54 protein-coding genes and 1 tRNA gene (1 of these 55 running past the window's edge) are annotated in these 47,856 nt (G+C 67.5%); 14 read left to right on the forward strand and 41 right to left on the reverse strand.

Features of this window, described 5'->3' with window-relative positions; genetic code table 11:
- On the forward strand, positions 1-270 hold the end of the coding sequence (locus tag C5F44_RS10965; protein ID WP_107673572.1) for an IclR family transcriptional regulator. Its footprint begins 540 nt before the window's first position; the window shows 270 of its 810 coding nt (coding positions 541-810); the start codon falls outside the window, past its left edge; the stop codon is at positions 268-270.
- A gap of 6 nt (positions 271-276) precedes the next feature.
- Here C5F44_RS10965 and C5F44_RS10970 read toward each other — a convergent pair whose 3' ends face one another.
- Entirely contained in the window at positions 277-951 is a 675-nt protein-coding gene (locus C5F44_RS10970; protein ID WP_107673573.1) for a tellurite resistance TerB family protein, read from the reverse strand.
- Between the two features lie 246 nt (positions 952-1,197).
- On the opposite strand from C5F44_RS10970, the gene C5F44_RS10975 reads away from it, so the two are divergent.
- Positions 1,198-1,602, forward strand: a complete 405-nt coding sequence (locus C5F44_RS10975; RefSeq protein WP_123876569.1) for a hypothetical protein — start codon at positions 1,198-1,200, stop codon at positions 1,600-1,602.
- Positions 1,603-1,705: 103 nt separating this feature from the next.
- On the opposite strand, the gene C5F44_RS10980 is transcribed toward C5F44_RS10975, so the two are convergent.
- The 4 genes from C5F44_RS10980 to C5F44_RS10995 all read right to left on the reverse strand — a co-directional run bounded on the left by C5F44_RS10980 (position 1,706) and on the right by C5F44_RS10995 (position 6,543).
- Positions 1,706-2,746 (reverse strand): hypothetical protein, encoded by a 1,041-nt coding sequence (locus C5F44_RS10980; RefSeq protein ID WP_146161934.1) that lies wholly within the window; start codon positions 2,744-2,746, stop codon positions 1,706-1,708.
- 285 nt (positions 2,747-3,031) lie between these two features.
- Positions 3,032-3,108 (reverse strand) — tRNA-Met (locus C5F44_RS10985).
- Between the two features lie 13 nt (positions 3,109-3,121).
- Positions 3,122-5,182: a hydantoinase/oxoprolinase N-terminal domain-containing protein gene (locus C5F44_RS10990; protein WP_107673576.1), complete on the reverse strand. Its 2,061-nt coding sequence runs from the start codon at positions 5,180-5,182 to the stop codon at positions 3,122-3,124.
- A 92-nt stretch (positions 5,183-5,274) separates the two neighbouring features.
- Complete coding sequence (locus tag C5F44_RS10995; protein WP_107673577.1) at positions 5,275-6,543, reverse strand: RNA polymerase factor sigma-54; 1,269 nt, start codon at positions 6,541-6,543, stop codon at positions 5,275-5,277.
- Positions 6,544-6,642: 99 nt separating this feature from the next.
- Here C5F44_RS10995 and selD point away from each other — a divergent pair, with 99 nt between their 5' ends.
- Entirely contained in the window at positions 6,643-8,844 is a 2,202-nt protein-coding gene (selD, locus tag C5F44_RS11000; protein ID WP_328588493.1) for a selenide, water dikinase SelD, read from the forward strand.
- A gap of 6 nt (positions 8,845-8,850) precedes the next feature.
- On the opposite strand, the gene mnmH is transcribed toward selD, so the two are convergent.
- A complete protein-coding gene (gene mnmH, locus C5F44_RS11005; RefSeq protein WP_107673578.1) occupies positions 8,851-9,915 on the reverse strand; it encodes a tRNA 2-selenouridine(34) synthase MnmH in 1,065 nt (354 codons plus the stop codon).
- 10 nt (positions 9,916-9,925) lie between these two features.
- Complete coding sequence (gene argE, locus C5F44_RS11010; RefSeq protein WP_107673579.1) at positions 9,926-11,086, reverse strand: acetylornithine deacetylase; 1,161 nt, start codon at positions 11,084-11,086, stop codon at positions 9,926-9,928.
- Positions 11,087-11,224: 138 nt separating this feature from the next.
- Here argE and C5F44_RS11015 point away from each other — a divergent pair, with 138 nt between their 5' ends.
- Together C5F44_RS11015 and C5F44_RS11020 are read left to right on the forward strand one after the other, a co-directional pair.
- Positions 11,225-11,932, forward strand: a complete 708-nt coding sequence (locus C5F44_RS11015) for a hypothetical protein (RefSeq protein WP_107673580.1) — start codon at positions 11,225-11,227, stop codon at positions 11,930-11,932.
- A 131-nt stretch (positions 11,933-12,063) separates the two neighbouring features.
- Positions 12,064-12,885: a hypothetical protein gene (locus C5F44_RS11020; RefSeq protein WP_107673581.1), complete on the forward strand. Its 822-nt coding sequence runs from the start codon at positions 12,064-12,066 to the stop codon at positions 12,883-12,885.
- Positions 12,886-12,955: 70 nt separating this feature from the next.
- On the opposite strand, the gene C5F44_RS11025 is transcribed toward C5F44_RS11020, so the two are convergent.
- The 6 genes from C5F44_RS11025 to C5F44_RS11050 all read right to left on the reverse strand — a co-directional run bounded on the left by C5F44_RS11025 (position 12,956) and on the right by C5F44_RS11050 (position 20,089).
- Positions 12,956-13,396 carry a PaaI family thioesterase gene (locus C5F44_RS11025; protein WP_107673582.1) on the reverse strand — a complete coding sequence of 147 codons (441 nt, stop codon included), beginning with the start codon at positions 13,394-13,396 and terminating at the stop codon, positions 12,956-12,958.
- A 102-nt stretch (positions 13,397-13,498) separates the two neighbouring features.
- Positions 13,499-14,566: a serine protease gene (locus tag C5F44_RS11030; RefSeq protein WP_107673583.1), complete on the reverse strand. Its 1,068-nt coding sequence runs from the start codon at positions 14,564-14,566 to the stop codon at positions 13,499-13,501.
- Between the two features lie 26 nt (positions 14,567-14,592).
- The gene (locus C5F44_RS11035) at positions 14,593-16,557 is read right to left on the reverse strand and encodes a caspase family protein (RefSeq protein ID WP_107673584.1); all 1,965 of its coding nucleotides are present in this window, start codon (positions 16,555-16,557) and stop codon (positions 14,593-14,595) included.
- 73 nt (positions 16,558-16,630) lie between these two features.
- The gene (locus C5F44_RS11040) at positions 16,631-18,001 is read right to left on the reverse strand and encodes a HAMP domain-containing sensor histidine kinase (protein WP_107673585.1); all 1,371 of its coding nucleotides are present in this window, start codon (positions 17,999-18,001) and stop codon (positions 16,631-16,633) included.
- Positions 17,998-18,690 (reverse strand): response regulator transcription factor, encoded by a 693-nt coding sequence (locus C5F44_RS11045; protein WP_107673586.1) that lies wholly within the window; start codon positions 18,688-18,690, stop codon positions 17,998-18,000. Before C5F44_RS11045 ends, C5F44_RS11040 begins: the two co-directional genes overlap by 4 nt.
- A 31-nt stretch (positions 18,691-18,721) precedes the next feature.
- Complete coding sequence (locus tag C5F44_RS11050; RefSeq protein WP_146161935.1) at positions 18,722-20,089, reverse strand: S1C family serine protease; 1,368 nt, start codon at positions 20,087-20,089, stop codon at positions 18,722-18,724.
- A gap of 158 nt (positions 20,090-20,247) precedes the next feature.
- Between C5F44_RS11050 and C5F44_RS11055 the strand changes: the two genes are divergently transcribed.
- Both C5F44_RS11055 and C5F44_RS11060 read left to right on the forward strand, forming a co-directional pair.
- Positions 20,248-20,844 (forward strand): hypothetical protein, encoded by a 597-nt coding sequence (locus tag C5F44_RS11055; protein ID WP_107673588.1) that lies wholly within the window; start codon positions 20,248-20,250, stop codon positions 20,842-20,844.
- 10 nt (positions 20,845-20,854) lie between these two features.
- The gene (locus C5F44_RS11060; protein WP_107673589.1) at positions 20,855-22,942 is read left to right on the forward strand and encodes a caspase family protein; all 2,088 of its coding nucleotides are present in this window, start codon (positions 20,855-20,857) and stop codon (positions 22,940-22,942) included.
- Positions 22,943-23,034: 92 nt separating this feature from the next.
- Here the strand turns inward: C5F44_RS11060 and iolG are convergent, their stop codons facing one another.
- Positions 23,035-24,039 carry an inositol 2-dehydrogenase gene (gene iolG, locus C5F44_RS11065; RefSeq protein WP_107673590.1) on the reverse strand — a complete coding sequence of 335 codons (1,005 nt, stop codon included), beginning with the start codon at positions 24,037-24,039 and terminating at the stop codon, positions 23,035-23,037.
- An 88-nt stretch (positions 24,040-24,127) separates the two neighbouring features.
- Positions 24,128-25,540, reverse strand: coding sequence for an FAD-binding oxidoreductase (locus tag C5F44_RS11070; protein WP_107673591.1), 1,413 nt, complete (start codon positions 25,538-25,540; stop codon positions 24,128-24,130).
- A 145-nt stretch (positions 25,541-25,685) separates the two neighbouring features.
- Here C5F44_RS11070 and C5F44_RS11075 point away from each other — a divergent pair, with 145 nt between their 5' ends.
- Positions 25,686-26,360 carry a YceI family protein gene (locus C5F44_RS11075; RefSeq protein WP_107673592.1) on the forward strand — a complete coding sequence of 225 codons (675 nt, stop codon included), beginning with the start codon at positions 25,686-25,688 and terminating at the stop codon, positions 26,358-26,360.
- Between the two features lie 6 nt (positions 26,361-26,366).
- On the opposite strand, the gene C5F44_RS11080 is transcribed toward C5F44_RS11075, so the two are convergent.
- Entirely contained in the window at positions 26,367-27,065 is a 699-nt protein-coding gene (locus C5F44_RS11080; RefSeq protein WP_412917544.1) for an arylesterase, read from the reverse strand.
- Here C5F44_RS11080 and C5F44_RS11085 point away from each other — a divergent pair.
- Positions 27,064-27,759: an ABC transporter ATP-binding protein gene (locus C5F44_RS11085; RefSeq protein ID WP_107673594.1), complete on the forward strand. Its 696-nt coding sequence runs from the start codon at positions 27,064-27,066 to the stop codon at positions 27,757-27,759. The genes C5F44_RS11080 and C5F44_RS11085 overlap by 2 nt on opposite strands.
- A complete protein-coding gene (locus C5F44_RS11090; RefSeq protein ID WP_107673595.1) occupies positions 27,756-30,269 on the forward strand; it encodes an ABC transporter permease in 2,514 nt (837 codons plus the stop codon). The genes C5F44_RS11085 and C5F44_RS11090 overlap by 4 nt, the downstream gene beginning before the upstream one ends.
- Here C5F44_RS11090 and C5F44_RS11095 read toward each other — a convergent pair.
- Positions 30,266-31,000 (reverse strand): BUD32 family EKC/KEOPS complex subunit, encoded by a 735-nt coding sequence (locus tag C5F44_RS11095; protein WP_107673596.1) that lies wholly within the window; start codon positions 30,998-31,000, stop codon positions 30,266-30,268. The genes C5F44_RS11090 and C5F44_RS11095 overlap by 4 nt on opposite strands.
- A gap of 62 nt (positions 31,001-31,062) precedes the next feature.
- Positions 31,063-32,007 carry a hydroxymethylbilane synthase gene (hemC, locus tag C5F44_RS11100; protein WP_107673597.1) on the reverse strand — a complete coding sequence of 315 codons (945 nt, stop codon included), beginning with the start codon at positions 32,005-32,007 and terminating at the stop codon, positions 31,063-31,065.
- A 91-nt stretch (positions 32,008-32,098) separates the two neighbouring features.
- On the opposite strand from hemC, the gene hemE reads away from it, so the two are divergent.
- The 3 genes from hemE (at position 32,099) to C5F44_RS11115 (ending at position 34,474) form a co-directional block, all read left to right on the forward strand.
- Entirely contained in the window at positions 32,099-33,130 is a 1,032-nt protein-coding gene (hemE, locus tag C5F44_RS11105) for a uroporphyrinogen decarboxylase (RefSeq protein WP_107673598.1), read from the forward strand.
- A 79-nt stretch (positions 33,131-33,209) separates the two neighbouring features.
- On the forward strand, positions 33,210-34,109 hold the full coding sequence (locus tag C5F44_RS11110) for a DMT family transporter (protein WP_107673599.1): 900 nt from the start codon (positions 33,210-33,212) through the stop codon (positions 34,107-34,109).
- Between the two features lie 8 nt (positions 34,110-34,117).
- Positions 34,118-34,474 (forward strand): hypothetical protein, encoded by a 357-nt coding sequence (locus tag C5F44_RS11115; RefSeq protein WP_146161936.1) that lies wholly within the window; start codon positions 34,118-34,120, stop codon positions 34,472-34,474.
- Between the two features lie 131 nt (positions 34,475-34,605).
- Here C5F44_RS11115 and rpmD read toward each other — a convergent pair whose 3' ends face one another.
- The 11 genes from rpmD to rpmC form a co-directional block, all read right to left on the reverse strand.
- Complete coding sequence (rpmD, locus tag C5F44_RS11120) at positions 34,606-34,800, reverse strand: 50S ribosomal protein L30 (RefSeq protein ID WP_107673601.1); 195 nt, start codon at positions 34,798-34,800, stop codon at positions 34,606-34,608.
- A gap of 1 nt (position 34,801) precedes the next feature.
- Positions 34,802-35,377, reverse strand: coding sequence for a 30S ribosomal protein S5 (rpsE, locus tag C5F44_RS11125; protein ID WP_107673602.1), 576 nt, complete (start codon positions 35,375-35,377; stop codon positions 34,802-34,804).
- Positions 35,378-35,502: 125 nt separating this feature from the next.
- Positions 35,503-35,862 carry a 50S ribosomal protein L18 gene (rplR, locus tag C5F44_RS11130; protein WP_107673603.1) on the reverse strand — a complete coding sequence of 120 codons (360 nt, stop codon included), beginning with the start codon at positions 35,860-35,862 and terminating at the stop codon, positions 35,503-35,505.
- Positions 35,863-35,873: 11 nt separating this feature from the next.
- Entirely contained in the window at positions 35,874-36,407 is a 534-nt protein-coding gene (gene rplF, locus C5F44_RS11135; RefSeq protein WP_107673604.1) for a 50S ribosomal protein L6, read from the reverse strand.
- A 10-nt stretch (positions 36,408-36,417) separates the two neighbouring features.
- Entirely contained in the window at positions 36,418-36,816 is a 399-nt protein-coding gene (gene rpsH, locus C5F44_RS11140) for a 30S ribosomal protein S8 (protein WP_107673605.1), read from the reverse strand.
- A gap of 13 nt (positions 36,817-36,829) precedes the next feature.
- Positions 36,830-37,135 carry a 30S ribosomal protein S14 gene (gene rpsN / locus C5F44_RS11145; RefSeq protein ID WP_107673606.1) on the reverse strand — a complete coding sequence of 102 codons (306 nt, stop codon included), beginning with the start codon at positions 37,133-37,135 and terminating at the stop codon, positions 36,830-36,832.
- A gap of 18 nt (positions 37,136-37,153) precedes the next feature.
- On the reverse strand, positions 37,154-37,714 hold the full coding sequence (gene rplE / locus C5F44_RS11150) for a 50S ribosomal protein L5 (RefSeq protein ID WP_107673607.1): 561 nt from the start codon (positions 37,712-37,714) through the stop codon (positions 37,154-37,156).
- On the reverse strand, positions 37,714-38,019 hold the full coding sequence (gene rplX, locus C5F44_RS11155) for a 50S ribosomal protein L24 (protein ID WP_107673608.1): 306 nt from the start codon (positions 38,017-38,019) through the stop codon (positions 37,714-37,716). The genes rplE and rplX overlap by 1 nt, the downstream gene beginning before the upstream one ends.
- Positions 38,019-38,387, reverse strand: coding sequence for a 50S ribosomal protein L14 (rplN, locus tag C5F44_RS11160; RefSeq protein ID WP_013066055.1), 369 nt, complete (start codon positions 38,385-38,387; stop codon positions 38,019-38,021). Before rplN ends, rplX begins: the two co-directional genes overlap by 1 nt.
- Positions 38,388-38,449: 62 nt before the next feature.
- Positions 38,450-38,689, reverse strand: coding sequence for a 30S ribosomal protein S17 (gene rpsQ / locus C5F44_RS11165; protein WP_107673609.1), 240 nt, complete (start codon positions 38,687-38,689; stop codon positions 38,450-38,452).
- A gap of 11 nt (positions 38,690-38,700) precedes the next feature.
- Positions 38,701-38,901 (reverse strand): 50S ribosomal protein L29, encoded by a 201-nt coding sequence (rpmC, locus tag C5F44_RS11170; RefSeq protein WP_107673610.1) that lies wholly within the window; start codon positions 38,899-38,901, stop codon positions 38,701-38,703.
- Between the two features lie 369 nt (positions 38,902-39,270).
- Here rpmC and C5F44_RS11175 point away from each other — a divergent pair, with 369 nt between their 5' ends.
- Positions 39,271-39,867, forward strand: coding sequence for a peptidoglycan-binding domain-containing protein (locus C5F44_RS11175; RefSeq protein ID WP_107673635.1), 597 nt, complete (start codon positions 39,271-39,273; stop codon positions 39,865-39,867).
- 52 nt (positions 39,868-39,919) lie between these two features.
- On the opposite strand, the gene C5F44_RS11180 is transcribed toward C5F44_RS11175, so the two are convergent.
- The 12 genes from C5F44_RS11180 to rpsJ form a co-directional block, all read right to left on the reverse strand.
- Positions 39,920-41,140 carry a Hint domain-containing protein gene (locus C5F44_RS11180; RefSeq protein ID WP_235822608.1) on the reverse strand — a complete coding sequence of 407 codons (1,221 nt, stop codon included), beginning with the start codon at positions 41,138-41,140 and terminating at the stop codon, positions 39,920-39,922.
- A 142-nt stretch (positions 41,141-41,282) separates the two neighbouring features.
- The gene (locus tag C5F44_RS11185; protein WP_107673611.1) at positions 41,283-41,906 is read right to left on the reverse strand and encodes a TIGR02466 family protein; all 624 of its coding nucleotides are present in this window, start codon (positions 41,904-41,906) and stop codon (positions 41,283-41,285) included.
- Between the two features lie 78 nt (positions 41,907-41,984).
- Positions 41,985-42,398 carry a 50S ribosomal protein L16 gene (gene rplP / locus C5F44_RS11190; RefSeq protein WP_107673612.1) on the reverse strand — a complete coding sequence of 138 codons (414 nt, stop codon included), beginning with the start codon at positions 42,396-42,398 and terminating at the stop codon, positions 41,985-41,987.
- Positions 42,399-42,411: 13 nt separating this feature from the next.
- Positions 42,412-43,143: a 30S ribosomal protein S3 gene (rpsC, locus tag C5F44_RS11195; protein ID WP_107673613.1), complete on the reverse strand. Its 732-nt coding sequence runs from the start codon at positions 43,141-43,143 to the stop codon at positions 42,412-42,414.
- Positions 43,143-43,523, reverse strand: a complete 381-nt coding sequence (rplV, locus tag C5F44_RS11200) for a 50S ribosomal protein L22 (RefSeq protein ID WP_107673614.1) — start codon at positions 43,521-43,523, stop codon at positions 43,143-43,145. Before rplV ends, rpsC begins: the two co-directional genes overlap by 1 nt.
- Positions 43,524-43,526: 3 nt before the next feature.
- Positions 43,527-43,805, reverse strand: a complete 279-nt coding sequence (gene rpsS, locus C5F44_RS11205; RefSeq protein ID WP_107673615.1) for a 30S ribosomal protein S19 — start codon at positions 43,803-43,805, stop codon at positions 43,527-43,529.
- Positions 43,806-43,808: 3 nt separating this feature from the next.
- The gene (gene rplB / locus C5F44_RS11210; RefSeq protein WP_107673616.1) at positions 43,809-44,648 is read right to left on the reverse strand and encodes a 50S ribosomal protein L2; all 840 of its coding nucleotides are present in this window, start codon (positions 44,646-44,648) and stop codon (positions 43,809-43,811) included.
- Between the two features lie 258 nt (positions 44,649-44,906).
- On the reverse strand, positions 44,907-45,611 hold the full coding sequence (locus tag C5F44_RS11215) for a toll/interleukin-1 receptor domain-containing protein (protein ID WP_107673617.1): 705 nt from the start codon (positions 45,609-45,611) through the stop codon (positions 44,907-44,909).
- A 196-nt stretch (positions 45,612-45,807) separates the two neighbouring features.
- Complete coding sequence (locus C5F44_RS11220) at positions 45,808-46,104, reverse strand: 50S ribosomal protein L23 (RefSeq protein ID WP_107673618.1); 297 nt, start codon at positions 46,102-46,104, stop codon at positions 45,808-45,810.
- On the reverse strand, positions 46,101-46,721 hold the full coding sequence (gene rplD / locus C5F44_RS11225; RefSeq protein WP_107673619.1) for a 50S ribosomal protein L4: 621 nt from the start codon (positions 46,719-46,721) through the stop codon (positions 46,101-46,103). Before rplD ends, C5F44_RS11220 begins: the two co-directional genes overlap by 4 nt.
- Complete coding sequence (rplC, locus tag C5F44_RS11230; protein ID WP_107673637.1) at positions 46,718-47,440, reverse strand: 50S ribosomal protein L3; 723 nt, start codon at positions 47,438-47,440, stop codon at positions 46,718-46,720. Before rplC ends, rplD begins: the two co-directional genes overlap by 4 nt.
- 12 nt (positions 47,441-47,452) lie before the next feature.
- Positions 47,453-47,761 carry a 30S ribosomal protein S10 gene (gene rpsJ, locus C5F44_RS11235; protein WP_023666234.1) on the reverse strand — a complete coding sequence of 103 codons (309 nt, stop codon included), beginning with the start codon at positions 47,759-47,761 and terminating at the stop codon, positions 47,453-47,455.
- Positions 47,762-47,856: the final 95 nt, after the last annotated feature.

Raw genomic sequence — 47,856 nt, forward strand, 5'->3', positions numbered from 1 at the left:
ACCAGCCTGACGCTGACCAGCGAATCGGCGCTGTTGCGCGATCTGGTCCGCAGCCGCGACCGCGGCTTTGCCATTGACGATCAGGAAGGGGCAGATGGCTTGCGGGGCGTGGCCGCCCCGGTGTTCAACGCGCAAGGTTTGCCGGTTGCAGCGCTGGCCATCACCGGCCCCGGCTTTCGCTTCGGCCTGTCCGATGCCCAGCGCGCCGGCGCGCTGGTGCGCGCCGCAGCAGAGGCGGTGACCGACGGGATCGGCGGCACCGCGCCCTGACGTGCCTTAGCTGACGCCGGCCACCCGGGCCTCAAGGTGCTGCACCAGACCCGGTTCAAGGTTAAGCGCTGCGGCCAGCATGGCCAGATAGCCTTTTTCTTCCAGCGACTGATCGTCGGCCACCAGGAGCGAGGCGGCATAGATCTCGGCCGCTTCCTCAGGCGAGCGGGCCAGGCCGGCGATACGGCGCACGTCCAGCGGGGCATCCAGTTCGGCCTTGATCAGGGCTTCGGCCTCGGCCTCAAGCCCCATGCGCTGCAAGGCCTCGTCGATGCGGGCGCGTTCGTCGGGGGTCACATGGCCATCGGCCTTGGCCACCGACACCATGGCCTGCACAAGGCGGGCCGACAGATCGTTCGCGGCGGTGCTGTCAGAGGGCAGGAACACCGTGCCTTCGGCCGCGGGCAGCGCCACCGGGCCTGCGGCCGGTTCCTTGCCCTTCTTCCAGTCCTGCCAGGCCTGATAGGCCAGCCCGCCGATCAGGGCCGAGGCCCCCACCTTGGCGCCGGTGCCCAGGATCTTGCGCCCGCCGCCGGTCAGCAACAGCCCCAGAAGGCCGCCCGCAATGGCGCCCTTGCCCAGGGCGGACTGGCCGTCCCAGGTCTGTTTCGCCTTGTCGGTCAGGCCTTGCACACCCTGACCGCCGGTCAGGTTATCCAGCAGGGATTTCGCGTTGAACATTCTTGCACCTTTCTTGGCAGCATCGGCCCGGTCATGTCGGACCCCGTATGTGGGGTGCCGGAAACAGCCTTGCAACGGTTTCGGCAAGGATATGCCATGGCGGCACGCAGCTCTGGACCGTTTGACGGAAATCAACGACCTTTTCGACTCTGTGATATAGGATTTCGGCACGGGCGCGGCAGGGGTCGCGCCCGGTCTCGGATCAGGAGCGCCGGCCCCGGCGCGGCCTGTTCAACGGAGCCTCGCATGGCAAACATCGCCTCTCTCTCCGGCCTGACACCCTTGCAGGACGCGGGCACCTGCCCGCACACGGACTGCCGCTTCGCCTTTCCGCTGCCGGTGTTCCTGGACGAGGACACCGCCGTCGTCGACACCCCGGCCCAGGCCGAACGCCTGCTGCACCGGCTGCGCGCCGTGTTCCGCGCCCGCGGCTACCGGACGGTCACGCCGCGGCTGGTCTCGGTCGAGATTCCCCGCAACGGCCGGTTCCGGCTCTGGGTGGACTGGATCGGCCAGGGCGGCACCGGCGACCAGACGCTGTTCCGCACCGTCTGCTTCAACCACGGCACCCTGGAAGACAACGTGACCCACATGATCCGGGTGGAAGGCCTGGCCGCCCGCCGCACCGCCAACCGCCGCAAGGCGGGGTGAGGGGGGGGGAGGTTGGTTTGCGGAGGGAGCCATCTGACGGCGGTGCGGCACTGCACCTGCAGCAAACCCGGGCTTGGCTCAAACGCTGGTCTTCGCGGCGAACTCAATGCTTGTCAGCATCGGAATCCCTAGGCTTGGTGATGGTTTCAGGTTGCTCATATCTGTCAGCCCGAAGGATAATGGCTTCCAAAACCTGACCCTTTTTCACCTTTGCGTTGATCTGTAGGCTGACAGGCACCTTATTCCATTCGGCGTCTTGAATAATCTGCCGGTCTTCAAGCGACGACATCACTTCCTGAACGCTGGCTTGGAAGGATTCTACGGTGTTCATTTCCTCCACGTGGACTCGGAAACCGTCCGGCACAGTCGTGTCAACCTTGCGGATGTAATAGACACCATCCTTGCGGGCTTCTTCCGAACTTGTGCGGCTAGATCTGGTGAGGGCTGCGGCGGCCCCGGCGGGAACGCTGACCCCATTCACTACGGCATCCGTTTGCGAGGCGTGTCGAACCAACGATTGCTTGGCATCGTCGGCTTCTGCCTTCAACGCTTGCAAAACAGGCTGCTGTTCAATAGCTTTCTGGATCACCGCTTGTTTGTCTTTATCCCCAGCAGCAACCGTCTGGATCGTTTCGAGAGCCTTGATCAACGTCTTGTTGTTCGACTCTGCAAGACGCTCTTCTTTCCGGTTGTTCAGCCAGTTACGCATGGTGGATTGACCGGCCCAAATGAGTGCCAAACTGACGATTACAATAGCGAGGGTTGTCGGGTCCATCTTGTCCACCGCTCCTATCAGAACCTCTTTGATGACATCCATCAGTTGGGCTTCTTGATCGGAGCTCCCACTTTTGACTTTGATAATAAGTTCGAGGTCTTCTTTCTCGGCATCAGTCAGGAGGCGACCGTTCGCTTCCCCGTGCTTGACGAGAGCGTAGGAACGATAGATTGCCGCCTGAGCGTCGATCCAACCCCGCATCATGTAAGCGTTGAGGGCAGAATCATAGCGCTGTTCGGGGATGTATAGCGTGGATTTTATCCAGTCGCCGAGTTCGATTTCGTCAATGCTATCAATTTTGATCTGACCTTCGACAAGTCCGTTCAGAACTTCCCAAGCATCGTCTTCGGAGCGAATTTGAATTGTCATGAACAACCGATACGTTCTGTTTTCCGAGACGGTAGTGTAAAGGCGCTTAGTGATAAAGGAAATTTGATCGTCGAGAGGGAACCGGGCATTCGCAGCGACTGGGGTCAATGGCCGGTTTGGGCCGATCTCGTCATGCTGAACCTTCGGAGGCTCGACCGCGCAGAATCGGGCTCCCCGCAGCAGCTATGCGTTCAAAGCGTAGCGGACCTGCCCCCCTGCAAGGACCCTTGTTCACCACCCTGACCAGCCGCCAGCTACACCTGACATTCGACAACGGGGGAGGGATGGTGGCGAGGGGGGGACTCGAACCCCCGACCCTGCGATTATGAGTCGCATGCTCTAACCAACTGAGCTACCTAGCCACTGGCGGGCGGATTACGCGGGCCGGGTTGGGGCGTCAAGGGGGAAAAGGGCCGCTGCGGGATCGGCCGCCTCGCGCGCGACCCTTGGGCGGCCGCTGGCGGTGACGGTCACGGTGGCCTCGACGAACATCCGCTGGCCTTCGATGTCCACCTCGCGCAGGTCACGGCTGGCCTCGATCCGCAGGTCCATGGCGCCGGCCAGCCGGGCGCGGGCCTCGGCCTCGGCGCGCAGGGCGGTTTCCATCGCGTCCAGCGCGGCGTCGCGGTCGCCCCAGGCGCGGGGGCCTTCGGGCAGATGCGCGACAAAGCGCCCTTGCGCGGGCGAGGTGACAAGCCCCGACACTCGCTGGCTGACCTGCCCCGCCACCGCGCCGATGGCATTGGCCACGCCGGCATGTTCGGGCAGGATCATGTCGCAGCCCAGCCGTTCCCCCACGGCGCCGTAATAGGACGGGGCCGAGGCGCCCAGGCCGATGACCGGCACCGCCAGCCGCGCGGTCAGTTCCACCACGCCGCGGTGGCGGTGCAGCCCGGCCGTGGTCAGCCGGTGGCGGGCCAGCGTCACCGGATCTTCGCCCGCAAAGCCGGGATCTTCGGCGAAGGCGGCTTCCAGCAGGCAATCGGCGGTCTGCTGGGTGACCTGATCGACGATGCGCCGCGCCAGCGGCTCGGGCCCGTCGGCGAACCGCTCTCCCGCGCCGGTGCGGCGGCGGGCCAGCAGGCGCACCGCCTTTTCCGCCGCCAGCCCGTCCCAGGCCTGCAGGCGGCCCAGCACATGGCTGGCGTCCGACGGCGTGACCCCCGAGATCATCACCAGCCCGCGCGCCACCAGCCGTTCCAGCGCCGCCGCCTCAAGCCGGCTGGTCAGCGCCTGGCCCAGCGGCATGGCGGTAGTGATCCGCGCCAGCACCGTTTCCTCACGCGCGGTCAGCCCGCCCGCCTGCGCCCCGGCCATGGGCAGCACGAAGCGGCCGTCGAATTCGCCCGCGGTTTCGGTGGACAGCCAGCGGTCCAGCGCCGTGTGCACCATCGGCCCATGGTCCACCGCCAGAAGCGAAACCGGAATCAGCCGCCGCGGCCCCAGCCGCAGCCCGCCGGTCAGCCCCTCGGTCAGCAGATGCACCTCGCTGTCGCCGCCCAGGCCGGTGGTGCGCATCGCCACGGCTTCCACCATGGTGCGGAAGCCGCCGACGCGGGCGCCCTGCGGATCAATCTCGGGCAGGCCGTCCTTGAGCAGCGCCACGTCGGTGGTGGTGCCGCCGATGTCGCTGACCAGCGCATCCTTCGCCCCGGTCAGCCAGCGCGCGCCCACGATGCTGGCGGCCGGGCCGGAAAGGATGGTCTCGATCGGCCGCTCGCGCACCATGGCCGCCGAAATCAGCGCGCCGTCGCCGCGCACCACCATCAGCGGTGCCGCGATCCCCACCAGCGCCAGATGCCGTTCGCAGGCGGCGACCAGCCGGTCGATCATGCCGATCAGCCGCGCGTTCAGCACCGCCGTCAGCGCCCGTTTCGGCCCGTTCAACTGCGCCGAAAGTTCATGGCTGCAGGTGACCGGGCGGCCTGTGGCCTGACGGATGGCGGTGCGCACCGCCACCTCATGCGCGGGGTTGCGGGTGGCGAACCGCCCCGCCACCGCATAGCCCATGACCGAAGCTCCCAACTCGGCAACCGCCGCCGTCAGCGCGGCCAGGTCCAGCGGCCGCGCCTCAAGCCCGGCGTGGCTGTGGCCGCCGGTGATGCGGATCACCGGGTCACCCTTCAGCGCCTCGGCCAGACCGGCGCGCGCCAGATCGTCGTCATCGAAGCCGATCGCCACCAGCGCCACCCGGCCGCCCTGGCCTTCGACCAGCGCATTGGTGGCCAGCGTGGTGGACAGCGACACCAGCGCCACATCCGCCGCCGCAATGCCCGAAGCCGCCAGCGCCGCATCCACCGCGCCGCCGATGCCCACCGCCAGATCGTGCCGCGTGGTCAGTGCCTTGGCCTTGCCAAGGATGCGGTTCGCCGCCTCGTCAAGGATCACCGCATCGGTATAGGTGCCGCCGGTATCCACGCCCAGGAAATATGCCATCGTCCGCCGCTTTCGCCCCAGTTCCCCTTCAGCTAGCCCGCAGGGCGCCAAAGGTCACCCCCGGATACGACATATCGGGTCGCGGACCGGCGCTAGGGGCGGCGGGCGGCGCGCTTGCGGGCATGGACCGGGGGAATTCCCAACTGGCCGCGATATTTGGCCACCGTGCGCCGGGCCAGTGGCGTGCCCGCCCCGGCCAGCGCCTGCGCCAGCGCATCATCGGTCAGCGGCTGCGCGGCATCTTCGGCCGCCACCAGCCGCGCCAGCGCCTCGTGCAGGGCAGCGGCGGCGGGGCCGTCTTCCTGCCCCACCGCCTGTGAGAACAGCGCCCGCAGCCACCAGGTGCCGCGCGGCGTATCCACCGCCGCCCCGGCCACGACGCGGCTGACGGTGGTGCGGTGAACGTCCACCGCTTCGGCCACTTCGGCCATCCGCATCGGCACAAGCGCGCCAAGCCCCTGTTCCAGCGCCGCGGCCTGCCGCCGCAGGATTTCCCGCGCGACCTTCAGCAAGGTGGCATTGCGCCCCTCGACCAGCCGGATCAGCGCCCGCGCCTCGGCCCGGCCGGGCCCCTGCCCCAGCGAAAGGGACGGCAGCGCCCCGCGATTGAGCGCCACTTCCCACCCGGCCGGACCGCGCCGCACCGTCAGGTCAGGTTCGGCCACGGGGGCGGCACCATGGGCAAAGCGGGCGCCGGGCTTGGGGTCATAGCGGCGCAGCCGCTGGATGGCGCGCAGCACCTGATCTTCGGTGCAGCCCAGCGCCCGGGCGATTCGCCCGATTTCACCCTGGGCCACCAGCGGCAGGCGGTCCAGAACCCCGGCCATCACGCCATCCAGTTCGCCCGCCTCGAAGGCCTGCAGGCGCAGACATTCCGCCAGATTGCGCGCGAACAGGCCCGTCGGCTCCAGGCGTTGCACCTGCGCCAGCACCGCCTCGGCCTCGGGCAGGGGCACCCCGACCTCGGCCGCGATCTCGTCAAGCGGGCGGGTCAGCCAGCCGGCCGGCGCCAGCGCCTCGGCCAGCATCTCGGCCACGCGCAGGGCACGGGGGGGCAGCCGCAGCGCCGCGATGCCCGCGGCCACATGCGCCGCCAGACTTGGCCCCGCATCGGCAACCTCAACCACACCGTCACCACCGCCACCGCGCATCTGCGCCAGCGCATGGCCCCAGCGCGGCAGCCATTCCTGCACCACCGGGGGCGGTTCCACCACCAGCGCGGGCAGTTCGGCGGCCTGTTCTTCAAGAAAGCGGGTCAGGCCGGCGGCATCGGCCCGCAACACCCGGATCGCCACCGAAAGCGAGGTGTTGAGCGACAGCCGCTGCGTTTGCGCAATGCTGATGCGGGTGCGTGACTTCATCCCCGCCAGCCTATGCCAGCCGATCCCCAAAGAAAACGTTGATGCGGGGCTGGGGCGCACCGCTGGCCTTCCGCGCGGCACGGGGCTACCACTTGCGGCATGATGCCCGCCGCCCCCTTTCCGCTGGTGCGCGACCTTGTCCTTGTGGGCGGGGGCCATGCACATGCGCTGGTGCTGCGGTCCTGGGCGATGGACCCGCTGCCCGGCGTGCGGCTGACCGTCATCAACCCCGGCCCCGCCGCGCCCTATACCGGCATGTTGCCCGGCCTGATCGCCGGCCATTACGCCCGGGACGAGATCATGATCGACCTGGTCCGGCTGGCCCGCTACGCCGGGGCGCGGGTGATCCTGTCGCGCGCCACCGGGCTGGACCTGGCCGCCCGCTGCGTGCTGCTGAACAACCGCCCGCCGCTGGCTTTCGACGTGGCTTCGGTCGACATCGGCATCGGGTCGGGCCTGCCCGACATTCCGGGCTATGACGAACACGCGGTCGCGGCCAAGCCGCTGGGTCATTACGCCGATGCGTGGGAGGCGTTTGTCGCCCGCAAGCTGCCCGCGCCACGGCTGGTGATCCTTGGCGCCGGGGTGGGCGGGGTGGAACTGGCGCTGGCATCGGCCCACCGGCTGCGGGCCGGCGGGGCCGAGCCGCAGATCACCCTGATCGAACGCGCCGAGGCCGCGCTGCCGAACATTGGCCGCGCCGCCCGCGCCACGCTGTTGCGCCACGCGCAGGCGGCCGGCATCGCCTTTCGCACCGGCACCACGGCCCGCGCCATTGGCCCCGGCACCGTTACCCTGTCCAGCGGCGAAACCCTGCCGTCCGATTTCACCCTGGCCGTCGCCGGCACCCAGCCGCAGCCCTGGCTGGCGCAGACCGGGCTGGCCAGCCTGGACGGTTTTCTGGTGGTCGGCCCCACGCTGCAAACCTCGGACCCGGCGATCTTTGCGGCGGGCGATTGCGCCCACCTGTCCCATGCCCCGCGCCCCAAGGCCGGGGTCTTTGCCGTGCGCGAGGCGCCGGTGCTGCTGGCCAACCTGCGCGCCGCGCTGACCGGGGGGCCGATGCGAGCCTACCACCCGCAGCGCGATTATCTGAAACTGGTCTCGACCGGCGGCCGGGGCGCGGTGGCCGACAAGTTCGGTCTGCGCAGCGGGGGCGGCTGGCTGTGGCGGCTGAAAGACCGGATCGACCGCCGCTTCATGGCGATGTTCGCCGACTATCCGGCGATGCCGGCACCGGCGCTGCCAGACCCCGCGCCGCAGGGGCTGGCGCAGGCGATGGGCGACAAGCCGCTGTGTGGCGGCTGCGGGGCCAAGGTGGGCCCGGCGGCGCTGCGGGCCGCGCTGGCCAGCCTGCCCGCGCCGCAGCGGCCCGATGTGCTGTCCGGCCCCGGTGACGATGCCGCCCTGCTGCGCGCGGCCCGGGGCGTGCAGGCACTGACAACCGACCATCTGCGCGCCTTCACCAACGACCCGCGACTGATGGCACGCCTTGCCGCCGTTCATGCGCTTGGCGACATCTGGGCGATGGGCGCCGCCCCGCAGGCCGCGCTGGCGCAGATCACCCTGCCCCGCCTGTCAGAGCCGCTGCAAACCCGCAGCCTGGCCGAGATCATGGAGGAGGCGGCGCAGGTATTCCGGGCCGCCGGGGCCGATCTGGTGGGGGGCCATACCTCGACCGGGGACGAGTTGACGATCGGCTTTACCGTCACCGGGCTGGCTGACCGGCCGGTGCCCAAGGCCGGCGCCCGCCCCGGCGATGCGATCCTGCTGACCAAGGCCATTGGCAGCGGCACCATCCTGGCCGCCGAAATGGCGCTGGCCCGCGTGCCGGGCCTGATTCTGGGCGAGGCGGTGGTGACCTGCCTTGCCGCCATGGCACGGCCGCTGGGGCCTGCGGCGGAAATCCTGGCGCCGGTGGCCCACGCCATGACCGATGTCACCGGCTTTGGCCTTGCGGGGCATCTGCTGGAAATCCTTCAGGCCTCGGGCGTTTCGGCCCGGATCGACCTGCGCGCCGTGCCCATGCTGCCCGGCGCGGTGGTGCTGGCCGGGGCGGGTCAGGCGTCCAGCCTTGCGCCCGCCAACCGCGCCGCGATCGACTGGCTGGTTGACGCCCCGCCCGGCCCCGAAACCGACCTGCTGTTCGATCCGCAAACCTGCGGCGGCCTTCTGGCCTGCGTGCCAGCCGATCAGGCCGATGCGCTGCTGGCCCGGTTGCGGGCGGCGGGCGATGGCGTTGCGGTCCGCATCGGCACCGTGACCGAAGGCCCGCCGAAACTGGTTGTCAGCCGGTCCTGACCCCGGTCAATCTGCCCCTTTGCGCGATACCTGCCAAACCGCCTTGGCCACCCGGTCGGCCAGCGCCGCCAGATCGGCCGGGGCCAGCCCGCCGGCCTCAACCTCAACCACCGGCACGGCCATACGGGCGCGGTGCTTTTCATAGCGCGGGTCATAGTGCCGGGCCATCAGACCCCCGGCCAGAGCGGCGAAATCGCCCTCGGCCGCCACCCCGCGCCAGTCTTCGATCACCTCGGCCGGGTGCAGGGGGCGCAACTGGTTCAACACCGCCGCCAGACGCGCGGGATCGGCGGTCACATCGCGATAGGCCCGCGCCAGATAGTCCGCCCGCGCCGCCAGCGGCGCCCGGATCGCCACCCGTGGCGCGGCGATCATCGCCTGCCACAGACGCCCGGGCAACCGGCGGTCGCCCACCTTGCTGCTTTCGGCTTCCACCACCACCGGGCGGGCCGGGTCAAGCGCGGCCAGACCATAGGCCAGCCGCGCCTCAAAGGTTTTCTGCGAAGGCTGCGGTCCCATCGCGCCGAACAGCGATCCGCGATGGTTCGCCATCGCTTCCAGATCCAGCACCTGCACGCCGCGCGCGGCCAGCAGGGCCAGCACCTCTGTCTTGGCCGAGCCGGTGTTCCCGTCCAGCACCACCACGGGCGACGGAACCGGCCGGTCCTGCACCGCCTGCACCACCAGCCCGCGCCACGCCTTGTAACCGCCGGCAATGGTTTCCACCCGCCAGCCGATCTGCGACAGGATCGAGGCGAAAGAGCCCGACCGTTGCCCGCCCCGCCAGCAATAGACCAGCGGGCGCCAGCCGCCGGGCTTGTCGGCCAGGGGGCCTTCCAGATGCCGCGCCGCGTTCCGCGCCACCAGCGCGGCGCCCAGCTTGCGGGCGGTGAAGGGGCTGACCTGCTTGTAGATCGTGCCCACCCGCGCCCGTTCGGCATCATCCAGCACGGGCAGGCTGATCGCGCCGGGAATGTGATCCTCGGCAAATTCGGCGGGCGCGCGCACGTCGATCACATCGTCGAAGCCCAGATCGGCAATCTGGCGCAGCGAGGCAAGCGTGATCGCCATGCGCCGCGCCTTACGCCGGAAGCCCGGCTTCCAGCCGGTCCAGCAGCGCGGCCAACATGGCATCGCAGCGGGCAAGCTGTTCGACGGTGACGAATTCATCGGGCTTGTGGCCCTGCGCCATGCTGCCGGGGCCGCAGATCACGGTGGGCACGCCCAGCCGGGCGTCGAACAGGCCGCCTTCGGTGCCGAAGGCCACCTTGATGGTGCCGTTCGCCCCGGTCAGCGACTGCACGAAGCGCACCACGGCGGCATCGGTGGGGGTGCCAAGGCCGGGGTAATCCCACAGGCGTTCGACGCGGATTTCGGCTTCGGGAAAGCTGTCGCGCAGGGGGACGACAATCGCTTCGGCCCCGGCGCGAAGTTCGTCGATCAGCGCCGCCACATCTACGCCCGCCAGCGAACGTATCTCGAAATCGACCACCGCGCTGTTCGGCACGATGTTGACCTGCACGCCGCCCGACATCTTGCCGGCGTGAAGGGTGGTATAGGGCACGTCATAATCACCGTCGAACGGGCCTTCGGCGGCCACGCGGGCCTGAACGGCGCGGATAACGCCGATGAAATCGGCCGCCAGATGCAGCGCGTTCAGCGCCAGCGGGGCCAGCGCGGAATGACCTTCGCGCCCGATGCAGGTGGCGCGCAGGGCGACCTTGCCCTTGTGGCCGGTGGCAACCTGCATCCCGGTGGGTTCGCCCACGATGCACATGGCGGGGCGGACCGGCGCGCCTTGCAGCAGATCAACCAGCGAGCGCACGCCCATGCAGCCGATTTCCTCATCATAAGACAGCGCCAGATGCAGCGGCACCTTCAGCGGGCGCTTCGCGGCGGCCAGCGTGGCGGCGATGGTGCTGGCGACAAAGCCCTTCATGTCGGTGGTGCCCCGGCCGTAAAGGCGGCCGCCGTCTTCGGTCAGGGCAAAGGGCGGGCGGGTCCAGGTCTGGCCTTCCACCGGCACCACATCGGTATGGCCCGAGAGCATGACACCGCCCCGGTCCTGCGGGCCGACCGTGGCCCAGAGGTTGGCCTTGCCCCCCGTGGCATCGGGCACCAGCCGGGCCGCGATGCCCGCTTCGGCCAGAAGCCCCGCCACATAATCCATCAGCGCCCGGTTGGGATTGGCGCTGACGGTATCGAAGGCGATCAGCCGTTCAAGGATGGCACGGGTCTGCATGGGCACGGTTCCTGAGCTTCTGCTCCCCGTGCTAACGCGAAGCCGCGCCGCGCGAAAGGGCCGGGGCGGAAAGTCCTGACTGGCAGGCCGGCGGCAGACTTGGCATTGTGGCGCCAACCCCAGCCGCCCGAGACCGAGATGAACCCTTCGCTTGCGCTGATCGCCGCCCTTGCCGTTGCCGCCCTGCCCCCGGCCGCCCAGGCCGAGGAGGCGGCGACCGGCAAGGTGGGCACGCTGAACCTGGCGGCCCGGCTTTACGCCCATGCGCTGGCCACCGACGATGCGCTGGCGGCAGTCACGGCGTTCCGGCTGGCCAGCGGTGTGGCGCTGCGGCAGGCCGACGGCTGGAACCGAACCACCGAAGCCGCGACCGGGGCCGAGCTGCCGGGCGAACCGGCGCCTGCCGACACGGCGCAAGCGGGGACGGACGCGGCACGGGGCTTTTCCGCGCTGGCGCTGATCACCGGGCAGGCGGCAGAATCGACCCGCGAAATCGCGGCGGGCGATGACGAGCTGGCGCTGATGGTCGAGGATGCCGTGGCCGATACCGCGCGCGGCCGGATCGGCGGCGCGAATCAGGCGGTGGCGACCCTGGCGCCCGGCAAGAAGGACATCTGGGAAATCCCCTTCGCCGGGCAGGAACAGGCCGAGATCGGCATCTTTGGCGATGGCAGCGGCGGGCTGGGCTGGATGGTGGCCGATGCGAAGGGCGTGCCGGTCTGCGTTGACCCCTATTCGGACCAGCCGCTTTACTGCAGCTTCACCCCGGCCGAGAACGCCTTTTACACCGTCACCGTGATCAGCCGCGCCGATGTGGACGGGCAGTATCTGCTGGCCACCAACTGACCCCGGTTTCGGGCCGCCCGGCCCGGATGACGATATTTGTCACCCGTTGCCCGCTTTTCAAACGCATATCCGGCTGTCACATTCCCTGCAGGCAGCCCTTCCGCCAAGGTATTTCACCACAGGACAGAACCATGAAACTCAAAGCCCTTTCCCTGACGCTGGCCACCACCGCGCTGGTGGCGCTGGCCCTTCCTTCGCTGGCCGAGGACAAGGCCGGAACCAATGTCAGCGCCGAAGGCACCGGCAGCGCCGGCGCGACGGCGACCCTGTCGATGGCGCATGAGCTTTACGCGCTTGGCGTTGCCTCGGGCGATGCGCTGACCGTGCTGACGGCGGCCAAGCTGGCGGCGCAGTCGGAAGGCACCCCGCAAGAGCCGGCGGCCCTTGATCCCGCCGAATTCGAAGGCACCACGCTGGAAACCTTCCGCGCGCGGAAAGCGGCGCCGGCCGCCCCCGCGGCCCCCGCGCCGATGATGAACGAGGGCGAACCGCGCCCCGCCGGCAAGGCAACGCTGCTGACATCGGCCGGCGGGGATGAGGACGATGGCGCCGCCAAGGCCCCCGTCACCGCCGCCGAGATGTTCGCCAAGGCCAAGGAACTGGCCGGTGATGACGAGGGGCTGCTGGGCCTGATCGCGGATGCCGAGGCCGAAGGTTCGCGCGGGCGCATCGGCGGCGCGGTGACCTGGGGCTCGGCCCTGCCCAAGGGCCAGATCGACGTGTGGGAAGTGCCGTTCTATGGCAATTCCTATGCCGAGGTCGCGGTGGTGGGCGATGGCGACGCGAATCTGGACATGGTCGTCACCGACCAGAACGGCAACGTGATCTGCTATGATGTCAGTCCGTCGGACCAGGTTTATTGCGATTTCGTGCCCGCCTGGGACGGCTATTTCTACATCACGGTCGAAAACGCCGGCCGGGCGCGCAACAGCTATTACCTGATGACGAACTGAGCCCGCCCGGGCCAGCGCGGAACAGTCGAAAGGGCGCCGGGGGTTCCGGCGCCCTTTTCGTTGCGGCGGATCAGCCGGCGTCGGTCTGGCGCAGGGTCATCTGGGTCTGGATCACCATCGCGGCGGGCTTGCCGTCGCCGCGCAGGATGGTGGTCTGCCAGATCGTGGTCTTGCGGCCACGATGCAGGGGCACGGCGATGGCCGTCACCGTATCGCCCGGCAGGACGGGCCGGAAGAAGTTGGTCTTGCTTTCCAGCGTCGTCGTGCCTTCGCCCGGACCAAGATGGACGAAAGATCCGGTGCCGGCCAGATTGTCGGCCAGCGACATGATCGCCCCGCCATGCAGCACGCCGTTGCGGTTGATCAGCTCGGGGGTGACGGTCATCTGGCCCTCGATCCGGTCCGGCGTGGCATGGGTGATGCGCAGCCCAAGGTGGCGGGCATAAGGCGGCTGGTCCTGCGCCACGGGGTGGATCGTCGGCGCCGTGGCCGGGTCGTCTTGGGGGATCATCGCGCTGCCTTCCGCTGTTCGGACGGCCAAGGTGGCCAAAAGCGAACGGCCCTGCAAGGCGGAACCCGCCGGGCAGGGCCGTGGACGGCGCGACGCCAGCCGTCAGGGGTTGGCGGCAATCACCTCGTTCAGCCAGGGCACGAAGCGCGAGATGTTGGTATAGGCCGAGAACATCGCCGTTTCCTCGCACCCCTTGCCCGACGAGGCCGACAGGCCCCAGCTTACGATGCCGGCCTGGATATAGCTGCCGTCTTCCAGCGGCACGACCAGCGGACCGCCGCTGTCGCCGTTGCAACTGGTCTTGCCGCCTTCAAAGGTGCCCGAGCAGATCATGTTCTCGCTGATCGGCTTCGGGGCGCGCTGGACAAGCTGGTCCCACAGGGCATAGGCGTCGTCCTCGCGCACCGACAGCACCTGCACGGCATAGGAAAAGCCGGCCGCCGCCTCTTCGGCGCGGGCTTCCATCATGGCGGTGTTGCACATTTCGCGGTCCAGCATCTGGATCTGCGCCTCGCGCAGGTCGGCGGAGGGGCGGCCGCCGTTCTGAAGGCCCCAGCCGGTGACCACGGTGGTGACGCCCGGCTTGGCCAGAATGTCGCCGAAGGCCGCGTCCGGCACCTGCACGGTTCGGTAGGGCACGTTCGGCTTGCGCGACAGCTTGATGAGCGCGATGTCGTAATCGAAATCGGTCGAGGTATAGGACGGGTGGCGATAGATCGCCTCGACCGGGATGGTATCGCCCGAGCCGTCCAGCTTGTTGGTGCCGGCGACGATGCTGATTTCCTGGGGTTTCAGGTCAAACTCGACGCCCTGGTCATCCATCATGTGCACGCAATGGGCGGCGGTCAGCACCCATTCATCCATGACCAGAGAGCCGCCGCAGAACTGGCTGTCGGTGGACACCGGCATTCCGCCCACGGTCAGCGCCACCTGCCAGGGCCATTCGCCCTGATCGGCCAGCTCACCGCCGATGACCTTGCCACCCGCCGCCTCGGGTTCGGCGGCGTCGCGCCTGGCCTTGTCGCCCGAGGCGGCGAAGGCGAAGGGCGAACTGTCCTGCGCCTTGGTGCCGCCCTTGTGGAAGGGGGCGGCGTCCTGCGCCAGCGCGGCGCCCGCCGTGCCGGCGGCAAGCAGGGCCAGCAGAACGGGCTTGAGGGAAACGGCTTTCATGTCAACGCTCCATCGCAATCGGCGGGTCAGGGTGACCCGGGTTTCAGGCGCACAAGCTGACGGATCATTGTCAGCGCGGCGGGTTTGGTCGAGAAGCCGCGCATCGCGGTTTCCTCCGGGTCGGTCATGCGGCCTTCCAGCCAAAGCGCCATCGGGTCCGAGGCACTGGCAAAGTCGCGCGTCATGCCGGGGCTGGCAAGGCGGGTCAGGTCAACGCGCCGTCCGCTGCCCTCATCCATCGGCACGGCCAGAACCCAGATCTCCTCAAGCCCGGCGGTGGCGGTGGCTTCGATCTGCAGGCCGATCCGCGCGCTTTCGCCGGGGGCCAGCCGGTTGACGGTGTTCCGCTGCGGCCAGATCGGCTGCACCTCGAAATCGGCGGCCATGTACAGAACGCTGATGTCCTGCATCTTGCCCGAGGTGTTGGTGACGGTCAGCCAGAGCTGGTCACAGGGGGCCACGCCCTGTGCGGGGTCGGCAGGGGCAGCGGGGCCGGGGGGGCCGCAGGCATCATCCGTTACAGGGGCGGGGCGGCGTTCGATGCCCAGCGTCACCGGCGCCTTGCCAGTCAGGCTGCGGCCTGTGGCGCCGGCCAGCGTCTCGCGCAGGCGCAGGGCGTGGGCGGCCAGTTCCAGCGCGCGGTCCAGCGCCTGCGCAGCGGTTTCATCCGCCAGCCTTGTGACGCGCGGGGTTGATCCCGGACCCTCCGGGTCAAGCACGCCATCGCCGCGCGCCAGCGCCACCGTGCCATCAACCAGGATCGGCACAAGATCGGGCGCGCCGGTGCCGGGGGCGGGTAGGGCGGCTTCCCAGGTGGCATAATCCTGCCCGTCATCCGGGGCGGCCCGCACCGGCGCGGCCAGCGACAGGGGCGCGGCGGGGGGCGCGGCAATCACCTCGGCCCAGACGGCCCCGGCGGGCAGGTCGCCCGGCAGCGCGGTATCGCGCAAGCCGGCCTTGCCGGCGGTGACGGTGGCCAGCGGTTCGCCCCCGGCACCCGCCGCGTAAAGCGCCAGTTCGGCGCCTTCGGCCAGACCCTGCAACAGCCCGGCCTGAACCTTGCCATCCTTGACGGCAAAGCGCGCCTCGGCCGCGCCGGTGCCGAAGACCTGCGCGGTCAGAAGCGGGCCTTCGCCTTCGGGCACCTGCCGGGCGGGGCCCTGCACCATGGCATCGGCGGCGGCGGCCAGCACCTGCGCCCAGCTTGCCTGCGGCGCGGCGGCCAGAACCTGCGCCATCCGCAGGGTGAATTCGCCGTGCCATTCGTCGGTGCCCGGCAAGGGATATTCAAACGACCGTTCGTCCGACTGCGAGGAATAGAGGAAGACATAATCCCCCGTCAGTTCCAGCGGGGCGGTGGCGGGGGCCGAAGCCGCATCTTCGGGGATACCCAGCGTTTCGGGGGCCAGCACCCGCGCCACGCCCTGCCCGCCCACCGCGCGGAAGCCGGTGGCCGAATGGCAGGCGTCGATCAGCCCGACAAGCTGCACGCCCCGGCCCAGCATCCCTTGCGCCCATTCCTGCAATTCGTCGTCGATCAGCGCGTTTTCCACGCCGCCGACCGCGCCCTTCCACCCCGCCGCATCGGCGGGCAGCAGGATTTCGTCATATCCGCCGCCTTCATCGCCCGAGGCATCGGGCGCCTGCGCGCCATGGCCCGAGAAATAGAACAGCACCGTATCGCCGGGCTGCGCGGCGGCCGCGGTGGCCTGCATCGCGGCCAGAATACCGGCGCGGGTGGGGTCGCCCGTCGCCGCCCCTGCGGGCAGGCCGTCCCGGTCTGAGGTCAGGATCATCATGTGATCCGCCGCCACCCCGCGCGCGGCCAGCGTTTCGGCCATCAGCCGCACGTCATTGGCGGGGCCCTTCAGATCGGCGTCCAGCACCAGATAATCGGACACACCGACCAGAACCGCCCGCACCTCGGCCATGGCCGGGGCCGCCGCCAGCAGCGCGGCCGAAGACAGGGCATATGCAAGGGCGTGTTTCATGCGGACAAGATTAACGTTGGCCCGGCACCGCACAAGTCTGCTGCGCCGCACCAAGGCCGGATGACGGCATTTGTCACCCCGCGACGCCGCCTTCGCCCGGCGCGCGGGGAAAGGCGATTTCCACCGTCAGCCCCTGCCCCACGGCGGGCAGCGACAGCCGCGCGCCGTGGCGCAGCGCGATGGCCCGCACCAGCGCCAGCCCCAGCCCGTGCCCCTGGATGCCGCGCGCGCGGTCCCGCTCGGCCCGGGTGAAGCGGTCGAAGGCGGCGTCCTTCAGCCCGTCCGGCAGGCCGGGGCCGGTGTCGATCACCCGCAGAAGGGCGGGATCGCCCGCCGCAAGCTGAAGCTCCAGCCGGTCACCGGCGCTACAATACTTGATCGCATTGTCCAGAAGGTTGGCCAGCATCTGCGCCAGAAGGTTGCGGTCGCCCAGCACCTGCACGCCGGGGGCCACCTGCAGGCCGACCTGCAGGCCCTTGTCCTCGGCCAGCGGTTCGTACAGCTCCCATACCTCTTGCGCGACGGTGGACAGGTCCACCGGCACCAGCCCGCCGCCCTGGCCCTGGTCGGCCTCGGCCCGGCTGATGTCGAGCAGCGAATCGAACACCCGGATCGCCTGCCGCATCTCGGCGCGCAGGTCGGCGGCCAGATCATCCTGCCCTTCGACGCGCGACAGTTTCTGCAACATGCGGTTCAGCGGCGTGCGCATTTCATGCGCGATGGTATCTGACAGGCGGTGCGTGGCGCGGTTCAGGTTGGAAATCCGGTCCAGCATGGCATGGACATGGGTTTCCAGCAGGCCGAATTCATCGCCGCTGCGCGGGCCGGTCAGGCGGGCATCCAGATCGCCCGCCGCCACCCGGTCGGCCAGCGCGTTCAGCCGGCCGATGCGCCCCATCACCCAGCGGGCCGCCAGCCAGCCCACCCCGGCCCCGGCCAGAAGCAGGGCCGCCAGCAGCCCCAGCATCCCGCGTTGCAGCGCCGCCAGCGTGGCATCGACCGGGGCCAGGCTGCGGCCAACCAGCAGGGGAAAGCCGCCCGGAAGATCGCGCGCCACCACCAGCCAGCGTGCGCCGTCCAGCGCCACCTCTTGCGCGGGGTCGATGGTGAACCCCTGCCCCTGCGCCACCAGCCCTTCGGGCCAATCGGCCCGCGTGCCGGCCAGCACCTTGCCCTGCCGGTCAAGCAGCACCAGCATCTCGCCCCCCGGCGCGGCGGCGCGGTAGGCGATGGCTTCGCGCAGGGCGATGATGCGGCGCTGGTCATAAAGCGCGGCCAGACCGTCCAGATCGGCGGCCAGCAGCGTGCGCTGCGCCTGCATCAGCCGGGTTTCCACCAGCCGGTATTGCAGCCCCATGGCCAGCAGCGCCAGCAGCGCCACCGCCGCCGCCATGACCGCCGCCAGCCGCAGCGTGGCGCGGGCACGCAGGGGGGCTTCGCTCACCCTGCCGCCCCGAGGGGGGCGAAGATGTATCCTTCGCCGCGCGCGGTCTGGATGGCGGGGCTGCCCGCCTCTTCCAGCTTGCGGCGCAACCGGCCGACGTGAACGTCCACCACATTGGTGCCCGGATCGAAATGCAGATTCCAGACGTTTTCGAGAAGCTGCATCCGGGTGACGATCTGCCCGGCATTGCGGGCGAAATAGGTGATCAGCTCAAATTCCTTGGGGCTGACCGGCACATGGCTGCGCTTCACATGCACGGTGCGGGCCTTCATGCGGATTTCCAGATCGCCGAAAGCCAGCAGGTCATTGTCCAGCACCTGCATGGTGCCCCGGCGCAGCAGCGCCCGCAGCCGGGCGCGCAATTCGCTGGGCTCAAAGGGTTTCGGCAGATAGTCATCCGCCCCTTTCTCAAGCCCCTCGACCCGTTCGGCGGCGCGACCCAGCGCCGACAGCACCAGGATCAGCGCGCGGCTGCCGGCGGTGCGGATGCGCGCCATCGCCGCCACCCCGTCGCCGCCCGGCAGCATCCGGTCCAGCACGATCACGCGGTAATCGCCCGCGCCCGCCTCGGCGATGCCGTCGTCCAGCGTGGCGCGGTGATGCGCCTCGCAGCCCAGTTCTGCCACCACCTCGGCCACGGCGGCGGCGGTTTCGGCATCGTCTTCGATGATCAGGATACGGTCCTGCATGGGTTTTCCTGCCCGGTTTGCGGCGAAAGGATCAGAACACCACCACGTCCGGGTCAAGCACATTCGCACCGCCCACCGGACGAAGACCGCCATCCTTGCCCCAGGGATCAAGGTAAAGGTGGCGCGTCGCGCCGCCCGGGGCGGCCACCCGCAGCAGCACCGGGCCGGTGATTTCCAGCGCGTTCAGGGCCGCAAGGTCCATGTCCTGCCCGTTGACGGCAAGGATGCGGTCGCCCCGGGCCAGCCCGGCAAAGAGCGCGGGCGAATTGTCGGTGACAGCCTTGACCACCGCGTCTTCGTCCAGAACCACGCCCAGCGCCGACAGGCGGTAGCTTTTCACCGTTTCGGGGTTGGCGGGCAGCGAAGACAGGTCGCGCGTCTTGATCGCCAGCGCCGGCGCCTCGGTCTGGGGCGGGGCAAAGGCCAGCGGCAGGGTGACGGTTTCGGCACCACGCCGCACCGTCAGCGCGGCTTCGCCCTTTTCCACGGCGGCCTCGATCAGGAAGGCGAAGGTGCCGGGTTCGGCCAGCGCCGTGCCATTGACCGCAAGGATGATGTCGCCCGCCGCCAGCCCCGCCGCCGCGGCCAGACCGCCGCTTTCGGTGCCATCCACCAGCAGGCCCGCCGCATCCACGCCCAGCGCCTCGGCCACCTGCCGGTCCACCGGGCGGGCGGTCAGGCCCAGCTTCGGCAGCGGCAGCAGCGTCTCGTCGATCAGGCCGGTCACGATCCGGTCCAGATCAGGCGCGGCAATGGCATAAGCGATGCCGACGAACATCCGGCTGCCATCGGCGATCTGGCTGTTCATGCCGACCAGCCGCCCCGAGGCATCGACCAGCGGCCCACCCGAGGAGCCGGGGTTCACCGCCGCGTCATGCTGCAGCATCTTGAGCGGCACCTGCACCTCGACCTGCCGCGCGGTGGCAGAGATCAGCCCTTCGGTCAGGGTGAATTCAAGGCCCAGCGGCGCGCCAAGGGCAAAGACCTCAAGCCCCAGCGCGGCCGGATCGGGGGCGGCCACCAGACCCGCCCGCCCCGGCGCGACCGCGATCACCGCCACGTCGCGCACCGGATCAAGGCCGATCACCGTGCCCACCTCTTCGGCGCCGTGGCGGTTCACCAGACGCACCTCGGTGGCCGTGCCCACGACATGGGCATTGGTCACCGCCACCTGCGCGGCATCGCCCCACAGGAAGGCTGACCCCAGGAACCTGTCCTCGGCATCGTTCGAGCGCACGACCAGAACCGCATCCATCGCGGTTTCCAGCGGCGTGGCCGCCCCGGCAGGGCGCACCGTCGGCAGGGCCGCCAGCAGCACGGCCAGCGCAAACAGCAGCGCCAGCGCGCCTTGTGACAGGCGTTTGCGGACCGCGCCCCAAACCACATTCTGCAAAATCATGATGTCCAATCCCTGGATTTCTTGCCTTGGGCCGGACCCTAGGCCCAGGCCATGGGGCAGGTCACATGACAAATCCGGTCATGGAAATTTTCCAAGTTTACAGGCGGATGCGTCGGCCCCATCCTGCCGCCACCCCCAAAGGGAAAGGCCCCGTTCCGATGCCCCGCCGCCTGCTTTGCGCCGCCCTGATGATGATCGCCCTGCCCGCGCTGGCCGAAACCGTGCGGCCCCTGCGGCTGGCGGAACTGTCGGCCGATCTTTACGCCCGCGGCCTGGCCTCGGGCGATGCGGTGCTGATCCTGACCGCCGCCAGCCTGCGGAAATCGCTGGAGCTGCGCCCCGAGGGCGAACAGCCCCTGCCGCTGGACTGGCAGGCGATGCTGGCCGCCGCCGAACCGCTGGCGGCGGGCGATGCCGCGCTGCAGGGCCTGATCGCCGACATCCGGGCCGATGTGCCCAAGGGCGTGGCCGCGGGGCCGGTCTATCGCATCGCCGGCATCGCGCCGGGAACAGAGGCGCAGATCGAGGAACTGTCGTTCCGGGGCGGCGCCTATGCCGAGGTCTATGTCGAGGCCGCCTCGGGCGCCAACCTTGACCTGACGGTGCGCGATGGCGACGGCCGCCTGATCTGTGCCGATACCGATCCCGGCCCCATCGCCTATTGCGGCTGGACACCGGCCGCCGACGGCGTGTTTCTTTTGACGATTGCAAACCGCGGCCAATCTGCCACCGACTATGCTTTGATGACGAATTGAGGACGCCCCCATGTTTCGCAGCCTTTGCCTGACGACCGCCCTCGCCCTTGTGGCCCTGCCCGCCATGGCGCGCGAGAATTACGCCATCCTGATCGGCGCCAACCAGTACCAGAACCTTGACGAACGCTGGTGGCTGCGCGGCCCGAAGAACGACGTGGAACTGGTGGCCACCTACCTGACCACCGAGGCGCCGGTTCCCTTCCCCGCCGATCACGTCACCCTGCTGACCGACGGGGTCGAAGGCGTGCAGCCCGCCACGCTGGGCGCCATCCGCGACGCCTTTGCCAAGGTCACCGCCGAGGCGCAGCCGGGCGATTTCGTCTATCTGCATTTCTCGGGCCACGGCACCCAGGCCCCGGCCACCCATGATGACACCGAACTGGACGGGCTGGACGAGCTGTTCCTGCCCGTGGACATCGGCCCCTGGAGCGACAGCGTGGGCGCGGTGGAAAATGCGCTGGTCGATGACGAGATCGGCCGGCTGATCGACGGCATCCGCGCCAAGGGCGCCGATGTCTGGGTGGTGTTCGACAGTTGCCATTCCGGCACCGCCACCCGCGCCGTCGAGGCCGATGACGAAGTGCGGACCCGCCAGCTTGACCCGTCGGTGCTGGGGCTGGACCCGGCGGCGATGGAAGACGTGGCCAGCCGGGGCATCGGCGAGGAAGACCCCCGCGCCGCCGCCGTTTCCGATGTGGCCGACGCCGCCCCGGCGGGCGAGGGCATGGGCAACTTCGTGGCCTTCTATGCCGCGCAGACCAACGAGGTGACGCCCGAGAAGAACCTTCCCAAGGGCAAGCCCGACCGCAAGCCGCATGGCGTGTTCACCTACACCCTGTTCGAGACGCTGGCCGAATACCCCTCGGCCACCTATGGCCAGATCGCGCAGGAGGTGCTGCGCAAGTATTCGGTCAAGAACCTGGCCAAGACGACGCCGCTGTTCGAGGGCGATCTGGACGCCGTGGCCTTTTCCGGCGCGGAAGGCGGGCGCGTCGCGCAATGGCCGGCCACGGTCGAAGGCGGCAGCTTCAGCCTGCCGGCGGGCGAATTGCATGGCCTGTCGCAAGGGGCGGTGCTGGCGGTGATGGCCACCGCCGCCGACCCGACCGAGGCGGCGCTGGGCTATGTCGAGGTGACCGGCATCGACACCTTCACCGCCACCGCGACGGCGGTGGAAAAGGACGGCAAGGCACTGCCGGCCGAATTGCCCAAGGGCCTCTACCTGCGCAAGCTGGACGATGCGCTGGATTTCACCCTGACCGTGGCCCTGCCCGAACCCGGCACCGCGCCGGCCGATGCGCTGCTGGCCGCGCTGGACACCCTGACCGCCGAAGCCGGGCCGCGGCTGAACTTCGTGGCCGCCGGGGCCGAGGCCGACCTGCGGCTGGCGGTGATTCCCGACAGCCCCCGCCCCGATGCAATCTGGGTGCTGCCCGCGACCGGGCTGGCGGACGACCTGTCCACCACGCCTTCGGTGGGCACGGCGGGCAAGGACGGTGCCACGCTGGCGGTGACGCTGACCGACACGCTGGCGCATATGTCCAAGGCGCTGAACCTGATGAAACTGGGCGGCGCGGTCGGCGGCGGCGACATGCAGGTCGAGGTCGAGATGCTGACGCGCAATGTCGACACCCCGGCGCTGACGCCGCTGCCGGTGTCGCCGGTGCCGGTGCTTCTGTCGAACGACGAGGTGCATGTTCTGGCGAAGAACCACATGGACGTGCCGGTTGACGTGAATGTGCTGTACATCGGCGCGGATTATTCGATCAGCCATTGGGCGGCCGAACGGTTGCAGCCCGGCGACGAGCTGAAGAAGGGCCTGTTCGCCATCGGCGGCGAGGTGATGGGACAGGAACGGATGATCGTGATCGTCACCCCGGCCAAGCCGCAAAGCCCGGTCGAGAACCTCAGCTATCTGGCGCAGGACGCGCTGGAAACCACCCGCAGCCTGGGCGGATCGGCCTTCAACGATGCGCTGACCGAGGCGGGCTTCGGGGAAACCACCCGCGGCGCGGTGGCGCTGTCAGCCCCCGAGGAAGACACCGGCCCCGCGCCGATGATCCTGCAGATGGAACTGCGGACAAAGGCGGCGAACTGAGACCTGACCAAAGCAGAGCCGGGCTTTGCCCCTTCAACTTGGTCCAAATACCCCGGGGGTGCGGGGGCAGCGCCCCCGCCCTTCGGTGCGGCTCAGGCCAGCACTTCGGCCAGCCGCACGACGCGGCGTTCGGCAACCGATTTCAGCGCCGCTTCGGCCAGCGCCAGCGCGATCAGCCCGTCTTCGCCCGACGGCTCGGCCTTGCCGGTGCCGGCCATGGCCGCGATGAAGGTGGCAATCTCGGCGGCATAGGCCTCGGTATAGCGGGTCATGAAGAAATCATGCAGCGGCGGGCGGGTGTAGCCCTGCGCGCCCGCCACCTCGATCGACACCGGGCGCTGGTTCTCGGCCGAGACCATGCCGGCGGAGCCATGCACCTCGATGCGCTGGTCATAGCCATAGGTGGCCCGGCGCGAGTTCGAGATCACCGCCTGCCGGCCCGAGGCCGTGCGCAGCAGAACCTGCACGGAATCGAAATCGCCCGCGGTGCCGATGGCCGGATCGACCAGCACGGCTGCGGTGGCGACGACATCCTCGATCTCCTCGCCCAGCAGGAAGCGGGCCATGTCGAAATCATGGATCGTCATGTCGCGGAAGATGCCGCCCGACCGGCCGATGTATTCCACCGGCGGGGCGCCGGGGTCGCGGCTGGTGATCACGGCCATCTCGACCTTGCCGATGCTGCCCTTGTCGATCTCGGCCCGGACGGCGCGGAAATGCGGGTCGAAGCGGCGGTTGAAGCCCACCATCAGCGTGCCCTTGTGGGCGCGGACCACGGAAAGGCAGGCCTTCACCCGGTCAAGCGACAGGTCGATGGGCTTTTCGCAGAACACCGCCTTGCCGGCCTTGACGAACAGTTCGATCAGGTCGGCGTGGGTGTCGGTCGGGGTGCAGATCACCACCGCGTCAATGTCGCTGGCCGCGGCCATCGCCTCGATGCTGCGCAACTCGCAGCCATACTGATCGGCAATCGCCTGCGCCGCCGCGGGCATGGCATCGGCCACCGCCACCAGCCGGGCATTGGCATCGCCCGTCACCGCCTTTGCATGAACCTTGCCGATGCGCCCCGCGCCCAGCAGGCCGAACCTGATTGTCATGACTATCCCTCCTGCCGGTTGCGCAAAGCTGCGCGGCATTTTCCTCATTCCGCCTTGTTCCGGGGAAGCGACGCAAATGCAAGGCCCCTCAGCGTGGCGGAATCACCTTGCCGGGGTTCATCCGACCCTCGGGGTCAAGCGCAGCCTTGACCGCCCGCATCACATCCAGCGCGACCGGGTCCTTGCGGCGCCGCATCGACGGCAGTTTCGACAGGCCGATGCCGTGTTCGGCGCTGAAACTGCCGCCCAGACCGGCCACCACATCTTCCACCGTATCCATCACCGCATCCTTCAGCGTGGCATCGTCGCGGGTGGGATAGACCGAGAAATGCAGGTTGCCATCGCCCAGATGCGCCACGGTGATTTCGCGGAACCCCGGGTTCAGCGCCTGAAGCCGGGCCAGGGCATGGGTCAGGAAGGCATCAACACGGTCCACCGGCACGCAGACATCACATTCCACCACCGGCTCAAGCCCGACGCAGATCTGGGCCGCCGCCTCGCGCCGGGACCACATGACCGCGCGCTGGTCCTCGTTCCGGGCCAGAACGGCATCGTCGATCAGCCCTTCGTCCAGCATCCCGGCCAGCACGGTTTCCAGCGTGGCCACCAGCGGCACCTCGCCGGTGGCATCGGGGCGGCCTTCGGCGGCAACCGTGGTGGCCGCCTCGATCAGGATCGTCACCTCGGGGATATGGTCGAAGGGCAGGCCCAGATCGGGGCGCACCTCGCGCAACCGTTCGGAATAGCTGCGCGGCATGAATTCGAACGCCTCGACCCGCCCGCCCGTCGCTTCCTGCATCCGGTTCAGCAGATGCAGCGCCTTCGGCAGGCTGGCGGCAGAGACCATGGCCGTGGCATGGGCCAGCGGCAGGGGCACCAGCTTCATCACTGCCGCGGTGATGATGCCCAGCGTGCCCTCGGCCCCGATGAACATCTGCTTGAGGTCATAGCCGGAGTTGTCCTTGTGCAGCTCGCTCATCAGGTTCAGCACCCGGCCGTCGGCCAGCACCACCTCAAGCCCCAGGCACAGGCCACGGGTGCTGCCATAGCGCAGCACGTTCGACCCACCGGCATTGGTGGACAGGGCGCCCCCCAGCATGGCCGATCCGCGGGCACCGAACCACAGCGGGAAGTATAGCCCCTTCTCCTCGGCCGCCTCGTGCAGGCGCTGCAGGATCACGCCCGCTTCGGCCACCACCAGCCGCGCGTCGGGGCGCAGGTCGCGGATGCGGTTCATCCGCTCAAGGCTGACCATCAGCCCGCCTTCGGTCATGGTGCCGCCGACCAGCCCGGTATTGCCGCAGATGGGCACCACCGGCACGCCCTGCGCGGCGGCCACCCGGACGCAGGCCGCCACTTCGGCGGTGCTGCCGGGGCGCACCACGGCCAGCGGGCGGCCGTGGTAGTGGCGCATCCAGTCCACCCCATAGGGCGCGGCCTCGGCCCCGGTCAGCACATTCGCGGCGCCCACGGCGGCGGCAAGATCGTCAACAAGGGTCATGGCGGGTGGTCCGTCTGCTGTCGGGTCAGGCCGGGTGCCCGGCGCGTGGCCAGACTAGCCAAGCCCCGCCCCCCGGGCCAGAGCCCTTGACAGACCCGGCGCCGGCTTAATACTTAGCGTTATTGCTAAGTGAAAGGTCGCCCGGATGTTCCGCTCCCTGTTTCTTGCCGCCACGCTTGCGCTGGCCCCGCTGCCCGCCCTTGAGCAAGAGGATCTGGGCACCCCGCCCGCCGGCACCTACAAGCTGGACCTGTCGCACGGCCGGCTGATCTTCAAGGTCAGCCATCTGGGCTTTTCCACCTATATCGGCCTGTTCACCCGGTTCGACGCCACCCTGACCTTCGACCCGGAGGCGCCGGAAACCATGTCTGTCACCGCGACGGTGGACCCGAAATCGCTGGAAACCCACTTCCCCGACCCGGCCTATGATTTCAACGCCCAACTGACCGGGCCCGAGTTTCTGGATGCCGGGCAGTTCCCCGAGATCACCTTCACCTCGACCGCGGTCAGGCTGACAGGCGAAACCACCGCCGAGGTGACCGGCGACCTGACGCTGCATGGCGTGACCAAGCCCGTGACGATGACCGTCACCTACAACGGCGGCTGGGCGCATATGCCAATGGACCCGGGCGGCGCGCGGGCGGGCTTTTCTGCCAGGGGTGCGCTGAACCGTTCGGATTTCGGCATTTCCTTCGGCCTGCCGGCGCCGGGCACCACCATGGGCGTGGGCGACCGGGTCGAGTTCGAGATCGAGACCGAATTCTCGAACCCCGACGCACCGAAGCCCGATACGCCAAAGCCCGAGGCGCCAAAGCCCTGAGCCGGGTCAGCCCTGAACCCTGCCGATCAGCTCCTGCACCTTCGGCCCCAGCGCCTTGACGATTTCCGCCACGCCCTTGGCGTTGGGGTGAATCCCGTCCGCCTGCATCCAGGCTGACAGGCTGGCCGGATCGGCGGGGTCGGCCCCGGCGGCGGCCAGACCGGCGAAGAAATCTTCCATCAGCAGCGCGCCATGGGCGGCGGCCAGATCGGGATAGACCGCGTCGAATTCGGCCTTGTAGTCCGGCCCCCAGTTGCCCGGCGCCTTCATCGCCACCAGAAGCACCGGCAGGCCGCGCTGGTCGGCGGCGGTCAGGATGGCGTCAAGGTTCGCCCGCACCTCGGCCGGGGGCAGGCCGCGCAGCATGTCATTGCCGCCCAGCGTCACGATCAGCGCATCCGTCTCGGGCGTCAGCGCCCAGTCAAGCCGGGCGCGCCCGCCCGCCGTGGTGTCGCCCGACACGCCGGCGTTGACCAGCACCGCATCGGCCCCCTGCGCGGCAAGCCAGCCCTGCAACTGCGGCACCAGCCCCTCGCCTTCGGGCAGGCCGTAGCCTGCGGTCAGGCTGTCGCCCAGGGCCACCACCGTTACGGGTTCGGCCGCGGCGGGCAGGCCGGCCAGCAGGATCAACGCAATCGTGACATTGCGCATCCGCCGCAATGCGCCATATCCGAACTGAACCGACCGTTTCAGGATAGCTTGCATGACCGACCCCGTTCTTTCCCTTGCCGACGCGCGGCTGACCCTGCCCGGAAATGCCGGCCCCGTCGAGATCCTGCGCGGGATCACGCTGTCGGTGCAGAAGGGGGAAACGGTGGGTCTGGTGGGGCCTTCGGGATCGGGCAAGTCGTCTCTCCTCATGCTCATGGGCGGGCTTGAGCGCGCCACCGGCGGGCAGGTCCGCGCCCTGGGGCAGGATCTGACCGCGCTGGACGAAGACGCGCTGGCGCGGTTCCGCCGTCAGAACATGGGGGTCGTGTTCCAGTCTTTCCACCTGATCCCCACGATGACCGCGCTGGAAAACGTGGCGATCCCGCTGGAACTGGCCGGGGCCAAGGATGCCTTCGCCCGCGCCGAGGTGGAACTGGCCAGCGTGGGCCTGGGCCACCGGATGGACCATTATCCCAGCCAGCTTTCGGGCGGCGAACAGCAGCGCGTGGCGCTGGCCCGCGCCGCCGTGCCGCGCCCGGCGCTGCTGCTGGCCGATGAACCCACCGGCAACCTTGACGGCGTGAACGGGCAGGCGATCATGGACCTGCTGTTCGGCCTGCGCGACCGGCACGGCGCCACCCTTGTGCTGGTGACGCATGATGCCGACCTTGCCCGCCGCTGCGACCGGGTGATCCGTCTGGCCGATGGCCGCCTGATCGACGACCGCGTGAAGGCCGCCGCCGAATGAGCCTGGCCCTGACCATCGCGCGCCGCGAATTGCGCGGCGGATTGCGCGGCTTCCGCATCTTCCTGGCCTGCCTTGCACTGGGCGTGGCGGCGATTGCCGCCGTGGGCACCCTGCGCAGCGGCATCCAGTCGGGTCTGGCCGATCAGGGCGCCGTGCTGCTGGGCGGCGATGCAGAGATGCGCTTCACCTACCGCGCCGCCACACCCGAGGAACGCGCCTTTCTGGACCGCGAAGCCACCGCCAGTTCCGAAGTCTACGACTTCCGCTCGATGGTGCTGACCGAAGGCGATCAGGCGCTGACGCAGGTCAAGGCCGTGGATGCGGCCTATCCGCTGTATGGTCAGGTGCCGCTTGATCCCGCCATGCCGCTGGCCGAGGCGCTGGCGGATCGCGACGGCATCCCCGGTGCGGTGATGGACCCGGTGCTGATCGACCGGCTGTCGCTGACGCCGGGCGATACGTTCCGCCTTGGCACCGCCACCTTCCGCCTGTCGGCCGCCCTGCTGCGCGAACCCGACAGCGCGTCGGCCGGGTTTACCCTTGGGCCCCGCACCATCGTGCGGACCGAAGCGCTGGCCACATCGGGCCTGCTGGCCCCCGGATCGCTGTATGAAACGCGCTATCGGATGCGCCTGCCCGCCGATGCCGATCTGGCCGCGCTGAAGCGCAAGTCCGACCGCGCCTTTCGCGATGACGGGATGCGCTGGACCGACAGCCGCAACGCCGCCCCCGGCATCGAACGCTTTGTCACCAGCCTTGGCAGCTTTCTGGTGCTGGTCGGGCTGGCCGGGCTGGCGGTGGGGGGCGTCGGCATCTCGGCCGCCGTGCGCGCCTATCTGGACGGCAAGACCGCCACCATCGCCACGCTCAAGACGCTTGGCGCGCCGGGCGGGCTGATCTTCCGCACCTATCTGATCCAGATCGGCGCGCTGACGGTGCTGGGCATCGCGCTTGGCCTTGTGCTGGGAGCGGGGCTGCCCCTGATGGCCGCGCCGCTGATCGAAGCCTCGCTGCCCTTCCCCGCCCGCATCACCGTTTCGCCTGCGGCCCTGGCCGAAGCGGCGTTCTACGGGCTGCTGACCGCGCTGATCTTCACCCTGATCCCGCTGGCGCGGACCGAGCGTATCCGCGCCGCCGCCCTGTATCGCGGCGGTGCCGGCACCCGGGGCTGGCCGCGTGCGCGCTGGATGGTGGCGCTGGCGGTCATGGCTGCCGGTCTGATCGGGGCGGCAAGCTGGATTTCGGGTATGCCCGAACTGACGCTGGGCGCGGCGGGGGGCGTTCTGGCCGCGCTGGCCGTGCTGGCGCTGGCGGCCTGGGGCCTGCGATGGGCCGCGCGCCGGCTGGCGCGGTCGCCCATGGCCCGCGGGCGGGTTGCCTTCCGCGCCGCACTGGCGGCCATCGGCGCGCCCCGGTCAGACGCGCTGCCGGTGATCCTGTCGCTGGGGCTTGGGCTTTCGGTGCTGGCCGCGGTCGGCCAGATCGACTGGAACCTGCGCACCGCGATTGACCGCGACCTGCCCACCCGCGCCCCGGCCTTCTTCTTCGTCGACATCCAGCCCGACCAGATTGATCCGTTCCTGGCGCTGATGCAGGCCAACCCCGCGGTGTCGAAAACCGAAAGCGCGCCCATGCTGCGCGGCGTCATCACCCGCATCAACGACCGCCCCGCCCGCGAGGTGGCCGGCGATCACTGGGTGGTGCGCGGCGATCGCGGCATCACCTATGCCGCCGCCCCCGCCGAAGGCACCAAGATCACCGCCGGCACCTTCTGGCCGGCCGATTACACCGGCACCCCGCAGGTGAGCTTTGCCGCGAAAGAGGCGGCCGAGATCGGGCTGAAGCTGGGCGATACCGTCACGGTCAACATCCTGGGCCGCGACATCACCGCCACCGTCACCTCGTTCCGCGAGGTGGATTTCTCCAGCGCCGGCATGGGCTTTGTCATGGCGCTGAACCCCGCCGCCGTGGCGGGCGCCCCCCATACCCACATTGCCACCGTCTATGCCCCGCCCGCCGCCGAAGGCGCCATCCTGCGAGAGGTGACGCGGACCTGGCCCAATGTCACCGCCATTCGCATCCGCGAAGCCATTGACCGCGTGTCCGAGGCGCTGTCGGCCATTGCCACGGCCACCGCCTGGGCGGCGGCGGCGACGCTGGTCACCGGCTTTGTGGTGCTGATCGGGGCGGCGGCAGCGGGGGAACGGGCGCGGTCCTACGAATCCGCCATCCTGAAAACGCTTGGCGCATCCCGGCGGCAGATCCTGACCAGCTTTGCCCTGCGCTCAGCCCTGCTGGGGGCGGCGGCGGGGGCCGTAGCCGTGGTGGCGGGGGGCGTCGCCGGCTGGGCGGTGATGACCTTCGTGATGGAGGTAGATTACCAGTTCGAGCCGGTCTCGGCGCTGGCCATCGTGGCGGGCGGCATCCTGGCCACGCTGATCTCGGGTCTGGCCTTTGCCGCACGGCCTTTGGCGGTGCGCCCGGCGCAGATCCTGCGCGCGCAGGATTAGGCCAGCCGGGCCAGCGTCAGCGACACCGCCCGCAGCTCGCGGCTGCGGGGGCGCAGCCGCAACAGCCCGCGCGCCAGCCAGCCCAGCGGCGCCAGTTGCCGCGCCAGCCGCTGCACCCGGCCCATCGCCCCTTCGGGCGCGTTGGCGGCATAGGCCGCCAGCGCCGCATCGCACCAGCGCGGATCTTCGGCCCATTGGGTGAAGCAGCTTTGCACGAACATCACCACATCGGCCGCCTGCCAGAACCCGCCGCGCCGGCCCAGCGAAAACCGCTCAAGATCAATGAACCGCGCCGCCTGCCCGTCCCAGCAGATGTCGCGCGCGGCGGGGCGGCCGTGCACCAGCCCCGCCCAATGCAGTTGCGCCAGCGCCTTGCCTGCCGCGGCAAAGGCGGCCAGACGATCCGCCTCGGGGCGCGTGGCATCGCCGGCAACCATGACCAGCGTCGGCCCCACATCGGGCATCACCAGATAATCCGGCCCTTCCATCGCGATCGGCGCCACCGGAAGGCCGCGGTCGGCCAGCGCGTGCAGCCCGGCCCGTTCGGCGGCAAAGGCCTTTTCGGGATTGCCCTTCTGCACCCGCAGCCGCAGCGACAACTGCTCGACCTGCTTCATCCAGAACCGGCGGCCATCGGCCAGCACCAGCGACCGCACCCGCTGGCGTTCGCCGGCCTGTGCCTTGCGCACGGCTTCAACCAGATCGGGGCGGACGGCAGGATGACTGTTCACGGGGCACCTCATGACTGCGCCCAGTTTAACCGTGCGGTTCGGGCTTTGTAAGGCCCGCGCCCCTAGCGCCCGACGAGAAAGCCCTTGGGTGCGCGCGCCAGCAGGTCTTCGGCCAGCGCGGTTCCGATCCCGGCCGCCTGTGCCGCAGGGCCCCGGCGTTCGCCCGAGATCGACTCGCTGCCATCGGGGCGCAGGATTTCGCCGCGCAGCCAAAGCTGGTCGCCCTCCAGCACCGCCAGACCGGCAATCGGCGTTTCGCACGATCCGTCCAGCCGCAGCAGATAGGCCCGCTCGGCCGCCAGCCGGATGCCGGTGTCGCGGTCGTGGATCGCATCCAGCATCGCCTTGACGCGCGGATCATCGGTCCGCCGTTCCACGCCAATGGCGCCCTGCGCCACCGCCGGCAGCATCTCTTCCGGCTCGATGGCCGACCGGGCGACATTGGCCATGCCCAGCCGCTTCAGCCCGGCCATGGCCAGGAACGTCGCATCCGCCACGCCGTCTTCCAGCTTCTTCATCCGGGTCTGCACATTGCCCCGGAACTCGACAAGCTGCAGATCGGGCCGCCGCAACGCCAGTTGCGACCGCCGCCGCAGGCTGGATGACCCCACCTTTGCCCCCTGCGGCAAATCAGCCAGGCTGCCGTAGCGGGCGCTGACGAAAGCATCGCGCGTGTCTTCGCGTTTCAGATAGCAATCCAGCGTCAGGCCGTCGGGCTGGATCGTCGGCATGTCCTTCATCGAATGGACCGCGATGTCGATGCTGCCGTCCAGCAGCGCCTCTTCGATTTCGCGGGTGAAAAGGCCCTTTCCCCCGATATCCTTAAGCGCCTTATCCAGAATCTGGTCGCCGGTGACCTTGATCACGCAGATCTCGAACGCCTCGATGGGCAGCGAGAACGCCTCCATCAGGCAGCGGCGCGTTTCATGCGCCTGCCAGAGGGCAAGCGGCGAACCACGGGTTCCGATCTTCAGGGGCTCTTGCGGGGTGGGCAGTTTCTCGATCATGGGGGCAAGCCTTACAACTGTCATCTTTGCCTGACAACTCTTGACAAGCCACGGTCGGAGTCGGAAGGCAAGGCGACAAAGGAGCCCTGCCATGACCGACAAGACCATCCTTCGTGCACTCCGCGGTGAGACCCTTCCCACGCCGCCGATCTGGATGATGCGGCAGGCCGGCCGCTACCTGCCGGAATACCGCGCCACGCGGGCGCAGGCGGGCGACTTCCTTTCGCTGTGCTACACGCCGGACCTTGCGGCCGAGGTGACGCTGCAACCGATCCGCCGCTACGGGTTCGACGCCGCGATCCTGTTCGCCGACATCCTGCTGCTGCCGCAGGCGCTGGGGCCGAAACTGTGGTTCGAAACCGGCGAAGGCCCGCGGATGGAAACCACCACGACCATGGATCAGGTCAAGGCGCTGAAGCCGACCGACGCGATCCATGACACGCTGGCGCCGGTCTATGAAACGGTCCGCATCCTGGCCCGCGAACTGCCGCGCGAAACCACGCTGATCGGCTTTGCCGGGTCGCCCTGGACGGTGGCCACCTACATGATCGCCGGCCGCGGGTCCAAGGACCAGGCCGCCGCGCACCGCCTGAAGGACACCGACCGCGCCACCTTCCAGGCGATCATCGACCGCGTGACCGAGGCGACGATTGACTACCTTTCCGCCCAGGTTCAGGCCGGGGCCGAGGTCGTCAAGCTGTTCGATAGCTGGGCCGGGTCGCTGAAAGGACAGGATTTCAAGGACTTCGCCGTGAAGCCCACGAAAGAGATCATCTCGGCGCTGAAGGCCCGCCACCCCGGCCTGCCGATCATTGCCTTCCCGCGCGAGGCGGGCGAAGGCTATATCGGCTTTGCCAAGGCGACCGGCGCAGACTGCGTGGCGCTGGACAATTCCATCACCCCGGAATGGGCGGCCGAGAACGTGCAGGTCAGCGGCTGCGTGCAGGGCAACCTTGCGCCAGAGCATATGGTGACCGGCGGCGATGCGCTGGTGCGCGAAACGCTGCGGGTGGTCAACGCCTTCCGCAAGGGGCCGCATATCTTCAACCTGGGCCACGGCATCACGCCCGAGGCGGACCCGGAAAACGTCAAGCTGATGATTGATACGGTGCGGGGCGCTTGACGCCCCCGCCCCCGGCTGCGTAACGAGACGCGGCACGGTTTCCGCTTCCGGAAACCCCTGAACGCCGGAGCGCCCCGTCATGCTGCCTCTCTGGGTCTGGGCCTGTCTGGCCGGTGCCCTGGCCCAGACCGGCCGCAACGCCACGCAGGCCGGGCTGACGGCCCGGCTGGGCACCCTGGGCGCGACCAATGTCCGCTTCCTGTATGGCCTGCCCTTCGCCTGCGTCTTTCTGACGCTTGCCCTGTGGCAGACCGGCGAACCCCTGCCCGCCCTGACACCTCGCGCCATCGGTTTCACCGCGCTGGGGGCGCTGATGCAGATCGCGGGCACCGCCCTGATGTTGCAGGTGATGCGCAGTCAGGCCTTCGGGGTGACCACGGCCTGGCTCAAGGTTGAGCCGGTTCTGGTGGCCGTGGTGGGCTGGGCGGTGCTGGGCGACCCGCTGACCGCCCCGATGCTGGCCGCCATTGCGGTGGCGGTGCTGGGCGTGCTGATCCTGACGCTGAAACCCGGCCTTGGCCGCGCCATGTTCGCCGAGGCCCGGCCCTCGGCGATGGGGCTGCTGTCAGGCTTTGCCTTCGGGCTGTCCGCCATCGGCTTCCGGGGCGGCATCATTTCCCTGCCCGAAGGCGGCTTTCTGGTGCGCGCGCTGACGATTCTGGTGCTGTCGCTGACGATCCAGAGCCTTGTGCTGGCGGCCTGGCTGGCCTTGCGCGACCGGGCCGCGCTGACCGGATCGTTCAGCGTCTGGAAGCCGTCGCTGGCCGCGGGCCTGCTGGGGGCCGGCGCCTCGGCCTGCTGGTTCATCGCCTTCTCGCTGACCTCGGCCGCCAATGTGCGCACGCTGGCGCTGGTCGAGGTGGTGTTTGCGGTGGCGGTCTCGGTGCTGGTGTTCCGGCAAAAGACCACGGGGCGGCAACTGCTGGGAATGGCGGTGCTGCTGGCCGGTGTGGCGCTGCTGGCGAGGGTCAGCGGATAGGCATGGGCATGGTCCCCCATCCTGTGCGGGCACGCTGTCACGGGGCGGCGAAAGCCGCCCTTGTGCCGCTGCTGCTGGGCGCCCTGCCCGCCGCCGCCGACACCTGGCCTGAACGGAAATGTGCGATCTTTGCCGAAGCCTGGGCCAGCGCCGCGCCGGACACAGGACCGGCCGCCCCCAGCCCCGGCTTCCGCGCGCCCGTCGAGGCCTTTCTGGCGCGCGCCTGCGCCGACCCGCGCGACGCCTGCCCGACAACCGCCGCCGATCTTGCCCTGGCCGACATGCTGGCGCTGATCGTGGTGCAGGAAGGCATGTCCACCACCTTCCTGCCCTTCGCCTGCCCGCAAGGCGACACCGCGCCCTGAGTCCGGGTCCGGCGGTCTGGCTGCGCCTTGCTTCCGGCCTTCCGCGACGAAACAGGGCAACGCTGAAACGCAAGACGCCCCAGCGTTTCCGCCGGGGCGTCAGACTGCCACGGGTTGCCCCGCGGAATGGGTCAGCCGCGTTCCTCGATGATCTTCACGAGGTGGCTGATCGAGTTCACCATGCCGCGCACGGAAGGGGTGTCTTCCAGTTCACGGGTGCGGTTCATCTTGTTCAGGCCCAGGCCTTTCAGCGTGGCGGTCTGGACGGCCGGACGGCGGGCGGCAGAGGCCACCTGCTTGACGACGATGGTTTTCTTCGCGGTCATCTCAGGCCTCCACCGTCTCGGTTTCCGGCTTGCGCAGGATCTCGGCAACCTTCTTGCCACGACGCGCCGCCACCGAACGGGGCGAGGTTTCGTGCTTCAGGCCGTCGAAGGTGGCACGGATCATGTTGTAGGGGTTGGTCGAGCCGATGCACTTGGCAACGACATCCTGAATCCCCACCATTTCGAAGACGGCGCGCATCGGGCCGCCGGCGATGATGCCGGTGCCGGGAACGGCCGAACGCATCACGACCTTGCCGGCGCCATGGCGCCCTTCCATGTCGTGGTGCAGGGTGCGGCCGTCGCGCAGGGCGACGCGAACCATGCTGCGCTTGGCCTGCTCGGTGGCCTTGCGGATGGCCTCCGGCACTTCCTTGGCCTTGCCCTTGCCGAAGCCGACGCGACCACGCTGGTCACCCACGACAACGAGAGCCGCAAAGCCGAAGCGCTTGCCACCCTTGACGGTTTTCGAGACGCGGTTGATCGCGACCAGACGGTCGGCGAATTCCGGGGTTTCTTCCGGGCGGTTGTCGCGGCGGTCGTTGCCACGGCCTTCCCGGCGGTTTTCACGTTCTGCCATAAGGCATTCCTTGCATTGGGTGGCGCAGTCAGGCGCCGTTTGAGCCAATCCTGGTGCCCCCGATCTGGTCGGGGGCCCGGATCATCGGGGCGGCGCGCCGGTTGCCCGGGCGCCGCCCACCGGGATCAGAACTTCAGGCCGCCTTCGCGGGCAGCCTCGGCCAAAGCCTTGATCTTGCCGTGGAACAGGAAGCCGCCGCGGTCGAAGTAGCACTCTTCGACGCCCGCCTTCTTGGCCCGTTCGGCAATGGTCGCGCCGATCTTGGTCGCCGCTTCGATGTTGTTCTTGCCGACAACGCCAAGATCCTTCTCGAGCGTCGAGGCCGCCGCAACCGTCACGCCCTTCACATCGTCGATCAACTGGACCGAGATGTTCTTGGACGAGCGATGAACCGACAGGCGCAGACGGCCATGGGCCATCGCCTTCAGTTTGTTCCGCACGCGCAGGCGGCGCTTGAGGAACAGATCTCTTTTCGTGTTCGCCATTTTTGCGCCCCTTACTTCTTCTTGCCTTCCTTGCGGAAGATGTACTCATCCTTGTAGCGGATGCCCTTGCCCTTGTAGGGCTCGGGCTGACGCCATTCGCGGATGTTCGCGGCCACCTGGCCGACCAGTTGCTGGTCGATGCCTTCCACGACGATTTCGGTGGGCTTCGGGGTCGCGATCGTCACGCCCTTCGGCACATCGAAGTTCACTTCGTGGCTGTAGCCCAGCGACAGCTTGAGCACATTGCCGGCCACCGCGGCGCGGTAACCCACGCCCTGGATTTCCATTTCCTTCTTGAAGCCGGTGGAGACACCGACCACGAGGTTGTCAACCATCGAGCGGGTCATGCCCCACTGCTGGCGCGCGCGCTTGGACAGCCCGCGCGGGGTGACCTTGATCGCATCCCCTTCGATGGTGATGGTCACATCGTCGCCCGCGGTGAAGCTGCGGGTGCCTTTCGGCCCCTTCACTTCGATGGTTTGACCGCTGACCGAGGCGGAAACGCCTTTGACCAGCGTGACGGGTTTTCTGCCGATACGGGACATTCCACCCTCCTCAGAATACGGTGCAAAGCACTTCGCCGCCAACATTGGCCGCGCGTGCATTTGCATCCGACAGAACGCCCTTGGGCGTGGAGACGATCGCGACACCCAGCCCGTTACGGACCGAGGGAAGTTCGCTCACACCCATGTACACGCGACGGCCCGGCTTGGAGACCCGCTTCAGTTCGCGGATGACCGGCTCGCCTTCATAGTACTTCAGGCTGATGGTGAATTCGCCCTGGCCGTTCGAGGTGTCGGCCTTTTCGTAGCCACGGATGTAGCCTTCCGAGGCCAGCACGTCCAGGACACGGGCGCGCAGCGCGGAAGCGGGCGAAATCACGGTGGATTTGCCGCGCATCTGCGCGTTGCGGATGCGGGTCAGCATATCGCCGAGAGGATCGTTCATCGACATTCTCTGTCCTCCCTTACCAGCTCGACTTGACCATGCCCGGGATCTGGCCGAACGAGGCCAGTTCACGCAGCATGATACGGCTGAGCTTGAGCTTGCGATAATACGCATGCGGACGGCCCGTCAGCTGGCAGCGGTTGTGAATCCGCGTCGCCGACGAGTTGCGGGGCATTTGAGCCAGTTTCTGGGTCGCCTTGAAGCGATCCTCGATCGGCTTGGTCTGGTCGTAGATCACCGCCTTGAGCGCGGCCCGCTTGGCAGCGTGCTGCTTCACAAGCTTGGCGCGCTTCACTTCGCGGTTCACCATGGATTTCTTTGCCATATCTCGGGTTCCTCGCGATCAGGCCGTGAACGGCATGTTGAAGTGCTTCAGCAGCGACTTCGCTTCCGCGTCGGTCTTCGCCGTGGTGCAGATGATGATGTCCATACCCAGAACCTCATCGACCTTGTCGAAGTTGATTTCCGGGAAGACGATTTGTTCCTTCAGGCCCATGGCATAGTTGCCACGACCGTCGAAGGAAGTGCCCTTGACGCCGCGGAAGTCGCGGACGCGGGGCAGCGCCACGTTGATCAGTCGGTCGAGGAATTCGTACATGCGGTCGCCGCGCAGCGTGACCTTGCAGCCCAGCGGCATCTCTTCGCGCACCCGGAAGGTGGCGATCGACTTGCGGGCCTTGGTGATCACGGGCTTCTGGCCGGCGATCTGCGCCAGTTCTTCGGCGGCCTGCTTCACCTTCTTGGTGTCCTTGACCGCTTCGCCGACGCCCATGTTCAGGACGATCTTGTCCAGACGCGGGATCTGCATGTCGTTCTTGTAGCCGAACTCTTCCTTGAGAGCGGCGCGCACCTTGGCCTTGTATTCGGCCTTGAGGCGCGGGGTATAGGTGGCCTGGTCAAGCATCAGATCGCCTCCCCGGTGGTCTTGGCATAGCGAACCTTCTTGTCGCCTTCGACGCGGAAGCCGACGCGGGTCGCCTTGCCGTTCTTGTCGACCAGAGACAGGTTCGACAGGTCGATCGGCATCGCCTTGGGCAGGCGGCCGCCTTGCGACGCGGCGGATTGCTTGGTGTGGCGGATCGCGACGTTCACGCCATCGACCACGGCCTTGTTGTCCTTGGGCATGACAGCGGCGATTTCGCCGGTCTTGCCCTTGTCCTTGCCGGTGAGCACGACAACCGTGTCACCCTTGCGGAGCTTGGCAGCCATCACAGCACCTCCGGCGCAAGCGAGATGATCTTCATGAAGTTCTTGGCCCGCAGTTCGCGAACGACCGGCCCGAAGATACGGGTACCGACCGGCTCACCCTGGTTGTTCAGGATGACGGCGGCGTTGCGGTCAAAGCGGATCGCGGTGCCGTCTTCACGGCGAACTTCCTTGGCGGTGCGAACGACAACGGCCTTGCGGACGTCACCCTTCTTCACGCGGCCCTTAGGAATGGCTTCCTTCACCGACACCACGATGATGTCGCCGACCGAAGCATAACGGCGGTGCGAACCGCCAAGAACCTTGATGCACTGCACCCGGCGTGCGCCGGAGTTGTCAGCTACATCCAGATTCGTCTGCATCTGGATCATTGGTCTACTCCCGACCTTCGGGGACCGTCACCGGCCCCGGGGTTTCGTTCAGATCGTGGGGATCAAGCCGAAGCTTCGGTCACCACGGTCCAGCGTTTCGATTTCGAGATGGGCGCACATTCCTCGATGCGGACGGTGTCACCAACCTTGAACTTGTTCTCCGCGTCATGGGCGCGGTACTTCTTCGACTTGCGGACGGTCTTCTGCAGCAGCGGGTGCTTGAAGCGGCGTTCCACAAGAACGGTGATCGTCTGCTCGTTCTTGTCCGAGGTGACGACACCTTGCAGGATACGTTTCGGCATTGCGGTTCCCCTTACTTCGCGGCTTCGGCGGCTTTTTGGCCGAGAACGGTCTTGATGCGGGCGACGTCGCGACGGACGGCACGCATGCGGGCGGTGTTCTCAAGCTGGTTGGTCGCAGCCTGGAAGCGCAGGTTGAACGCTTCCTTCTTGAGCTGGACCAGGCTGTCGCGGAGCTGGTCGGGGGTCTTGGTCTTCAATTCCTTGGCGTCCATCGCCAATCTTCCTTTCACAATCGCCAGACGGCCCCTTGTTTCGAAGGGTGACCGTACACCTGGCGGATCAATGACAAATCGACGATTCCGAGTCGCCCCGGAATCGCGGATGGGTTCCTCTACAGGGGCGGGCGGACGAGAGCAAGGGATTTCCCCCGCAACCGGAGGAATTCCCCGAAGCTGGGCGCGGGCGGCCGTTCGGCGCCCTCCCCGCCTGCCGCGCGCCCCGGGTGACGCGACGCCACCAAGGGGGAAATGCAGCAAAACCTACCCATTGTGCCGGCCATGACATACCCTTACCAAGGATGGCTTGGCTATCCAGGCTGGGCCCGTGCGGGCCAATTGGAACAACGAGTGAAGGAAGAGCTTATGTCGATCTTGAAGAAGGGCCTCAAGGGCGCGCCGGTCAAGCGGTTGCAGGAAAAGCTGGGCGTCCCCGCCGATGGCGATTTCGGACCCGGTACCGAAAAGGCGCTGAAAGAGTTTCAGAAGGCGCATGGTCTGGCGGTTGACGGCATCGCCGGCCCGGCGACGTTCACCGCCATCGGCCTGCCCGAACTGGTGCTGCTGCGCCGTGGCCTGAAGGGCGACTCGGTCAAGAAGCTGCAGGCGGCCCTTGGCCTTGCGGCCGACGGCAGCTTCGGCCCCGGCACCGAAGCCGCGGTGAAGGCCTATCAGGAAAAGAACGGGCTGACCGTTGACGGCATGGCCGGGCCGGAAACCCTTGCCAAGCTGGGCGCCATCGAAGGCATCACCGCCGCCGCGGTGGCCGCTGCCGAAGTGAAGCCCGACGAAGAGGCGTTCGAAAGCGAACCGCTGCCGGAACTGAAGGACAATCAGGTTGTCGCCGCCGCTTCGGCGGAAGCTGCCGCCTCGGCCGAAGCCCTGGTTGCGGCGCTGGCCGCGAAGAAGGACGCGCCGCCGGTGAAGAAGTCGGTCTGGCAGAAGATCAAGGGCTGGGCCTGAGCCCGGTTTCGCAGCCCGGAGGGGGGTTCCCTTTCGGGCCGCAGGCCGCCCATCAGGCGGCCAGGGTGCCTTGCGTCAACAGAGGACGGCCGTTCTTCTGGTGACGCTCCACCAGATGCCGCGCCCGGCGACCGGGCACACAGGGCCGCGCGGGATCCGCCATCCCGTCTTCCAGCAGTTCGGAAAACAGCGCCATCAGCTCCATCCGGGCCTCAGCCCCCATCGCGTTGATGGATCGCGGGGTGGCCAGCAGGGACTCCGTCGCCAGACCGTTCGAGAACACGATCTGATGCCCGTCCAGGATGAAGTGGTAATAGGCCACACCCTGCGGGGCCTCGGCCAGTTCGATGCCGGGCTGGCCCAGCAGATGCTTGGCCGCCACCAGAACCTCGGGCTCACCGAACATCCTTTCGGCGATCTGAGACCGCACAAGCACCCGATGCTGCGGAGACACCAGCAGATCCTCTGCCGGCATACCCGGCCCGAAAGCATGGGCGCGGATGCGGATCGGACACAGGTAAGCGGCCGCCTGAAGCTGACGGGCCGACAGCACCCGGCAGCCGATCCAGCGAATGGCCTGAAAGCCGTTGTCGCGGGTCATCACCAGGTCACCGGCCTTCAGCGTTTCAACCGCCTTCTCGCCCTCTGATGTCAGGATGCGCGCCCCTGCGGCGAAACAGGGGGCCTCGGGGATGGGGGTGACGAATTCGGGAATGAACCCGGCCGCTGCGTTCAGGCCATCAGTGGTGCGGTCGGTGTTGAATTCCCCCGATGTCGTATCAACGCCGGCGATGGTGATCGTGTCGATGCCCCAGTCCTGCAGCGCATCATGCCACAGATCGACATCCTGATAGTAGGGGCGCAGGAACAGGTCGCCATTGTCCATCTGGACCAGAACCGCCCGAAGATGCAGCGTATCCTTCACCAGAACATTCGGCTCGACGGTGGTGTCGATCCGGGCCACCGCAATATCGACCGAAACCACCACATGACTGGTGTAAAGCTGGGTATGCGACGTGGTGCCACCCAGCCCGTCCTCGATGGTATAGCTGAGAGGATCGACCCCACGCGAGAAGTTCACCCCGCCCGCCCCCGTGGCATTGCCGGTGACCTGCACCCCCGACATTTCCTCCACCCCGAATTCCCAGCCCACCACGGCCTGCGCCTCGGTCAGGGTGGTGTCTGCCTGGGTCGGGACAGGCGAGTTCCAATCGGGATTGATCTGGGTGGCTTGATTGCCGACATAAATCCACGTCGGAGAGTACACGGGCATGATACAGAATTCCTTACACGGCAGTCGTACTGAAAACAGAACACCGGCGATGCAGTCTCATCGCGTCATCTTTGATTTATATAGAAGATTTTGCCGGAAACGTCAAATCGCCCCCGCCCCGGTGCCAAGAAGGGCCGGCCCGTCACGCCCACCCGTAGTTGAAGCTGACGCTGATCCGATCATCTTCCGACATGTTCATCGGCACTTCATGGCGCAGCCAGCTTTCCCACAGCAGCACGTCGCCAACCTGCGGCTTTACATAGACAAAGCGTTGCAGGGCTTCGGGCGCGTCCTTGCGGGTGACGGGCGCCATCATCATCATCGGCAGGCGCGGGTCTTCCAGCTTCAGCGCGCTGGTGCCTTCGGGCATGGCAACATAGGTGGTGCCCGAAATCACCGAATGGGGGTGAATGTGGCTGGCATGGGTGCCGCCTTCGGGCAGGATGTTGATCCACAGCGCGTTGCACTTCAGCTTCTTGCCCTGAAGATCAAAGCCAAGGTCGTCGCAGAAGGCGGCCACATGCTTGTCCAGCGCCTTTTCCAGATCGCCGAAGATCGGAAAGCGCCAGGGCAGATCATCCAGTGACGCATAAGAGGTATAGCCGGGATAGCCCTGCTCCTCGCACCAGGCCTGCCCGGCGGCGTCATCGTCGGCAATGGCATCGCAACTGTCGCGCAACTCCTCATAATCCACCTTCTTGCGGGCCAGATCATTCAGCCGGGCACGATAGAGGCGGGTGACGAAAAGCGAGGTGATGTCGGGCATGGCAGCAATCCTGAACAGAAAAGCCCCCGCCGTTTCCGGCAGGGGCCTGTTTCACGGGCGGGGTGTCACCCCGGCCTCTTACCAGTCTTCGCGGGCGACGATGCGCGAGGTGACCGGAAGCTTCATCGCGCCAAGGCGCAGGGCTTCACGGGCGATTTCCTCGTTCACGCCGTCGATCTCGAACATGATGCGGCCGGGCTGAACCTTGCAGGCCCAGTAATCGACCGAACCCTTGCCCGAACCCATCCGCACTTCGACCGGCTTGGCCGAGACCGGAACATCCGGGAAAATGCGGATCCAGACCCGGCCCTGACGCTTCATGTGGCGGGTGATCGCGCGGCGGGCCGCTTCGATCTGCCGCGCGGTGACGCGCTCGGGCTCGGTCGCCTTGAGGGCGAAGGAGCCGAAGTTCAGAAGGAACCCACCCTTGGCTTCGCCATGGATGCGGCCCTTGTGCATCTTGCGGTACTTGGTGCGCTTCGGTTGCAGCATTCTCTTCTACTCCTTACGCGCGCTCGCGGTCGCGGTCGCCGCGTTCACGACGCGGACCGCGCGGCGCGGGGCCATCGGCCGCTTCCGCCAGACGGCGGTCGTGGGCCTGCGGATCGTGCTCAAGGATTTCGCCCTTGAAGATCCAAACCTTGACGCCAATGATCCCGTAGGGAGTCACGGCCTCGCTCAGCGCATAGTCGATGTCGGCGCGCAGGGTGTGCAGCGGCACACGGCCTTCGCGATACCACTCGGTCCGGGCGATTTCGGCGCCGCCAAGGCGGCCCGCGACGTTGACCCGGATGCCAAGCGCACCCATCCGCATCGCGTTCTGCACGCCGCGCTTCATGGCGCGACGGAAGGACACGCGGCGTTCCATCTGCTGGGCGATCGATTCGGCCACCAGTTGGGCATCGACTTCCGGCTTGCGGACTTCGACGATGTTGAGGTGCAGTTCCGACTTGGTGAAGGCGGCCAGCTTCTTGCGCAGGGTTTCGATATCGGCGCCTTTTTTGCCGATGATCACGCCCGGACGCGCGGTGTGGATCGTGACGCGGCACTTCTTGTGCGGACGCTCGATGATCACCTTGCTGACGCCGGCCTGCTTCACTTCCTTGTGGATGAACTCGCGCATCCGCAGATCTTCCAGCAGGAGGTTGCCGTAATCCTTCGATTCAGCAAACCAGCGGCTGTCCCAGGTGCGGTTCACCTGGAGGCGCATCCCGATGGGGTTGACCTTCTGACCCATTATGCCGACTCCCCGACCTGACGCACCTTGATGGTGATCTCGCTGAACGGTTTCATGATCTTGCCGAAGCGGCCACGGGCCCGCGGACGGCCCCGCTTCATCACCAGGTTCTTGCCGACCCAGGCTTCCGCAACGACAAGGCTGTCCACGTCCAGGCCGTGGTTGTTTTCGGCGTTGGCAATGGCCGACTGCAGGCACTTCTTCACGTCGCCCGCGATGCGGCGCTTCGAGAAGGTCAGGTCGGCAAGGGCCTTGTCCACCTTCTTGCCGCGGATCAGGCCCGCGACAACGTTCAGCTTCTGGGGCGAGGTGCGCAACATGCGCGCGATCGCCATCGCTTCGTTATCCGCCACGCGGCGGGGGTTCTTTTCCGCACCCATGGCTTACTTCCTCTTCGCTTTCTTGTCGGCGGCATGACCGTAATAGGTCCGGGTCGGCGAATATTCACCGAACTTCTGGCCGATCATCTCTTCCGTCACGGCGACGGGGATATGCTTCTTGCCGTTGTAGACGCCGAAAGTCAGGCCCACGAATTGCGGCAGGATGGTGGAACGGCGCGACCAGATCTTGATCACTTCGTTTTTGCCCGAGGCCTTCGCGGTTTCTGCCTTCTTCAGCAGGTAACCGTCGACGAACGGGCCTTTCCAGATGGAACGGGACATGGATCAGCGCCCTTTCTTCTTGGCGTGGCGCGAGCGGACGATGTACTTGTCCGTCTGCTTGTTCGTGCGGGTGCGGTTGCCCTTGGTGCCCTTGCCCCACGGAGTAACCGGGTGACGGCCGCCCGAGGTACGGCCTTCGCCGCCGCCATGCGGGTGGTCGATCGGGTTCATGGCAACACCGCGCACCGTCGGGCGGATGCCCTTGTAGCGCATACGGCCCGCTTTACCGAAGTTCTGGTTCGAGTTGTCGGGGTTCGACACGGCACCGATGGTGGCCATGCATTCCTGACGGACCATCCGCAGTTCGCCCGAGGACAGGCGGATCTGGGCATAGGCGCCGTCACGGCCGACGAACTGCGCATAGGTGCCGGCGGCACGGGCCAGTTGGCCACCCTTGCCGGGCTTGAGTTCGACGTTGTGGACGATCGTACCGATCGGCATACCCGAGAAGGGCATCGCGTTGCCGGGCTTCACGTCGACCTTGGCGCCGGCGACAACGCTGTCACCCACCGCCAGGCGCTGCGGCGCCAGGATATAGGCCAGTTCGCCATCCGGGTACTTGACCAGGGCGATGAAGGCCGTCCGGTTGGGGTCGTATTCGATACGTTCCACCACAGCGGGCAGATCCCACTTGCGGCGCTTGAAATCCACGATGCGGTAAAGGCGCTTGGCCCCGCCGCCCTGGTGGCGCATCGTGATCCGTCCGGTGTTGTTCCGGCCGCCTTGCGAAATAAGACCCTCGGTGAGGGCTTTCACAGGCCGACCTTTCCACAGCTCCGAACGGTCGATCAGAACCAGCCCGCGCTGGCCAGGCGTCGTCGGCTTATACGACTTGAGTGCCATGATTACTGTCTTCCGTTTGCTTCAGGACCGTCTTCCTGCCGTTACGGGCAAGGCGGAAGGTCCGGGGTGAAGGGCTCCGAAGATCCCCGGTTCGTGGGTTCGCGCCGATGAACAGGCCACCGGAACGAACAAACCAAGAGCCCCGGACGAATCCGGGGCCTCTGGCGTGGCGGTGCAGTAGCAGAAGGGGGGGCGGGGGGCAATGGTCGAGTATTGGAATTCTTGCACGCCGGTCGAACGTCCTGCGACGCACCTAGCCTAGACAGCAATCAACTCAGCGAGTTTGTTTGCTATTTCAGCCATCGTATCGGCGGCAGTACTCAACCCTGTTCGTGAAGCTAGCAAAGGGCTAATCTCCCTTAGCGCTTCGTAGGTCGTGCCATGCACGATGGGCACCAGCAAATCTCGGGCAAGGAGAGCCGAAAGCTCCTTGTCAGATACACCTTGACCCTGGATTCGCTTCAGAAACGCAGGGGTCACAAGCACAATCCCAACTCGCGATCTTGCCAAGCCCTTGTCAATTTCGCGAAGCAGCGGAGAACCCAGCAAGACATCCTTTTCGCTAAACCAGACTGACACACCTCGCGCCTCAAGAAGGTCGTGCAAGTCCTTGGCTGCCGACCCTCGGTCATCCCAAGCGTGACACAGGAATACGTCCTTGGGGTCATTTTGAGGAGGTCGCACTTCTACGCTTCGGCGGATCGGCGTAAGTGCTCTAACTTCCGCTTCAGAGTAGTAGACGGTCGAGCTTGCCGGGGACCACTTTGGCTTGGTTCGTGCGGCGCCGCTTCCACCACTTCTTACGGTACTGCTCACACTTGGGGCAGAGTAGGCAGTGCTGTAAGAATACGACCCGTAGCCTCCCGCATAGCTCCTGCGACCGTAACGGCTACCGCATACCGGACAATCTGCCGCTGCGGCCGCAGAGCGATGCCCTTTTATGGGCGCTGTACACCTAGCCATTTGTCTTTGGACTCCGCCCCACCGTCACGCCACAATATATAGCGCTTCGAGAGCGTACATATCACACTACTGTGGGAAATGGAATCTCAGATTGTGCCTGTCGAATCGCAAACAATCCATAGGCGAATTCAGAAGCCGCCAAAACAAAAGCCCCCGCCTTTCGGCAGGGGCTTTCTCTTTTCACCCAAGCGTTCGCTCAGAGGCCGGTCGACACGTCGATCGTGTGGCCTTCTTCCAGCGACACATAGGCCTTCTTCTTGTCGCTCCGTTCGCCGTTGCGGCCACGGAACTTCTTGGCCTTGCCCTTGGTGATGGTGGTGTTCACCGCCTTCACCTTCACGCCAAAGACAGCCTCGACGGCTTCCTTGATCTGGGGCTTGGTTGCATCCATCGCAACCTGGAAGACAACCGCGCCCGCCTCAGAGGCCATGGTGGCCTTTTCGGTGATAATCGGCTTCTTGATCAGGTCGTAGTGTTCGGGTTTCGCGCTCATTTCAGACGAGCCTCCAGGGCTTCGACACCCGCCTTCGTGATCACCAGGGTGTCACGCTTGAGGATGTCATAGACGTTGGCGCCGATGGTCGGCAGCACGTCGATGCCTTCGATGTTGCGGGCGGCCAGCGCGAAATTCGCGTCAACCGTCGCACCGTCGATCACCAGCACGCGCTTCCAGCCACGTTCGGACACGGTCTTGGCCAGCATTGCGGTCTTGGCTTCCGCCAGGGCCAGGCTGTCCACGATCACCAGTTCGCCCGCCTTCAGCTTTGCCGAGAGAGCATGGCGCAGGCCAAGGGCACGCACCTTCTTCGGCAGGTCATGGGCGTGGCTGCGGGGCTGCGGGCCCTTGTACACGCCGCCGTGGCGGAAGATCGGTGCCTTCTTGGACCCGTGGCGTGCGCCGCCGGTGCCCTTCTGGCGGTAGATCTTCTTGGTCGAATAGCTGACGTCCGACTTGCCCAGCGTCGAGTGGGTGCCGGCCTGGGCCTTGGCCCGCTGCCAGCGCACCACGCGGTGCAGGATGTCGGCGCGCGGCTCAAGGCCGAACAGCGCTTCGTCCAGATCAATGGAACCGGCCTTGCCGCCGTCCAGCTTGATCACATCGAGTTTCATGCTTCACCCCCTTCGGCGGCCACTTCGGCAGCCGGAGCAGCAGCGGCAGCGCGGACGGCCGCCGGACGCGGAGCGTCCTTGTGGGCCGGCTTCTTTGCCGCATCCTTGACGGTGACCCAGCCACCGGCAGCACCGGGGACCGCGCCCTTGATCATGATCAGACCGCGGGCGGCATCCGTGCGGACGACCTGCAGGTTCTGCGTGGTCACGCGGGCAGCGCCCATGTGGCCGGCCATCTTCTTGCCCTTGAACACCTTGCCGGGGTCCTGGCACTGGCCGGTCGAACCGTGCGAACGGTGCGAGACCGACACACCGTGGCTGGCCCGCAGACCGCCGAAGTTGTGCCGCTTCATCGCACCGGCAAAACCTTTACCGATCGAGGTGCCGGCCACGTCGACGAACTGGCCTGCCAGATAGTGGTCAGCGGTGATTTCCGCGCCCACGTCGATCAGGTTGTCCGGGGAAACCCGGAACTCGGCCAGCTTGCGCTTGGGGGCCACGTTCGCCTTGGCGAAATGGCCGCGCTGCGCGGCAGTGGTACGGGAGACCTTGGCCGTGCCGGCACCCAGTTGGACGGCGGTATAGCCATCCTTGTCGGCGGTGCGCTGTGCAACCACCTGCAGGGTATCAAGCTGCAGGACCGTGACCGGAACCTGCTTGCCGTCTTCCAGGAACAGCCGGGTCATGCCCAGCTTCTTTGCGATAACGCCAGAGCGCATTTCCATGCCCCCTTACACTTTGATTTCAACGTCGACGCCGGCAGCCAGGTCGAGCTTCATCAGCGCGTCCACGGTCTGCGGGGTCGGGTCAACGATGTCGAGAAGCCGCTTGTGCGTGCGGATTTCCCACTGGTCGCGCGACTTCTTGTCGATGTGCGGACCGCGGAGAACGGTGAACTTCTCGATCTTGTTCGGCAGCGGGATGGGCCCGCGAACCTGTGCACCCGTGCGTTTCGCCGTGTTCACGATTTCCTGCGTGCTGGCATCCAGAACGCGGTAATCGAAGGCTTTCAGCCGGATGCGGATGGTCTGACCTTGCATCTTGTTGGTTTCCTTCGGAAAGGCCGGGGGCGTGACAATCACGCCCCCGCCAGTCTGGTTAAGCGATGATCTTCGAGACGACGCCGGCGCCGACG

Origin of the sequence: Fuscovulum blasticum DSM 2131, from assembly GCF_003034965.1 — a bacterium.
Lineage (GTDB): Bacteria > Pseudomonadota > Alphaproteobacteria > Rhodobacterales > Rhodobacteraceae > Pseudogemmobacter > Pseudogemmobacter blasticus.

Excerpts from the sequence above, each read along its gene's own strand:
- rplR (WP_107673603.1), bottom strand. The coding sequence starts at position 35,862 with ATGGCGAACACGAAAAGAGATCTGTTCCTCAAGCGCCGCCTGCGCGTG.
- C5F44_RS11045 (WP_107673586.1), bottom strand. The coding sequence starts at position 18,690 with ATGCAGGACCGTATCCTGATCATCGAAGACGATGCCGAAACCGCCGCC.
- C5F44_RS11035 (WP_107673584.1), bottom strand. The coding sequence starts at position 16,557 with ATGAAACACGCCCTTGCATATGCCCTGTCTTCGGCCGCGCTGCTGGCG.
- rplE (WP_107673607.1), bottom strand. The coding sequence starts at position 37,714 with ATGCTTGACCAGGCCACCTATACCCCGCGCCTCAAGGCCGAATACAAG.
- C5F44_RS11055 (WP_107673588.1), top strand. The coding sequence starts at position 20,248 with ATGCCCCGCCGCCTGCTTTGCGCCGCCCTGATGATGATCGCCCTGCCC.
- rpsE (WP_107673602.1), bottom strand. The coding sequence starts at position 35,377 with ATGGCAGAACGTGAAAACCGCCGGGAAGGCCGTGGCAACGACCGCCGC.
- C5F44_RS10980 (WP_146161934.1), bottom strand. The coding sequence starts at position 2,746 with ATGACAATTCAAATTCGCTCCGAAGACGATGCTTGGGAAGTTCTGAAC.
- iolG (WP_107673590.1), bottom strand. The coding sequence starts at position 24,039 with ATGACAATCAGGTTCGGCCTGCTGGGCGCGGGGCGCATCGGCAAGGTT.
- rpsC (WP_107673613.1), bottom strand. The coding sequence starts at position 43,143 with ATGGGTCAGAAGGTCAACCCCATCGGGATGCGCCTCCAGGTGAACCGC.
- rplX (WP_107673608.1), bottom strand. The coding sequence starts at position 38,019 with ATGGCTGCCAAGCTCCGCAAGGGTGACACGGTTGTCGTGCTCACCGGC.
- C5F44_RS11180 (WP_235822608.1), bottom strand. The coding sequence starts at position 41,140 with ATGCCCGTGTACTCTCCGACGTGGATTTATGTCGGCAATCAAGCCACC.
- C5F44_RS11075 (WP_107673592.1), top strand. The coding sequence starts at position 25,686 with ATGTTCCGCTCCCTGTTTCTTGCCGCCACGCTTGCGCTGGCCCCGCTG.
- rpmD (WP_107673601.1), bottom strand. The coding sequence starts at position 34,800 with ATGACCGCGAAGAAAACCATCGTCGTCAAGCAGGTGGCCTCTGCCGCC.
- rpmC (WP_107673610.1), bottom strand. The coding sequence starts at position 38,901 with ATGGACGCCAAGGAATTGAAGACCAAGACCCCCGACCAGCTCCGCGAC.
- rplN (WP_013066055.1), bottom strand. The coding sequence starts at position 38,387 with ATGATCCAGATGCAGACGAATCTGGATGTAGCTGACAACTCCGGCGCA.
- rpsS (WP_107673615.1), bottom strand. The coding sequence starts at position 43,805 with ATGTCCCGTTCCATCTGGAAAGGCCCGTTCGTCGACGGTTACCTGCTG.
- C5F44_RS11115 (WP_146161936.1), top strand. The coding sequence starts at position 34,118 with ATGGTCCCCCATCCTGTGCGGGCACGCTGTCACGGGGCGGCGAAAGCC.
- C5F44_RS11050 (WP_146161935.1), bottom strand. The coding sequence starts at position 20,089 with ATGATTTTGCAGAATGTGGTTTGGGGCGCGGTCCGCAAACGCCTGTCA.
- rplB (WP_107673616.1), bottom strand. The coding sequence starts at position 44,648 with ATGGCACTCAAGTCGTATAAGCCGACGACGCCTGGCCAGCGCGGGCTG.
- mnmH (WP_107673578.1), bottom strand. The coding sequence starts at position 9,915 with ATGGCGATCACGCTTGCCTCGCTGCGCCAGATTGCCGATCTGGGCTTC.
- C5F44_RS11220 (WP_107673618.1), bottom strand. The coding sequence starts at position 46,104 with ATGAGCGCGAAACCCGAACACTACGACCTGATCAAGAAGCCGATTATC.
- rplC (WP_107673637.1), bottom strand. The coding sequence starts at position 47,440 with ATGCGCTCTGGCGTTATCGCAAAGAAGCTGGGCATGACCCGGCTGTTC.
- C5F44_RS10995 (WP_107673577.1), bottom strand. The coding sequence starts at position 6,543 with ATGAAGTCACGCACCCGCATCAGCATTGCGCAAACGCAGCGGCTGTCG.
- rpsJ (WP_023666234.1), bottom strand. The coding sequence starts at position 47,761 with ATGCAAGGTCAGACCATCCGCATCCGGCTGAAAGCCTTCGATTACCGC.
- rplF (WP_107673604.1), bottom strand. The coding sequence starts at position 36,407 with ATGTCCCGTATCGGCAGAAAACCCGTCACGCTGGTCAAAGGCGTTTCC.
- C5F44_RS11015 (WP_107673580.1), top strand. The coding sequence starts at position 11,225 with ATGAACCCTTCGCTTGCGCTGATCGCCGCCCTTGCCGTTGCCGCCCTG.
- rpsQ (WP_107673609.1), bottom strand. The coding sequence starts at position 38,689 with ATGCCGAAACGTATCCTGCAAGGTGTCGTCACCTCGGACAAGAACGAG.
- C5F44_RS10970 (WP_107673573.1), bottom strand. The coding sequence starts at position 951 with ATGTTCAACGCGAAATCCCTGCTGGATAACCTGACCGGCGGTCAGGGT.
- C5F44_RS11090 (WP_107673595.1), top strand. The coding sequence starts at position 27,756 with ATGAGCCTGGCCCTGACCATCGCGCGCCGCGAATTGCGCGGCGGATTG.
- C5F44_RS11085 (WP_107673594.1), top strand. The coding sequence starts at position 27,064 with ATGACCGACCCCGTTCTTTCCCTTGCCGACGCGCGGCTGACCCTGCCC.
- rplV (WP_107673614.1), bottom strand. The coding sequence starts at position 43,523 with ATGGGTGCGGAAAAGAACCCCCGCCGCGTGGCGGATAACGAAGCGATG.
- hemC (WP_107673597.1), bottom strand. The coding sequence starts at position 32,007 with ATGATCGAGAAACTGCCCACCCCGCAAGAGCCCCTGAAGATCGGAACC.
- C5F44_RS11185 (WP_107673611.1), bottom strand. The coding sequence starts at position 41,906 with ATGCCCGACATCACCTCGCTTTTCGTCACCCGCCTCTATCGTGCCCGG.
- C5F44_RS11215 (WP_107673617.1), bottom strand. The coding sequence starts at position 45,611 with ATGGCTAGGTGTACAGCGCCCATAAAAGGGCATCGCTCTGCGGCCGCA.
- rplD (WP_107673619.1), bottom strand. The coding sequence starts at position 46,721 with ATGAAACTCGATGTGATCAAGCTGGACGGCGGCAAGGCCGGTTCCATT.
- hemE (WP_107673598.1), top strand. The coding sequence starts at position 32,099 with ATGACCGACAAGACCATCCTTCGTGCACTCCGCGGTGAGACCCTTCCC.
- C5F44_RS11060 (WP_107673589.1), top strand. The coding sequence starts at position 20,855 with ATGTTTCGCAGCCTTTGCCTGACGACCGCCCTCGCCCTTGTGGCCCTG.
- rplP (WP_107673612.1), bottom strand. The coding sequence starts at position 42,398 with ATGCTGCAACCGAAGCGCACCAAGTACCGCAAGATGCACAAGGGCCGC.
- selD (WP_328588493.1), top strand. The coding sequence starts at position 6,643 with ATGATGCCCGCCGCCCCCTTTCCGCTGGTGCGCGACCTTGTCCTTGTG.
- C5F44_RS10975 (WP_123876569.1), top strand. The coding sequence starts at position 1,198 with ATGGCAAACATCGCCTCTCTCTCCGGCCTGACACCCTTGCAGGACGCG.
- argE (WP_107673579.1), bottom strand. The coding sequence starts at position 11,086 with ATGCAGACCCGTGCCATCCTTGAACGGCTGATCGCCTTCGATACCGTC.
- C5F44_RS11070 (WP_107673591.1), bottom strand. The coding sequence starts at position 25,540 with ATGACCCTTGTTGACGATCTTGCCGCCGCCGTGGGCGCCGCGAATGTG.
- C5F44_RS11110 (WP_107673599.1), top strand. The coding sequence starts at position 33,210 with ATGCTGCCTCTCTGGGTCTGGGCCTGTCTGGCCGGTGCCCTGGCCCAG.
- C5F44_RS11175 (WP_107673635.1), top strand. The coding sequence starts at position 39,271 with ATGTCGATCTTGAAGAAGGGCCTCAAGGGCGCGCCGGTCAAGCGGTTG.
- rpsN (WP_107673606.1), bottom strand. The coding sequence starts at position 37,135 with ATGGCAAAGAAATCCATGGTGAACCGCGAAGTGAAGCGCGCCAAGCTT.
- C5F44_RS10990 (WP_107673576.1), bottom strand. The coding sequence starts at position 5,182 with ATGGCATATTTCCTGGGCGTGGATACCGGCGGCACCTATACCGATGCG.
- C5F44_RS11020 (WP_107673581.1), top strand. The coding sequence starts at position 12,064 with ATGAAACTCAAAGCCCTTTCCCTGACGCTGGCCACCACCGCGCTGGTG.
- C5F44_RS11025 (WP_107673582.1), bottom strand. The coding sequence starts at position 13,396 with ATGATCCCCCAAGACGACCCGGCCACGGCGCCGACGATCCACCCCGTG.
- C5F44_RS11080 (WP_412917544.1), bottom strand. The coding sequence starts at position 27,065 with ATGCAAGCTATCCTGAAACGGTCGGTTCAGTTCGGATATGGCGCATTG.
- C5F44_RS11030 (WP_107673583.1), bottom strand. The coding sequence starts at position 14,566 with ATGAAAGCCGTTTCCCTCAAGCCCGTTCTGCTGGCCCTGCTTGCCGCC.
- rpsH (WP_107673605.1), bottom strand. The coding sequence starts at position 36,816 with ATGTCGATGAACGATCCTCTCGGCGATATGCTGACCCGCATCCGCAAC.